This window comes from Candidatus Poriferisodalis sp., assembly GCF_965208925.1.
Taxonomy (GTDB): domain Bacteria; phylum Actinomycetota; class Acidimicrobiia; order Acidimicrobiales; family Poriferisodalaceae; genus Poriferisodalis.
This window is the reverse complement of sequence record NZ_OZ242364.1, coordinates 1,894,251-1,951,921: the sequence shown is the minus strand read 5'-3', so window position 1 is coordinate 1,951,921 and position 57,671 is coordinate 1,894,251. Positions and strand designations below refer to the sequence as shown.

The following is a 57,671-nucleotide window of genomic DNA, read 5'->3' as shown; positions in this document are numbered from 1 at the left end:
CGGTCCTTGTCGGTCTTGGCATCTGGCGTGACCCCAACCAGGAGGTCCCTGTCCATTACCCGCACGCCACGCCCCTTCATCTGCTCGAAGAAGTTGCGGCTGCGCACTAGACGCATGAAGACCACACACTCGATGGGCTTCACATCTGTGCCGGTGGCGATCATGTCCACCGTGACGGCGATCCGCGTCTTGAATTGGTTGCGGAATCGGCGCAGCAACTCCTCGGGTTTGTTGCCGCCCTCTCCCGACTTGTAGGTGATCTTGACTGCGCCTTCATTGTCGAGGCCGAACTCTTCCCGAACGATCTGGATGATGTCGTCGGCGTGGCTGTCGTCCTTGGCGAAGATCAGCGTCTTGGGGATGTTCTGCAGCAGGCCGTTCGCTCGGCGATCGCGGTCCTTGAACATGACCGGCAGCGAGTCCCGCAGTGTCCTCACAACTGTGCGTATCTGATCAAGCGCCACCACGCGCTTGTCGAGTTGAGCGGCGTCGTAGTCGATGTCGGTGTCGACCTTCTTCAAGCTGATCTCACGCGTCTCGCGGTCTCGGAACTTGGTGACGAACTGCGCAGGAACCGTGCCTCCAGACTCAGTGATCTCCGTGCGGATGCGGAACACATCGAATTGGGCGTTGACCTTGTCTGCCACGGCGTGCTCGTGCGTGTAGCGCATCACCAGGTTCTGCTCGAAGAAACCGACAGTCTGGACTCCAGGCGTCGCAGTCAGCCCCACCAGAAAGGCGTCGAAGTACTCAAGCACCTGCCGCCAGACGCCATAGATCGAGCGGTGACATTCGTCGATGATGATCAAGTCGTAGGACTCGATGGGTACGGCGGGGTTGTAGGCGACCTCGACTAAGTCAGGTGGCTCGACTTCGAAGCCACCTTGCTCGTCGAGGTCAGCGTCGTCGCCACCGCCTTCGTCACCTCGCAGGATCGAGTACAGACGCTGGATGGTGCAGATGTGCACCTTGGCCGCGGCCTCCTGAGCCATGTCCAGTTGCGACGACGTGAGATGCCGGACGTTGTAGAGCTCAGTGAACTTGCGGCCGTCGCCGGGGATCCTGAACTTCTGGAACTCCTGCAATGCCTGACGACCGAGGTTGGCCCGATCAACGAGGAACAGAATGCGCTGGGCGCCTGCGTGGTGCACCAGGCGATAGCAGGCATTGGCAGCAGTGATCGTCTTGCCTGACCCGGTAGCCATCTGGATGAGAGCCCGAGGACGGTTCTCCCGGAATGAGTGCTCAAGGTTGCGGATGGCCTCGACTTGTGCCGGCCACAGGCCCGTCGAGTCGGAATCGGCATCGAGCTCCGGCAAGAGCGGGATACCGGCGCGCAGGCCGGCGCCGCGGCCCTCGATGAAATCCTCGTGCCAGCGGGCGAGCGTCTCGGGTCGATGGAAGGTGTACGCCCGACGGCTGGCTGACACAGGATCCAGCGCGCTTGTGAACCGAGTTTCAGCGCCGGTCGATTCGTAGCCGAAGGGCAGGGCCCCATCGATCTCGAACGCCGGCAGTTCATCGGGATAGGCGCCCTGGTACTTGCGGGTTTGGTACTCGACGCCGGTCAGCGTGCTGCCGACCTTCTTCGCCTCGATGACGCCGACCGCCTGGCCATCGACATAGAGCACGTAGTCGGCTGGACCCGCCGCGGTAGGGACTTCGCGAACGGCAACACCCTGGGCCGCGAGCACCGCTGCGGTCTTGTAGTCCTGCACTACCCAACCGCAGGCCCTCAGCTGCTCGTCGATGTCCTGGCGGGCCAACTGCTCGGGCGATACGTACGCGCTCACATCGTCCCCGAACTCACGACCGCGACCCCGCACACCAGCGGCCATCGTACGATCTTGAAGCGGATGGTGGAAGTGGCGCACGGCTGCTCATGGGCACTAGCGCCGTTTCCGAGACTGCGGTGGCTCACTGCCGCTTGCCGATCGAATCACAGACGGTCGATTGGGCCATCGCTAACGGTGGAGGTGCGTGAACTTGTCTTCGAAGCTCGTAGCCGCAGAGGTGTTTCCGCCCGGCGAACACCTCGCAGACGAACTTGCTGCGCGTGGTTGGACCATTCCGCAACTTGCGAAGCTGATGGGCCAGCCTGCGCACATCGTCTCGGACATCCTCGATGCTCAGATTGAGATCACTCATGACTTGGCCGAGTCCGTCTCCGCAGCGCTCGGCACATCGACAGAGTTGTGGCTCAATCTCGAAGCGGCTTACAGATCACACACGAGCACCCATGGCGCGTAGTGCGGTGCCGATGTCGGCGACGGTGAGGTCGGTCGAGGCGACGGTCATGACGAGGTTGTAGACCGCGTCGTTCGCGGCGGTACTGACGCTGGCGTCGTTGAGCTCCAGGAACACGGCGGTCGCGAGCCAGCCGAGTAGCTTGTTGCCGTCGACGAGCGGATGGTTGTTCACGACTGAGTGCAGCAGCGCGGCGGCCTTCGTCCAGATGTCGTGGTACGCGTCCTCGCCGAACGCTGACGCTTGGGGCCGAGCCGCTGCCGCCCCAAGCAGCCCCGTGTCCCGGATCGGCGGAGGATCGCCGAGCAGCGAGCTGGCCAGCTCGACCAGATCCTCAGCCGAGAGGCATTCGACGCTCTCGTTCACTCGCCGAGTCGCCGGAGCGCTTCGGCGTGACGATCCGTGATGAGATCGGCTGCCGCCGCCACTCGGTCGCGATGAGTCGCCTTGGCCACGTACTCGCGCACGGCGCGCCGAGCTGCCTCTTGCATCGAAGTGCCGTCGAGCGCGGCTCGCTGACGCAGCGCCTCTTGCTCGTCGTCAGTCAACCGCAGCGTCATCGCCATTTCCCGTATGGTATCAATCAGATACCGGGACATCACCTGAAGTCGACGAGTCGCACTCTGCCCTCACTTATCCTGCCGAGCCCGACCTCAGGACTCTGGGTCTTGAATGAGACGCCGGCTCTCTACGAGAGATCGTGCGGCGCCAGCCCATCGCACTTGCAGTACATCAAATGCGCGGCCTAGCCGGCCTCTGCACTGCCGTTCCAACGCACTGTGACATACGGTGGGCTTCGACTGGAAGCTGGCACAATGCCGGGCATGATCAGTCTTGTGGGCAGCCCTTACAGCTTAGAAACCCGGGGCGCGTGGGTTCTCGATGAGGCATCAAGACTGCACGACCGCGTGGGACTCCTACGGTCGCAAGGGCAGCTGACAGAGCAGACGTTGAGGGCCTACTTCGGCGACAAGCGATTCGAGCAGATCGCGGAATCGAACGCCATCGAAGGCAGCACGCTCACCGTGGGTGAGACGAAGATGGCGGTGGAGCGAGGAATCACCATCACTGGTCATGACCCGGCCTACACCACCGATGCCGTCAATCTCTCACGGGCGTTGGATCGCCTTGAGGAACTCGCGCAAGACTCTTCGCCAACCGATCTGGTACAGGTCAAGGAACTTCACGCACTGGTGCTGGGCGAGAATCGCGGAGCCGGCCTCTTTCGCACGACGCCGGTGATAATCACAGGCTCACCACACGAACCACCTGAGTCATGGGAAGGCGTGATGTCGGGAATGGAGGACTGGGAGCGTTGGTCTGCGGCCAACGCTGGCTCCTCAGCGCTCTTGCGGGCCATCGTTCTGCACACATGGCTCACTCACATTCATCCGTTCACGGATGGCAACGGGCGCACGGCGCGAGCAGTGATGAACCTCGAACTCGTCCGAGGCGGCTTTCCCAGCGTCATCATCCGCCGCAAGAAGGACCGCCAGCGCTACTACGACGCCTTGGCTGAATCCGACACCGGAGGCAGTCTCGAACTCATTGCCGAGCTGATTCTGAGCAGAGCTACCGACGCTCTACGCGATCTCGAACGAGCAGCGACTACTCATCAGGGTTACGACGCAGCGCAAGCCCAACTGCGCAAGGCACAGGAACGCCAAGTCGCTATCTGGAACGACGCGGTCAGGCTCTTGTTCTCATTGGTTGACGACGCGCTTGAAGCCGCCGTCGGCAATGTTGGCAATGTCGCGACCCGGTGGTACGAAGCAGAACTCTCAGCAGATGACTATGCGGCCCTCTCCCAAGCAAACTCAGAGGGCAACTCGTGGCTCTTCCGCATCGACGCCTCGGTGCCCGGCTTGCAAAGCCAGCGCTTCCTGGCATGGACCGGATTTCGCAGCTACGCGATCCAGAATGCTCGCGGCATCAATGTCGGCCCATCCATCTTCTGGTCAGTGCCTGATCCAACAGGCAATCGAACATGGTTCCAAGACGACCGACGATCACCAGGCGTTGCCGAACTTACGTTGCGATTGCCAGATGTGGACAGCTGGATTGCTCGTTTGCCGAACGGCGACGTCTTAGCGCTGAAGCCAAGTGAAGTCGCCCAACGAATCACCCAATCCATCGTCGACACGATTGCGGCTACGTAGGACTGGCACCAAGGGGCAGGACCGACCGCTCCTACTTGCTGCCGCCAGATTCGGCCAGTACTGCGATATACCGGAACCTCAGTGAACGCACTTGCGGCCCTGCCGGGTTCATGACCAATCGATTCCTTGCCGGAGTGGCCTTTGCCGCCTTGGTGATCTCTGTGCTGTCGCTGTTCGTGGCGTTGAGCACCACCGACGTGCAGCCAGCACGGACGACAACAGACGTCGCGGCTGCGACGACCACGGCCAGCGCCGACAGCGAAGCGGCGGTGTCGCCGCCGCCGACAACGGCCGCCGGCGCGGCGACGGATCCTGAGACACCCTCGCCAACGGTCATCACCGCTACCACCGTGGCTCCGGCCACGCCGGCCGCCACGACCACACCTGAGGCCGCACTGCCGGGCACGCCAGCAACGTTCGGACCGGCGGCTGGCACACAACTCGGCGTCATCGGCGTCGCTCACGACGACTGGCTCAACGTGCGCGACGTGCCCAGCGGCGAGATCGTCGCAACGCTGACGCTGCAGCTGTCGCCGCAATCACCCGCCGAGAGCGCGCTGCTGGTCCGCGACGCCGATGCCGAAGCGGCGTTCGCGAGGATCGGCGTTGCGGGAGTGACCGCGACCGGCCGCACCCGCGATCTCGCCACGAGCACGTGGCACGAGATCCAAGCCGGCCCCATCGTCGGCTGGGCCAGTTCGAACTACCTGGCGCCGCTGTCACCGGAGACCGTCCTCGACATCACCGCGCTGGTCACTGCCGACATCGACGGCGACACGAGTGCCGACACATTCGCTCAGCTCGTCGACCGGGTCGTAGCGACCATCGCCTCAGCTGAGCCTCGGTCGCGCATCAGGACCACTTCGGCGCCCGACCCGTCCGGAGATCTCCTGGAGATCGTTGTCGATGTCGTCGGGCAGCCGGATGACTCGGTGCGTGGCTACCGGTTGCTGATCGTTGCCCAGATGGCAGCAGACACCAGAGCCTTGGAGGATGCCGACAGCGGCGACTTCACCACCGCCTTGGGGCCGTACACGCTGCGCACCGTCCTGGCAACGCCGCTGTGCTACAGCCATCGCGGTATCAGCACGGACGGCGCCTGCAACTAGTCGTCGTCGGCAGGCGGCGCCAGCGTGTCGCCGATGAGGTGCTGCACAACTTCGGCGAGGGCCTCGTCGTGATCGGCGCCGCCATCGAGCGCCGCCTGATAGACGGCCAGCTGGCGGTTCGCGGAGGTGCCGTGCTCGCAGATCGCACGGAGATGGCGGATCTCATCCACGCAGCCGAGCGCCTCGGCATCAGGCATCACCAGCTCGATGAGCTCGTCGACCAAGTGCTCGTAAGGCACCAGCGTGCCCTTGCCGAAGTCGATCAGCGAGCCGCCGATGCCGTAGCGCTCCGCCCGCCACAGGTTCTCGCCGATCAGGAAGTTCGCGTAGCTGCGCCATCGCTGGTTCCCGTCACGCAGCCGCCACAGCATCCGCAGCAGGCAGACGTACGCAGCCGCGATGGCGATCGTGTCTTCCATGCGGGTCGGCAGGTCCGTGACCCGCATCTCCAGGGTCGGGTAGCGCTCCGAGGGCCGGATGTCCCACCAGACCTTCGATGAGTCCTCGATGATCCCAGCGTTCACCAGCACATCCACATGGCGACGGAACTCCGCCCAGGAGTCGAACTTCGGGGGCAGGCCCGTGCGCGGCAGCGTCTTGTACACCGCCGACCGGTAGCTGGCCAGCCCGGTGTCTCGGCCCTGCCAGAACGGCGAGGAGGTGGACGCCGCCAGCAGATGCGGCAAGAAGTACGTCACCTGGTTCATCAGATCGATCCGAAGCTCGGGATCCTCGATGCCCACATGAACATGCAGCCCCGAGATGACGAGCTGGCGCTGGATTTCCTGAAGATCTTCGGCCAGATCCCGGTAACGCTCCTTGTCGGTGATCTGGAGCTCCTCCGGTCTGGCGAACGGATGGGTGGACGCGGCGATCGGCGCAAGCCCATGTTCCGCGGCGGCCTCGGTGACCGCGAGCCGCAGCAGGCCGACATCGGCGCGCAGATGCTTCATGTCGCGGCAGATGCCGGTGCCGATCTCGATCTGCGCGCTGAAGAGCTCAGGGCTCACGAGCCCGTGGCGCAGCTCGGCGACCCGCTCGATCAGCCCGGGCGGCTGGGCCTGGACCAATGCGCCGCTGTCACGGTCGACGAGGAGATACTCCTCCTCGATCCCAATCGTCCAGCTCGGTTCGTCGATCATGGACCGCGAGTGTGCCAAACCCGTGCCTTCTGCCGTCGAGCCGGCTGGGCCTCGCAACAAGCGGGAGCGCGGGCGACCGTCTGCCGGATCAGTTGCGCGCCGTGACGATCCACGCAGCTGCAGGGAACACGACGCCTGCTGGGGTCTCGAACGGCTCGAGTGCCGCGATCACGGCTTCCTTGGCTTGAGCGTGCACTGCGGGCGGGTGTCCCTGCAGCGCCCGCTGGGCGATGCCGAGATCCATGGCGAACTGGGCCGTATCGGCGAGCGTGTTGCCGGCGCCGTAGATCATCTCGGTCTCGAACGACGCAGAGTCGACGGCCGACCAGCCCGCGTCGCCGAGGATGCCGTGCACAAAGTCGGTGTCGGCAAACGCAAACGGATCCACCGTGGGACCGTCGCCCTCAGGCATCTCCACAATCTCCAGCACCGCCTTGTTGACCGTGATCAGCCACGGGTTCTGTCGTGGCGTCTGCCAGCAGGCAAAGGCGAGCTGCCCGCCCGATCGCGTCGCTGCCCGCAAGTTGGCGAACGCCGCTGCGGGATCGGCGAAGAACATCACGCCGAACCGGGAGAACACCACGTCGAATCCGTCAAACGCCCCATGACGAGCCGTCGCCTTCGCACCGAGCACCGTCATGTCGGCGGTCTGCGCGTCAGCCACGGCGAAGCTGATGGGTGCCGCCGCAGGATGCTCGGCGGCGTGGGTGGCAGCTCGCCGTCGCGCCACGTCGATGAGCAGGTCACTGATGTCAACCCCCAAGACTGATCCGCTCACCCGCTCGCTCCACTGCAGCGATGTCTGGCCACAACCGCAGCCCACGTCGAGCACGTTCGCACCGGACGGAAGTTCCTCGGCGACATCCATCGCCGCCAGGCCGATGTGAGCGAGCTGTGCGTCCAGTCGCTCCTGTTGCTGCACCCAGATGTCCGCGTTGCGCCAGAACTTGCGCTGGCCGGCGTTGGGATCGTCGCTCACGCTCATCGGTCGCCCTTCTCCGAAGCTGCCTTCTTCTAGCAGCCCACGCCCGCAGCTTGCTTCCGACGTGGCATGTGCCCCAGTGCCTGACGAGCCGACGAAAGCAGCGACTCAGAACAGCGTCGTATCGGGTCCCGCGAAGGCTCTCGAGTAGGTCGCCAGCGCCGTCTCGGCGTCGCGATGCGCGACGCTCGGCACCGGCTCGGCGTCGGGCAGCGCATCGGTGAACGACCAGCTCAGCCGGTGAATTGCGCACGGCCCGTGTGTGGCCAGCGCGGCACGGTGAACCGGCGCGGGATAGCCCTTGTTCGACTCGAACCCGTAGGGAGGGAAATCGGCCGCCAGCAGCGACATGATCCGGTCCCGCACCACCTTGGCCATGATGGAGGCGGCGGCAATCGACAGGCAGCGCCGGTCGCCCTCCACCAGCGCCCTGCTGGGACGCCAGTCCACGAAGTTGAAGTTGCCGTCGAGCAGCACCCGATCGGGCTCGGCCGGCAGCGCGTCCAGGGCCCGGCGAGTGGCAACACGCAGGGCATCGGTCATGCCCAGCTCGTCGCACTCGGCAGCGGTGGCGTGCCCCACCGACCAGGCGCGGGCCCACCCGTCGATGCGCTCGAAAAGCTGCTCACGCACCTCGGGGCGGAGCTCCTTCGAATCGCGAATGCCGTTGACGCGGCCCTGCGGCGAAACGACTACGGCGCCCACCGTCAGCGGTCCGGCCCAAGCGCCGCGGCCTACCTCGTCCACGCCGACGACCGTCGCCTCACCCGACTCCCAGCACCGCCGCTCGAACGTGAGGCTCGGCCGCACCGTCATGGAGGTGAACCTAGTTGCCGACCTCGCGCCGTTCGGCAAGGCGGCCACACGGCTGAACCGCTATGCAGGGGGCGCCAGCAGGGTCTCGCCCTGCCAGCCGGTGGCGGCGAACGCCGGGTCGAGTCCCGGTGCCGTCACCGTGGGAGCGCTGCCGTCCAGGTGGTGCGGCACGACGTCCCACAGCAGCGCCGGCCGCTCGCCGTGCCAGCGCACCGCCCACGACACCCTGCCGATGCGCGTCGGCACGTCGTGGATCTCGACTGGCTGGCCCAGCCATGCCGCCGGCCAGTGGGCAGCAAGCCGCAGCGTCGGCGTCTGCGCTGCGTACAGCGTGCCGTCGTCAGGCACGTCGACCATCAAGCGCAAGAGCGTCCTGACAAACAGCCCGCCCACCATGAGATCATGCCCTGTGCCGTTGGTGCCGGTGTGCAACCGCGGATGCACATAGGTCGGCCAGCTGAACGTAGACGATGCCACCGACACCAGCGCCTCGAGCCGCTCGAAGGAACGCTCCGGTGCCGGACGCGCCTCGGCAAATGCCAGCAGCGCGGTGGCAACCAGATCATGGCCACACGATGCCGCTGTGTCCTCCGCGAAGTCGATTGGAGTGCCTTCGGCCGGTTCGGGCGTCACGAACGGCAACGGCGGAGCCCACGGGACGGCTCCATGGATCCACAGTCCGGTGTCGTGTGATATCCACTCCCAGCGCCGACTGGGCGGCGCTGGCGTTGCGTCCCAGGACGCCTTCCACGGCAGCTCTCCCGAGTCGTCCCGGTAGAACGATGGCGACGTCGGAGCGTGCGCAGGGTCGACGCGCTGTGCCTCGGGCAGCGATGCCGCCTCACGCCGCAAAGCAACCGCTGCTCGCTCCGCCCCGTGCCGCAGCAGGAGCCGGTAGCCGGCTCGCAAGCCTTCGCGAATCGTCCACGGCCCCTCTCGCCTGTCCGCGTCGCGCGTCAGCAGCCATCGCGCGCCTGATGCTGTGAACTCCCCGACGGCCTCGGCGAATGCGGGGTCGGGGTGAAGCGACAGCAGATGCTCGGCGAGCACGAGCGATGTGCCTGTGACCGAAACGCCCATGCTGGAGGTCTCGCCGGAAGGAAACTGCGCTTGGGCTTGGCGCAGCAGGAGATCGCGAACCTGCTCAGGCGCTCCCGACTCGATCAGCGCCAGCAACTGAACCAAGTCGTCGCCAGCGAACTGAAAGTCGGTGGCCAGCGCCGAGGCGAGCATGGGACCGACGACACCCGGTCCGTCATCGAATGGCGCCGTGGCGAGCAGCTGGGAGGCACGTGCCGACATCACGGCATCGGCCAGACGGCCACTGGGCAGTTCGATCCGGCAGCCTGCATCGACGCGCTGCCGCCAGCCATTTGCCACCCGCTCCAGGCCAGGCACCGCTTCCAGCACGGCGGCACCGAGCGCGGGGCTGCCGTCATCGTCCCATTCGAATGCCGAGCCGCGCCCGACAACTGCAGCACGCAGCGTCGCGCCGGCGACGAGCGGGAAGACCGCTGCCGCGTTTGCCAGGCGCTGGGGGCACGTCACCGAGACCGGAACGCGCTTGAGTTTCGGTGTCGATGCCGGATTGCTGAGAGACCCACTGCTTCCGATGCTGACGGGCACCGAACTGGCCTGTTCTGTGGCGGCATGACCGGCTGAGGACACGAGCCCTGCGGCGCAGTCGATCCCGTTACTGCCGACGACCACGTCGCCTGGCACGCGATCAAAGACCACCGCCGTGCGGTTCGCCGCATGGAGGTGAACATCGCCAAGCGTCATCACGCGACCGTCGACGAGAATCTCGTCGATTCCCCACGCGTTCGACCACTCCCATGTCTCGTCGTTCTCGTGCTCGAAGGCACCCAAGTGGCATGGCCGCGCCGCGAGTGCCACTGCCACGGGCGCAGGCGTTCGATTGGCGATTTCAATCACCAATACCTCAGGAACGGCGCTTGCGCCGTCGCCCAGCACCCGCTTGTCCTGCCTCGGGACGTGCCGCTCGGCGTCGCCGAGCTGGACGGCAGCGCCCCGGGCCGCCGCAACGCGATGGGAGACATCGCCACCGCCGATACGCAGGATCGTCTCGACCACCGGCATTCCATCCACCAAGCGCTGCCTTACGGAGGACGCTCGCGATGGGAAGGCCCACTCCTCGCCGGAGCGCACCCACCAATCCAGCGACCATCCCCCGCACACCACCAGTCCCCGCGGATCCACCTCGGCCCGCTCCAGCGTCTCGGGCAGCCCGACAGTCGTCCATGAACGGCCGAGCGTGTTCGCGAGCACGCCCGCTTCGACGTGGTCATCGCTGTTCCAGTAGCGGACCCGACTCGCCGCCGGAGCGTATGCGGCCGAATCGGGGTCGAGCTGACGCTCTGCCCACCACGGTCGGATCCAGCCGGACGGCGGCTCCGCTGGACGCGGGGGGCGGGGGCGGTCAGCCCGTTTGCCGATTCGCACCGTCCTGTCCTAGCAAACCGCCGACTGTCAGCCTCGGCAGATGCGGCCGAGAGGCTGGGCCATACACTCGCCGCGGGTGACTGCAACCGGCGTCACGCCGACCGTGCTCATTCCCGTCAAGGGCTTCCGGCTTGCCAAGGGCCGCTTGGCTGACCGCCTGAGCGAGTCCGAGCGGCATGAACTGGCCCGCAACATGGCAAGGCAGGTCGTGAAGGCCGCCGGCTCGTTGCCGACCAAGATCGTGTGCGACAACGACGAGGTGGCCGATTGGGCGCACGCGGCGGGCGCTGAGGTGCTGTGGATCGACGCCGACGGTCTGAATCCGGCGATCACCGCTGCCGTGACCGCACTCGAGACTGCCGGCACCAGTGGCGACGGTCTTGGCCATGTCGTGATCGCACACGCCGACTTGCCGCATGCTGAGACGCTGGACGGGCTGGCTGAGGCAGGCACGGTGACCATCGTCCCGGATCGGCATCTGGACGGCACCAATGTCATGGCGTTGCCGCTGGGCGCCGGTTTCGAGTTCCACTACGGGCCCGGCTCGTTCGAGGCTCACTGCGCCGAGGCGCTGCGGTGCGGGCTCGACCTGCGCGTGCGACGAGTCGCCGCTCTCGAATTCGACATCGACACGCCCGATGACCTTGACGCCGCCGAGCTCGGCGGGCGTGCCCCCGACAATGCCCGCTGAGGCCCCGAGCCCGCAAGCCGGCTTCTCAACGGATCTGCCAGTGCCGGCTTCAGCGCTGGTCATCGCCGCCCATCCTGACGATGCCGAGTTCGACTGCGGCGCCACGCTGGCCAAGTGGGCAGCCGGCGGCACGGTCGTGCACCACTTCGTCTGCACCGACGGCTCCAAGGGCACCTGGGACCCTGACTGCGACCAGGCGGCGCTGGTACGGCTTCGCCAGGACGAGCAGCGAGCCGCAGCGGCCGCGCTCGGTGCGACCGGCGAGGTCCGGTTCGGCGGCCACGTCGACGGGGAGCTCGACAGCGACCTCGCAACCCGTGCACAGGTCGCCCGGGCCATCCGTGAGCTCCGGCCGGCTGTCGTGCTGGGCCATGACCCGTGGAAGCGCTACCGGCTGCATCCCGATCATCGCCACGCCGGACTGCTGGCCGTTGAGGGCGTGGTGGCAGCGCGGGACCCATTCTTCTTCCCTGAGCAGGGCCTGCCCCCGCACCGGCCCGACGAACTGCTGCTGTTCGAAGCTGACGAGCCCGATCATGCGGAGAACGTCGAGGGCTGGACCGCCACGAAGACCGCTGCGCTGCTGTGCCATCGCAGCCAATTCGTGACCACCCACGACATTGCCGATCCGGAGGACCCCGCCCAGGTGCAGCGTTTCGCCGATTGGGTGGACGCCGTGGCCGTGGCCAGCGGCCAGCAGGCGGGGATCGCCTACGCCGAGCTCTTCAAGCGCATCGACAGCGTTTGAGCGCCTAGTCGATCTCGCTGTCGTCCCAGAAGCCGACCAGCGGAGCCGCGGCGCCCTCGGCGTAGCTCGCCAGCCGGGCAGCAGCCTGGTCGTCGAACAGCTCGATCACATCGAAGACTGCTGCCGGCCCCAGCGTGCGCAGGGCACGGTCGCCCTCGGCACCCGGTCGCGGCAGATGGGGTGTCAGCAGCAGCAGTCGCGCATCGGGCTCGGCCGCGGCCAGTACCGAGGCGCGACCCAGTGCCTTCCACAACGTCTCGGCGCGCAGCAGGCCAGGCCGAACGGTGGTGAATGCTCCCGCCACATCGATCCACCACTCGCCGTTCGCCCGGTCGGCCACCAGAAAGCTGAACTTCACCCCCGAACCGCGCACCGTTGCGGGGCTGCGCAGTACTTCGAAACCGCAGTGCTCCAGCAGATCGCCGGCAATGTCGTGCGCCTTGCGACCAGCCTCGGTGGCCTGGCGGACGAACGCATCGGCGGTCATCTCGTCGGCTATCGGCGCTGGCGTTCTCGGCCGGATCGCACTCGGCTCGAACAGCGGCGGCTGCTCGGCGCGGCGGGGTGTCTCGGGCGGTGCGGAAGCGGCGGTCTCGACACGCGAGCGGGCAAGTTCCACGTAGTCGGGATCGAGGTCGTAGCCCACCGGTCGTCGCCCGCACAGCACGCTCGCCACCAGCGTCGTGCCCGAGCCCATGAACGGGTCCAGCACGAGATCGTTCTCGTAGGTGTACAGGTCGATCAGGCGGCGGGGCAGTTCCAGGGGGAAGGGCGCTGGATGCCGCACCCGCTGCGCGCTCTCGGGACCCATGTCCCACACGTCGAGCGTGGCTTCCATGAACTCATCGGTGGACAGGCTGCTGCGGTACGGCAGGCCCTCGCTCTCGCGCTGCGCTGCCGAACGAGCCCGGTCGAAGCGGCCCTTGCTGGCGATCACGATGCGCTCGGTGGTGTCGCGCAGCGTCGGGTTCGACGGGCTGCGGAATGAGCCCCATGCGCACGATCCGCTCGAGCCCTTGCTCTTCTGCCAGACGATCTCGCCCCGCAGCAACAGGCCGAGCTCCTCGAAGATCTTTGCCACATCGCCCGACAGGCTGCGGTACGGCTTGCGGCCCAGATTGGCCACGTTGACGGCGATGCGGCCGCCCGGCTCCAGCACGCGCACACACTCGGCGAACACCTCGCGCAGCATGTCGAGGTAATCGAAGTAGCTCGTGGGAATGCGGCTGTCGGCGCCCGCTGCGACCGCGTCTTCGTAGGACTTGCCGACGAAGTACGGCGGTGAGGTGACCACCAGGGCCACGCACGCATCGGGCAGCTCGGCCATCTGCCGCGCATCTCCGCAGAAGCAGCCGTCGCCGAGACGTTCGGCCAGCTCAGGGTCGAAGTCGGGTCCCCGAGCCACCGTGTCGTCATCGGACAGGACCGGGGGCGTGAAGCGGGCGTAGAACGCCGAGGCGTCATGACCCTCGCGCCGGGAGGCGCCGAATCGAGACGTCGCCGTCCGGCGAGCAGACGGCGCAGCGGTGCGCGTTGCGCCCAACGGCTCCCGGGGAGTCATTTTCCACAAGGTACCGAACAAGCGCGCGCTCGCCAAGAAGGAACGTTGGAAATAGGGGTGGGTGGCGTCGAACGGGGACCCCGCAGCCCGCAGCTTGCGAGGACTGCGGGGTGTTCGGCGACAGGACCCGCCCCGGGCTCCAAGGCTGCTACGCGTCGTGCAGCACCATGCGGACGCGCTTGTTGCCCTTGCCCTTGGACTCGGTCTTGGTGATCTCGAACCGGCCCACCGCACCAGTCGAGGCCACGTGTGTGCCGCCGTCGGCCTGGCGGTCGAGCCCCACGATGTCCACCACCCGGATGTCGGTCACCCACTCGGGGATCAGATTGACCTTGGTGCGGATCAGCTCGGGATCGGCCAGCGCCACCCCGCGTTCCAGGAAGCTCACCTCGATGGGCCGATCCGCGGCGATCTCGGCGTTGACCAGCTCGGTGACCCGTGCCGCGAAGCCCTCGGGCAGCGGGCTGAACTCGAAGTCCATGCGGGCGGCCAGCGGCTCCATGTTCCCGCCGGTCACGAGCACTCCCCACTCGTTCCAGATGACCCCGCACAGGATGTGCAGCGCGGTGTGGGTGCGCATGAGCTGCAGCCGCCGGTCCCAGTCGATCGTGCCGGTCAACGCCGTTCCGGCAGGGGGCGGCTCGGCGTCCACCCAGTGCCAGACGAGGTCGCCCTCCTTGCGCACGTTGCCCACCTGCCAGGAGTTGCCATGGGCGTCTGCCAGCGTGCCGGTGTCGTGGGGTTGCCCGCCGCCGGTGGCGTAGAAGACGGTCCGGTCGAGCGCGACGGCATCGTCGCGCACATCGATCACGGTTGCCTCGACGCTCTGCAGGAACGCGTCGCGCAAGTAGATCTGATCGGTGGCCTGTTCGGCATTCGGCGCGGCAGTCATCGGCGCAGACGATACGTCGCCGGGCCTCGCATCGGTCAGTCAGCTCGCCGCGGTGCGTGACCGTTACGGTGACCCCGTGCGCATCGTGACCTGGAACCTGTGGTGGCGCTTCGGCGACAACTGGGAGGCTCGCCACGAGGCCATTGCCGCCACGCTCGCCGAGCTCGAAGCCGATCTCATCTGCTGCCAGGAGATCTGGGCCGAGCGCGACGGCCCCAATCAGGCCGACCTGCTCGGCGAGGCGCTCGACATGAACGTGGCGCATCACCCGCGCTACGGTCGGCGGGGATTGTCGTTCAGCAACGCCATTCTGAGCCGGGAGCCGATCATCGAGTCCAGCTCGCACTCGCTGGCTGTCGGCGACCCCTCGTCGCCTGAGGGTCAGCAGTCTGGGCATCGGACGGCGGTCGTGGCGCGGATTGCCCGCGGCGACGGCGAGATGACGGTCATCTGCACCCACCTCGAGCACCGCTTCCATCTCAGCGAGATCCGCCAAGCACAGGTGGCCACGCTGTGCGAGCTGGCGGCACCTCATCACGACCCCGAGGGTTTCCCGATCGTCATGGCTGGCGACTTCAACGCCGTCCCCGGCTCCGAGGAGATCCGGCTGCTGACCGGCGAGCGGCCGCCTCCGGTTCCCGAACTGGTCTGGAGCGATGCCTGGGCACAGGCGGGTGACGGCCCGGGCTTCACGTGGAGCGGCCAGAATCCCTACCTGTCCCAGGCCATGTGGCCGAACCGGCGCATCGACTACGTGTTCGTGTCGACGCCGCGCCCGGTTCCGCAGGGCAACATCGCGAGTGTCCGGCTGATCGGCACCGAAGCCATCAACAGCGTGGTGCCGTCGGATCACTACGGCCTCGTCACCGAGCTGGTCGACTGACCAGCTCCGGCACGGCTACGGGCTGTAGAGCTCCAGGATCTCTGCGGCCGCGGTGCGGCCGGCTCCGGCCAACTCGGGCGGCAGCGCGGCTGCGTTGACGACGTGGGTCGCGGCACCGAGGCGCAGGAGCATCTGACCGAGCACCATCGGGCTGCGGATGGCGTAGCTGACGATGCACCGGTCGCCGTCGTCGCGTACCTCCAGCGATGGGTATGCCTCTACTCGCCACAAGTCGTCGCAAGGAATCGACAGCACCACCTCGGTCGTCTCGTCGGACTCCGCCGGCGCAATTGCGGCTGCCTCCACCGTCTCGGGGTCCCGGCCGTGCAGTTCACCCGTGTCGCTGCACTCCTCGATGCGATCCACACGGAACGAGCGCAGGTCCTGCCGCAGGTGGCACCAGCCCCGCAGGTACCAGTGGCCGTCAACCAGTGTGACCCCCAGCGGATCCACCCTGCGTTCGCTCAGCGCATCCGTATTGGGCGTGTAGTAGTGGATGGAGACGGCGGTGCCGGTGGCCAGTGCGTGCCGCAGAGTCGCAAGCGAGCGCGGCAGCGGCAGATCCACTGACACCCGGACGCGTTCGCCATAGGCAGTGCTCAGCTTGTCGAGCGCGGTCGCCAGCGCACCCGATCGGTCAGCGCCGCGCAGCGCCAGCGCGGACTGGCCGGCCACGAGAATCCCGAACGCTTGGGGCACCGACAGGTTGAGCGGCCGATCCAGCATGGCGCCCGGCTCGACATGCACCCACGCCTCGCTGGCGTCTTCATCGTCGCCATCGTCGCCGAAAACGACGATGCCAAGATTCTCATAGGCGCTCGCCCCCACCACCTCGTAGCACATCGCTGCGAGCAGCAGGTCATAGACAGCGCCGGTGTGCATCTCGAATCGCTCAGCGATGTCGGCCACCGTGGCGCCGCCGCGCTCGACCACCCACGGGATGATGGCGAGCAGTCGCTCGATCTTGACTGAGGTGCTCGGCCCTCTCACCGGCCGGCTTCCCCTGCCCCGGCGCTCAGCGCTCCCAGCCATGACGTGATCTCGTCGACCAGCTCGGGCGGCGATTCCACGATGGCGTGGCGACCCATGTCCAGCAGCCACATGCGAAATGCGGCTCGGTTGCGTACTCGAGCCGTCACGGTCACCGAGCCGTCATCGTGCCGCTCGACGACTGTTCCGCGCTCGGCAGTGGACTGCTGCGCCATCGTGGCGTCGATCCGCACCTGGGCCTCGAAGTCGTCGCCGAAGTCGATTTCCATCGGCTCGGACGGCAGCAGGCTGGCCACATCCACATCCGCCCGCGCGAATGCCCCCCGCTCAGAGACCTCCACGTCGCCGTCCATGCGATCCACCCGGAACGTCTTCACCACGTCGTCCTCTCGCGCAGCGAGATACCAGTAACCCGCCCGGCACAGCAGGCCCAGCGGTTGGGTGTCTCGCTCGCGACCGCCATAGGAGAACCGGACGGCTGCCCGTTCGGCGGCGGCTGCAGCCAGCGCGGGCAGCCGTGCGCTCGTTGCGCTCTGGCTCGCCGCTGCGGTCTGAAGCGCCACCTCCGCCCCAGCGGGCTCCGTCTTGCGGATCGGTGCTGACGGGTCTCCGCTCGCGAGCTTGGCGACAGCCTCGAGATCCCACGTTTCGCCGATGTCCACCCGTGCCGCGGCGAAGCGCAGCGCGAGCTGCTCGTCGCGGCTGAGCTGCAGGTCGGGCAGGAAGTAGTCCCGGGGCCTGATCGTGTACGACGTGGCGCCGTCGTGCTCCATCGACTCGGTGATGCGCACGCCGAGATTGCGAATCAGCGCCTTGTCGCGTTCGAACGACGCCCGGGCGCTGTCCAGCGAGCGTCGGTCCGTCGTGCCTTCGGGGGCGTACAACCCGGTGTCGCGCCAGATCTCCTCGCGGGTCTTGGGCACGTCGCGGGCGAGCAGGAACATCATCAGTTCCATCACGCGCTCGGTTGCATCCGGCCGTGATCTCGCTGCCACGCTCGGGAGTGTAGGACTGCGGTATCGGGCGTCCGGTTGAGTAGTCGGCTGGGTCGGCAGGCGGATTATCGCCGAGTCTCAGGTCGTGACGCCTGCTCCTGCGAGCGCCGCCCAGACCCGTTCGGGAGTCAGCGGGAAGTCGTCCATCCAGACGCCGGTGGCGTCGGCCAGTGCCGCGGCCACCGCCGGCGCGTACGGGATGACACCCATCTCGGCCATGCCGCGGGCGCCGAACGGCCCCAGCGGGTCTGCCAGCTCCAGGACCACGCTCTCGGTGGCCACGGGGATGTCGCCGATGCCGGGAATCAGATAGGTGGAAAAGCGGGGGTTCAGCAGGCGGCCGTCCCGGCTGCGCAGGTGCTCGCTGAGCACGTGGCCGTGTGCCTGGGCGACCGCACCCTCGATCTGGCCCACGACGAAGCGGGGGTTGATGGCCCGGCCGACATCGTTGGCGCTGATCACCCGGTCGATGCGGATGTGACCGGTGTCGATGTCGACGGTCAGCTCGACGTGCTGGGCGACGTACCCGTAGGAGAAGTTCGGCGTGCCCTCCCCGGTCTCGGGGTCCAGCTCGGTGGTCGGCGGGGGCGTGAAACGGAAGTGCCCGATGGCCGGCCGGGCTCCCTCGCGCCATGCCTTCTCGGCCTCCTCGGCAGCACCCAGGATCGAATTGCCGGCCATCCACGTCAGGCGGGATGCCGATGCCGATCCCGAGTCCCCCGATGTCCCGGTGTCGCTGAAGCGACCCACGACCCTGGACGGATCGACCCCGGTCGCCTCGGCGGCCATCTGCAGGAAGGCCGTGTGGGCGCCCTGGCCGACGTCGGCACCGGCGTGGGACAGCTCGACCGATGCTGGGGCCTCGTCGCCGGGTTCGCCGTGCAAGACAATCGTGGCCTCGCAGCGCTCGGGGAAGCCGAACGAGAACCCAACGTTCTTGAACGCGCAGGCGAATCCACGTCCCCGCCGCAGCGATGACCGCCTGCCCGGCAACGACACGAACGGGCTGAACGGCGCTGGCGCCTCGGTGCCGTTGTCGGTGGGGTCCACCGGGCGGGCCGCGGCCTGCGCGCAGGCTTCGATGACCTCGGGCATGGTCACGCCAGCAGGCATCGGTGTGTGAGCGATGCTCGGCGAACCCTCGCGCAGGGTGTTGACACGGCGGATGTCGATGGGGTCCATGCCCAGCGCTTCGGCCAGCTTGTTCACCTGGCACTCCACGGCGAAGGCAGCCTGCGGTGCGCCGAAGCCCCGGAACGCTCCGCCGGGTGTGGCGTTGGTGTACACGACGTGGGTGTCGATGGCGGCGTTGGGCAGCTCGTAGGGCCCGCCGAGGCCCAGGTGCAGGTTCCCCATCACCTTGTTGGAGGTGTAGTTGTAGGCGCCGGCATCCAGCCAGGCCTCAGCCTGCGCGGCGGTGATCCTGCCGTCGCGGTCGGCGCCCCAGCGAGCCCAGATGCGACCTCGGTGCCGCTTGTGATGGCCGACGATGGACTCCTCCCGTGACCACTGCATGGCCACTGGACGGTCGAAGCCGCTCTCGGACAGCCGCAAGGCGGCCAGCGCCAGGACGATCTGCATCGAGGTGTCCTCGCGGCCGCCGAATGCGCCGCCGATGGCGGGATAGCGCACCCGGATGCGCTCCTCGGGCAGGTCGAGTGCGTGGGCGATCTGCTCGCGGTCTTCGTGCACCCATTGGCCCGCTATCTCGACGTTGACGATGCCCTCGGCGTCGACCCACGAGGTGCCCGCTTCGGGCTGCAGATAGGCGTGCTCCTGGTACGGCACTTCGTAGGTGGTCTCCACGACCGCCGCGGCGGCGGCGAAGCCGGCGTCGAGGTCGCCCTTGCGGGTGCGCATCGACTCGTACAGGTTCGACCCGATGCCGTCGTAGGGGTGGACGAGCGGAGCGTCTGGCGCAAGTGCCGTGTCCAGATCAGTCACGACCGGCAGCGCCTCCCACTCGACGTCGATGGCGGCAGCGGCGGCACGCGCTTCATCGAGGCTCTCGGCAACGATCAGCGCAAGGTGATCGGCCTCCCAGCGGGAGACATCGCAGGGCACTGCGCTGCGCCCGCTGTGATCGAGCCCGACGAAGACGGGCTGGTCGAACTTGGTCAGCCCGTACTCGTTGCAGGGCACATCGGCCGAGCCGAACACCGCCACGACGCCTGGGCAGCGCTCGGCAGCGCTCACGTCGAGGCGACGCAGGCGAGCGTGCGGCTGGTCAGTGAACACAGCGAAGGCCCAGAGCGCATCGGCAGGGATGCGGTCGGCGGGATAGCCGGCTAGGCCTGAGACCTTGGCCGGCCCGTCGGCACGCGGCGGCGACTGGCCCAGACCGCCTGCCTGCGGCGACGGCATCTCCAGCTCAATGGCCGCGCCGGGCGCGCCGGGAGCAGCGCCCTCCCTCACGACGCGCCTCCAGCCGTGGTTTCAACCGCCCCTGAGTCGAGCGAGGCAGTTCGCACCGCCTCGATGATCGAGCAGTAGCCGGTGCAGCGGCAGAGGTTGCCCGACAGGCCGACGGTGATCTGCTCTGCGGTGGGCTCTGGAATCTCGTCCAGCAGCGCCACGGCGCTCATCACGAATCCCGGCGTGCAGAACCCGCACTGTGCCCCGCCAGTGTCCACCATGGCTTGCTGGAACGGATGCAGATCGCCGGCGGGCGATGCCACGCCCTCGACGGTCGTGATGTTCGCCCCATTGGCCCGGCCTGCCGGCACCAAGCACGAGAACACCGCCGCACCGTCGAGGTGCACCGTGCAGGCGCCGCACTCGCCCTCCGCGCAGCCCTCCTTGGTGCCCGTCAGGCCGAGGTCGTCGCGCAGCCAGTCCATCAGCGTCTTGCCCGCTGCTCCTGCGGCGGTTCGCTGCTCCCCGTTCACTGTCGCCGATATGACGCCATCACGATCAGCCAGTTCAGTCGACGTTGCCGGCGCACGATCGACGTGCGCTGACAGCGTCAACTGCGGCGGCTCGGACGGCCACCGGTCAGCCTCGGTGCCGCTGTCCAACGCACGCACCGCCCGATCCACCACGACGCCGACAGCGTGCATGCGGTACTCGGCGCTGCCCCGGATGTCGCCGATAGGAGTCGCCGCCCGGCACGCCGCGGCGACGATGTCGGCACTGGCCTCGGCCAGCTCTCGACCTGCGGCCAGCTCAGCCGCCTCGGGCACGGTGACGATGGTGGGTGCCACGCTGCCGAGGGCGACCACGAGCTCAGCCACCCGACCTCCGTCGAGCTCGGCAACCACGGCGGCATGCACCACCGAGATGGCTTGCGCCCGCCGCAAGCCGAGCTTCACGAAGACGCCGCGACGATCAGTGGGCCGATCGTCGCCGTCGAGCGCATCGAAGGCCACTGCCGTGACGATCTCGTCAGGTTCGAGCACGGTCTGGCGGAAGCCGGCACAGAACTCGACGATCGGCACGGTGCGCTCTCCGCGAACCGATGCCATCGTCACCTCGGCACCCAAGGCAACGAGCGCCGAGATGGTGTCGTTGGCAGGGCTGGCCGTGACGATGTTGCCGACCACCGTGGCCCGGTTGCGCAGCGGCGGCGAGCCCACCTCGAGGCACGCTTGGGCCAACGGCAGACCGGCCGTCAGCATCGGCGCCGAAGCGATGACCCCGGCATGGGTGACGAGCGGCCCCAGCGTGACGCGGCCGCCTTCGTAGGAGATCTGATCGAGGCCGTCCAGTGTCGAGATGTCGACGAGCAGTTCGATGCCCGATCGGGCGCCCCTCGCGAGCTCAAGCATCAGGTCGGTGCCGCCGGCGACCAGCCGCGCTGCGGTGCCGTACGACGACAGCAGCTCAGCCGCCTCGCCGAGCGAGGCCGGGGCCACATAGCGGCTTGGCAGCGGGACTGCCCGCTGCACTTCGTGAAGCTCGAACATCCGGCATACAAGGGTGTCAGATGGCCGGCCCGTCAGCGACCCCCTGCCCGAGTTGATGGCGCTGCACCTTGCCGAGCGCGTTGCGGGGCAAGGCCGCGATCCGGTAGGTGCGGCGGGGTCGCTTGTAGTACGCGAGTCGCTCGCCGACAAAGTCCTTGAGTTCGTCGTCGCCGAAGTCGCGCTCAGCGACGACAAAGGCAACCACCGCCTCACCCCACTCGGGGTCGGGTTCGCTACCGACAGCGCACTCGATGACCTCCGGATGGGATGAGATGACTTCCTCGACCTCGCGGGGGTACACGTTGAAGCCGCCGCAGATGATGAGCTCCTTGGCCCGGCCCACGATGCGCAGGTAGCCGCCGTCCCACTCGCCCAGATCGCCGGTGCGGAACCAACCGTCGTCGAACGACTCCGCGTTGGCGTCAGGTCGTTCCCAGTAGCCCGAGAACACATTGGGGCCCCGCACCAGGATCTCCGCAGCACCATCGTCGACTGCTGGGCCACGCTCGTCATCGTCGGCGTCGAGCGCATCGAGACGGATGTCCACGCCCGGCAATGGGAAGCCCACCGTGCCGGCTCGTCTCGGCCCGTCGTGCGGATTCGACACCAGCATGACCGTCTCGGTCATGCCGTAGCGCTCGATGACGTGCTGACCGCTCGCCTGCCGCACGGCATCGTGCAGCTCAGCGGGCATCGGTGCCGAACCCGACACGCACAGCCGCAGCGCCGACAGCTCGGCTGCCCGCGGCGAGGCCACCAGCCGGGAGTACATGGTCGGCACGCCGAAGAACAGCGTGGCTCGGTGCCCCAGAGTCCCGTCAAGATCAGTGATCGCGTCGAATACGGCGTCAGGATCGAACGTCGGCTGCAGCACCGCCCGCGACCCGACGGTCAGTGTTCCGTGGAGTCCCACACCGAGGCCATGCATGTGGAACAGCGGCAGCGTCAGCACCAGCACGTCGTCGGCCGTCCACCGCCAAGCCAGCTCCAGCGCCCGCACCGACGCCAGCAGGTTTGCATGAGACAGCACTGCACCCTTGGGACGCCCGGTCGTGCCGGAGGTGTAACCGATGAGCGCCGGCTCGTCGGCCGAGCGCCGGCGAGCCTGCTCGGCGAAGTCGAGAGTGCCAGCGGCACTGCTGCCACCGTCGCCAGCGCCTAGTTCGGCAGCATCGAACGTGTCGATCAGCACCGCCGGATCCGCAGCGGTGATCCACTGCTTCCACTCGTCAGGACTGCCGACACCTTCGATCAGCGCCGCCGCCGGACGGCAGTCCACCACGACATTGCGAACCTCGTCGGCGCGGTAGGCACCGTTCAGTGGGACCACCACCGCTCCGATCCCCAGCAGCGCCGTATGCGCAGCAACGAGTCGGGCCGACGACGGACCGCTCATCAGCACGCGATCGCCGGAGCTCACCCCGGCTGCGGCCAGCCGCCGAGCTACCTGCTGCGCAAGCTCGAGCAGTTGGGCACCGGTCACCCACCCCGCCTGGGCGTCCCAGACAACCGCCCGCTGCGGATCAACCGTCCAGCGATCCAGCCACACCGCAGGCAGCGTGCCGCCCGCCGACAAGTCGACATCGCCGGCGCTGAGGCCGGCCGGCAGGTGCCGGTGCCAATCCGACGCTTGGCTCGAGACGGCCACGAGCACCCCCAACGGGATTCGAACCCGTGCCGCCACCTTGAGAGGGTGGTGTCCTTGGCCGCTAGACGATGGGGGCTGGTTGAGATGCGGGGAGCCAGCATAGCCACGGCCCCCGAGTCGACCCCTAGCTTCTGTCGACCGGCGGCCAGATCTCGGTATCGGGATGCAGGCCGTACCAGGCGAACCAGAACGACTGTGACGACACGATGCGCGGCAGCCGGAGATCGATGCCGAGCTGACGGTCAATGCCGCTGACGTGCAGTTCATCGTGCTGCACTCCCTCAGGTGCCACCTCGACTGAGGCGCCGTGACGCCAGGCTGCGGCCGGTACCCCTCCCACATCAGCTGCGCTGTAGACCCGGGCACCCCCCTGGTTCGGCACGATCACCAGCGGCTCGCCACCGAGCACGTAGACGAACGGGTCCAGGCCTTCCAGTGCTGCCAGCCCCAGCGCCAAGGCATGGTCGTTGCGGTCGACCGTGACGACCTCCTCCTTCAGCTCGAACACGTCGGGCGTCTCAAAGGTCGGGAACCACAGATCTTCGCTGGAGTAGTACGAGCGGTACGCCGCGCCTGGCGTGTAGTCGTACGCGATCGGCGGCCGCTCGGGCAGCTCGGGGAAGAACGTCGGCGGGGGTGTGTCCAGCGTGAACGTGCCGGGGTGATCGGCCAGCCAGTCCGACCAGCGCGCCGTGGCCACCGGGAACTGCTCGAGCTTCGTGCCAGCCAGCGGACCGGCGAACGCCGTGCCCGAGAGGTGGTTCCACAGGCTCTCGGTTTCGTTGTCGATCATGATCTTGTTCGAGTCCATCAGCAGTCCTGATGTCTGGAACGTGAGCACATCGCCGTTCGGAAGACGCCGGTCGAACATCAGCGCCGTCAGGCACAGTGTGCAGTAGCCGAGCGCCACCGGTACGCCGCCGACAACGTCATTGGCAAGCTCATGACGCGCCAGGAAGCGGACCGGATAGGCCCCGGCTTCCCCGCCGATCACGAAGCCCAGCACCAGCTCGTCATCGGTCATGAAATCGGCCTCAGCCGGGGTCAGCCGCTCGGGGTTGTTCAGCTCCGGTATCCCGCCGCGGCGCACGCCGCCCCACTGGATGGCCCCGAGCGTCACCCGGTCGGTGACCTGAGCCAGTATCTCGTCGTACTCGTAGGCGACGTAGGCGTACAGCACCCGCTTGTACTCCTCGTAGCCCTCGCCTGGATCGATGCCGTACGTGCGATACCACGAGCCGTACCGGACGTAGTCGGTGTTGAAATCGCCAGAGCTCTCGACGCCGGTGATGGTCTCGAGCGCGCGCATCGAAGTCGCATTCACGTTCCGCGTCCCGCCGAAACGCATGATGTCCAGGATCCACGGAACCCACCGCTGTTCGCCGCTCAGACCCATCTCGCCGGCGATATTCGCTGCGAACGCAGTGTTCGGCAGCTCCAGGAACTCGTCGATCTTCTCCAGCAGCGTCAGCTCCAGGAACGGCCGCCCGTCCTCGGTGCCGGGAAAGAACGGCTGGGTCGTCGGCGTCGGCGCTTCGGAGGGTGTGGTGTCGGGTGGCCCCATGCCGTCGTCGGCGGCCCCGGAGGCCGCTGCGCTGTTCGCCGGATCCGTCGCGAGGGCTGACGAGGTCGCGGGTGCCTCAGTCGGGGCGGAGCCCTCGTCCTCTCCCGACGAGGTCGAGCACGCGGCGGCAAGCACACTCACTGCCGCGACTGCACAAATCAGCCTTCGCATACGGCGGCCGAGCCTATGGCAGGCCCCTGCTGCGCCATGGTCAGGCTGGTTGGGCTAGAACGGCAAGCGTGAGCGGCCGCTGCGGCGGCACCACGAAGGGGGAATCCGATGGACAACGGTGCCAGCAACGGTGCGATACCTGACAACCCGGCGGGCTACGTCTGCCTGACCTTCGATTTCGACGGACCGTCGCTGTGGATCGCCCGGCGCCAGACCACACCAACGCCGATCTCACGTGGCGAATTCGGCGCTGTGGCCGTACCGCGGATCCTGAAGCTCCTGGCGCGCCACGACATTCCGTGCACCTTCTTCATCCCCGGCCACTCGATCGACACCTATCCCGATGCCGCCAAGATGGTCGTCGACGCCGGCTGCGAGGTGGGGCTGCACGGCTACGCCCATGAGTACAACCCCCGGCTCAGCGAGGACGAAGAGCGCGCCATCCTCGAGCGGACCTATACGCAGATCGAATCGCTGACCGGTGCTCCCCCGAAGGGCTACCGGGCGCCGTCAGGCGACATCAATCCGTGGACCATCGACCTGCTGATGGAATACGGGCTCAGCTACGACTCGTCACTGATGGGCCATGACTACGCGCCGTACTGGCTGCGCACCGGCGACCAGTTCCCGCTGGACGGACCCATGGAGTTCGGCGAGCAGGTGGACCTTGTCGAGCTGCCGTTCAGCTGGCACCTCGACGACTACGTGCACCTCGAATTCGTGACGTTCAAGAACACGATCCTGACCGGCCTCGAGAACCCCGGCACCATGTTCGACACGTTCCTGTCGGATGTGAAGTGGATGACCAGCGAGGTGCAGCACGGGGTGTGCACGGTCACGTTCCACCCCCAGGCCATCGGCCGGGGCGGTCGCCTGTACGAGATGGAGCGCTGGATCTCCCAGATGACTGATCTCGGCGTAAGCTACACCCGCATGTGCGACGTAGCCGAGGCGTGGCGGGCCGGACGCCAACTGGGCATCGAGTGAAGGAAGCGGCCGGCTGGCGCGTCTGAGGCGCCGCTAGCCATCGATGCCGTCAATGCCGTCCAGCATGCGGCTGATCAGCATCTTCTGGACTTCGGACGTGCCCTCGTAGATCTGGTACACCCGCACGTCGCGGTAGATCTTCTCCACCGGGTAGTCGTTCAGGTAGCCGTACCCGCCGTGAATCTGGATGGCCTTCGACGCCACCCGCTCGGCCATCTCAGCGGCGAACAGCTTCGCCATCGATGCCTCCCTGGCGCAGTCCAGACCCTGATCGCGCATCTGGGCTGCGTGCAGGTAGAGCTGGCGTCCCGCCTCGACCTGGGTGGCCATGTCGGCAAGCGTGAACGAGATTGCCTGATGCTCGAAGATCGGACGTCCGAACGCTTCTCGCTCCTGGGCATAGGAATGGCCGGCGTTCAGCGCCGCCCGCGCCCCGCCAACGGCCTGTGCAGCGGCTGCGATCCGGCCCAATGAGAGATTCCCCAAGGCGATGCCGAGTCCCCTTCCGGGCTCGCCGAGCACATCACTGACCGGCACGCGCATGTCCTCGAACACGACCTGGCAGGTGTCGTTGGTGCGATGTCCCAGCTTGGTCTCTTTGGCGATCACCTGGTAGCCGGGGTTGTCCGTCGGCGTGATGAAGGTAGTGATGCCCCGCTTGCCGGCATCCGGATCGGTGACGGCCACAATCATCGCCACACCCGCGCTGGCACCGGCCGTGATGAACGCCTTGTGCCCCGTCAACACGTACTCGTCGCCGTCACGGGTGGCTCGGGTGCGAATGGCGGCTGCATCTGAGCCGGTGTGGGGCTCGGTGAGGTGTATGGAGCCGAGCCACTCCCCGCTGGTGAGCTTGGTGAGATAGTCGCGCCGTTGCCGATCTGTGCCGGATTGCTGAATCGCCATGGCGACTGGCGAGTTGTTCGCCGCCATCATGTTGCTGATCCCACCGTCGGCAGCCGAGATCTCCTCGATGGCCAGCGCGTACGACACGAAATCGGCACCCGCGCCGCCCCATTGCGGGTCGATCATCACCCCCATGAGTCCGACATCGGCCATCTTCTGGTAGAGCTCGCGCGGCGTTCCCCCAGCTCGGTCCCATTCAGCGGCGAACGGAGCTATCTCGCGCTGTGCGAAGGCTCTTGCCACCTCGCGGATCTGCTGCTGCTCCTCGGTCAATTGCACGACTCGCTCCTCGCACTCGGCCGCCGCGATCGGGGCCCGGCACCGCTGTGCAGCGGCGACTTAGGGTACCGAAATGCAGAATTCTGATTCCGGAGATCGCCTCTCTGAGGCCGGATTCGATTTGGACCAGGTGGACCGCCTGCTCACCACGACGAGGGCCGTGCGCAAGCGCCTGGATTTCGACCGTTGGGTCAGCGACGAACTCATCTTCGAGTGCATCGACTTAGCGGAGCAGGCACCCACTGGCGGCAACGATGCGAGCCGCCGGTGGATGGTGATCCGCGACCAAGAACTCAAAGACCGCCTTGGAGAGCTGTACGCCGAGGTGGGCACCATCTTCATCAATGCCCGCGGGCGCCTCGACGGCACTGGACACCCCAAGGAGCACATCGTCAGCTCGAGCGCCTACCTCGTGGAGAACTATGCGAAGGCCCCGGCGCTCGTGATGCTGGCGATCTGGGGCATCCACGACAACACCGGCCGGCCGGGACTGTTCGACAGCGCCATCCCCTCCGCGTGGAGCTTCAACCTGGCTCTGCGTTCCCGGGGCTTGGGCACCGCGTACGCCACGATGCTCAACAACAAATCCGACGAGGTGGCTGAGCTGCTGGGCATGCCGCCGGGTCTCACCACGCTCGTGTGCTTCCCGGTGGCGTACACCAAGGGAACCGACTTCTCGCCGGCGCCCCGCCGTCCGGCGAGCGAGATCACCTACTTCGACCAGTGGGGCTTCACCCGCCAGCGGCCCAGCGCCGACGGCACCGCCCGGGTGGCCGACGGGCAGGGCGTGGTGGCCGAGATCGACACTGACGCCCGACCCCGTGCGGTCTGGGAGGTCATCACCGACATCAGCATGCCGGCGCAGTTCTCCGAGGAATTCCTGGGCGCCGAGTGGACCTCGGAGGGCGATCCCGGCGTGGGCTCGACGTTCCGGGGCCGCAACTCGATCCCCGACGTCTTCGACTGGGAGACCGACTGCATCGTGACCGCCTGGAAGGAACGCTCAGCGTTCGAGTGGCGGGTCACCGATACCGACAATCCCGGAGCGACCTGGCGGTTCGACCTCGCCGAACAGGGCGGCGGCAGCCGGCTGCGGTTTTCGATGCTCATCGGCCAGGAGAACAACGGCACGGTGCCCATGGCACTGCGCGACCCCGCCAAGGAGCAGCGTGTGCTGAACCGGCGCCGGGACGTTCTGCGGGCGAACATGCAGCGAGTGGTCGAGGGCGTCAAGGCCATCGTCGACGGCGATTGACAAGCCGCCCAGCATTCGCTGACTGGCCGCCGAATGCGACACGAACGCGAGAGGGCCGGCGGGCAGATGCCCGCCGGCCCTCTACGTTGACCGTTCGGTCAGCTAGGTGATCAACAGCAGCGCTGCTGATCCCCTAGTGGCAATTGCCTAGCGGCAGCCGCCGTTGTCCTTGTCCCAGGCGCAGTTCGTCGACTTGCCGTTGACGTCCACGACATCGCCGACCTGGGTCCAGGTCTGCTCAGTCGCATTGAACTGGCTGAAGTCCGAGCCCTCAACGAAGTACGCATCGGCGTTGCCGTTGAGCTGCGTGATGATGCCGTCAAGAAGCATCGGGTGGTACATGTCGATCGACCGCACGGCCAGGATGAAGTTTGTCCGGTTCAGGCCGCCCGGCAGATCAGCCGCAATGCGCAGCGCCTCGCCGTAGGGGTAGCCGTAGGTGTAACCGATGGCGTACAGCGACACCGCCGGATCCAAGCCACCTGCCTCGAGGTTGCTGTTGACGAACGACATGAACGGCTCATCGATGAACTTCGGGTCGGTGGAGTCCTTCGACCCACCGCCGATGATCCACCAGCCGTCCGCCGCATCACCGGCGGGCTTCATGTAGGCCTCAATGCCCTTGCACACCGACGGCGTGAACAGCGCGCCGCCCTTGGCGTTGATGTCGTCGTACAGGCCGCTCTGGCCGGCCTCCTGGACTGCCAGCAAGCACGGGTTGCCCGCCGTCATCGAGATGAACACATCAGGCTCGAACGCCAGGATGGTGGTCATCTCGTTGGTCAGCGTCGGCGCAGCCGGGTCGTGACGCACGGGCAGGTACTCGCTCACCACATCGGTGTTGGCCTCAGCCCACTCGTGGAAGCCCAGCTCGTAGGCCAAGCCGAAGTCGTTGTCCATCACCAGGCCGGCAACCTTCACCGGCAGCAGGTCGGGCAGGTTCTCACGGATCCAAGCGCCCCACAGAATCGACTCGGTCGAGTACGACATCTGCATGATGGTGGTCCACGGGTGGTTCACCGGGTCGCCCCAAGCCGGGTGGCCGGTCATCACGAACGGGTGCGGGATGCACTCCTCGTTGATCTTGTCGTACACCGCCAACGTGTTCGGCGAGCCCAGCGTGAGGATCGAGAACACGTTCTCCGCCTCGATCAGCTCGTCTACGAACTCGATCGTCTGGGCGGCCACATAGGCGTCGTCCTTGATGATCAGCGTCAGGTCACGCGGCGAGCCGCCGACCATGATCGGGTCGTTCTCGTTGATCCAGTTGAAGTAGTTCTCCCAGCCGTAGGCGATGTTGCCGTACGCAGCCAGGTTGCCCGACTGAGCCGTGGTGTGACCGATCCGGATCTGCGAGTCGGTGATACCCGTCGTGTCCGACCAGTCGCTCGGGCACGCGCCGATGTCGATGTTGAAGCCAGCGGGTCCGCGCAGGATGCCGTCGTCGCCGACGCCGTACTCGCCCGACTCGATCTTCTCGGTCAGGTCAGCAACGGACTTGGCGCGACGGGCGGCAGCCTCTTCGAAGATGCCTTCGAGGGTGGAGCGATCAAACATCATCTCCTCCTCCTCCATCATCTCCTCTTCGGCCATCTCCTCGTCTTCGTCCTCGCCGGCAACGGCGGCTTCGATGTCTTCCTCGGCCGCAGCACCGCCGAGAGCACCGGTGGCGCCCTCGTCGTCTTCCTCTTCGGCCATCTCCTCCTCGTCCATCGCCTCGTCTTCGCTCGGCGCGGCCGTGGTCTCGGTTTCTGTCTCGCCAGCGTCGGCATCTGCGTCGTCATCGCCGCCGCCGCATGCAGCGGCTACGAGCGAGAACGCGAAGAGCAGAGCTAGCAAGCGCCACATTCGACGCTTCGTCATGTTGTGTCTCCCCAATTGGTTGCAAAAGCACGAACCGGCAGCGGAATCGCACAGATGCCTCAGCCGGTCTACCGAGACGCTAGTTCCCGTCTCACGGCTGGTCACCGGGCGGGTATGTCAATTCTGCAACGATTTCGATTCTGCAATCTGTGTCGCAACGCGGCAGGGCCGGCGGGCAACTGCCCGCCGGCCCCGTCGCACTGATCCGAGGATCAGCTCACTTCAGTCAGACGCAGCGAACACAACCGCAGCGTCTGATGTGAAGGCTGCCTATCGACAGCCTCCATGCCCGATACGGAGCCTGCCTATCGGCAGCCTCCGTTGTCCTTGTCCCAAGCGCAGTTGGTGGACCGGCCGTTGACATCCACGATGTCGCCGATGATGTTCCATGTCTGCGCACCCGCATCGAACTGGCTGAAGTCGGAGCCCTCGATGAAGTACGCATCTGCAGAACCGTTGAGCTGAGCGTTGATGCCGTCCAGCGCCTGCGGGTGGTACATGTCAATCGAACGCACCGCCAGGATGAAGTTCGTGCGGTTCAGGCCGCCCGGCAGGTCAGCCGCGATGCGCAGCGCCTCGCCGTACGGGTAGCCGAACATGTAGCCGGTGGCGTACAGCGACACCGCCGGATCCAAGCCCGCTTCGACAAGGTTGTCATTGACGAACGCGATGAACGGCTCATCAACGTACTTCGGGTCGGTGGAATCCTTGATGCCGCCGCCGACAATCCACCAGTTGTTGGCGTAGTCGCCGGCAGGCTTCATGTACGCCTCGATGGCCTTGCACACCGACGGCGTGAACAGCGCGCCGCCCTTGGCGTTGATGTCGTCGTACAGGCCGCTCTGGCCGGCCTCCTGGATGGCCAGCAAGCACGGGTTGCCCGCCGTCATCGAGATGAACACATCAGGCTCGAACGCCGCGATGGTGGTCATCTCGTTGGTCAGCGTCGGCGCGGCCGGGTCATGACGGACCGGCAGGTACTCGCTCACCACATCGGTGTTGGCCTCAGCCCACTCGTGGAAGCCCAGCTCGTAGGCCAAGCCGAAGTCGTTGTCCATCACCAGGCCGGCGACCTTCACCGGCAGCAGATCAGACAGGTTCTCGCGGATCCACGCGCCCCACAGAATCGACTCAGTCGAGTACGACATCTGCAGGCCCGTGGTCCATGGGTGGTTCACCGGGTCGCCCCAGGCCGGGTGGCCAGTCATGACGAATGGCTGCGGGATGCACTCCTCGTTGAGCTTGTCGTACACCGCCAACGTGTTCGGCGAGCCCAGCGTGAGGATCGAGAACACGTTCTCCGCCTCGATCAACTCGTCCACGAACTCGATCGTCTGGGCGGCCACGTAGCCGTCATCCTTGACAATCAACGTCAGGTCACGCGGGGAGCCGCCGACCATGATCGGATCGTTGGCGTTCATCCAGTCGAAGTAGTTCTCCCAGCCGTCGGCGATGACGCCGTACGCAGCCAAGTTGCCCGACTGAGCGGTGGTGTGGCCGATCCGGACCTGCGAGTCGGTGATGCCCGTCGTGCTCGACCAGTCCGAGGGGCACTCGTTCATGTCGATCTCGAAGCCCGCGGGGCCGCGCAGGATGCCGTCGTCGCTGACGCCGTATTCGCCGGCCTCCATCTTCTCGGTCAGTTCCGCAACGGTCTTGGCACGGCGAGCGGCGGCCTCATCGAAGATGCCCTGGAGGGTGGAGCGATCAAACATCATCTCCTCCTCTTCGGCCATCTCCTCTTCGGCCATCTCCTCGTCGTCGTCCTCGCCGGCGACGGCTGCCTCGATGTCCTCCTCGGCCGCAGCACCGCCGAGAGCCCCGGTAGCGCCCTCGTCGTCATCCTCTTCGGCCATCTCCTCGTCCATCGCCTCGTCCTCGCTGGCCGCGGCAGTGGTCTCGGTCTCTGTCTCGCTGGCGCCGGCGTCGTCCGCGTCGTCATCGCCGCCGCACGCAGCAGCGACGAGCGAGAACGCGAACAACAACGCCAGCAAGCGCCACATTCGACGCTTGATCATGTCGTTTCTCCCTGTAGGTGAAAGTGAGACGCCGGCTCCCCCAGTCGATTGCTTACGAACCGGCGCGTTACGAAATTAGTTCCGCCCTGTCGGGCGATGTCGAGCTCGGGCGTGTCAATTCCGCAACGATCTCACGCCCGCGCTCCGTGTCGATCTGCCCGGGGCGCCTGATCTTCCTGACGGCGGTTGAACATGCCGACGAGGCCACGCGGGAATACGAACGTCAGTGCCACCAGCAGCGCGCCGAACACGAACTGCTCCTCGTCGAGCAGGCGCAGGAACTCCCCGAGCGGACCCAGCCCGCTCACGTCGCCGAGCAGTTCGCCGATCCTCGAGAAGACTTCCCGGATAGCGACGCCGAGCACGGAGCCCCACAGTGAGCCCAAGCCGCCGAGCACAGCGGTGGCATACAGCACCAGCGACTCCTGGAACGGGTACGACTCCTGTGAGGCGAACGGCACCAGCACGACGCCGAGCGCTCCCGCGAGTCCGGCCAGCGACGCACTCACCGCGAACGTGCTGACCCTGGACGCCACCAGGTTCACCCCGTACACGGCCGAAGCCGTGTCGTTGTCGCGCACCGCACGCATGGCACGACCGGGCCGGCTATTGATGATGTTGTGCGTCAGCCACATCGCCAGCCCCACCACCACCAGGCAGATCAGGTAGTGGTACAGCCCTTCGGCCCAGCGACTGGTGCCGAACCACGACGGCGGCACCAGTTCGGCGCCGACCGCCCTGCCGCTGACGCCGCCGGAGAACGCCGGCACCCGCTTGGCGAGCGGCTGGAACACGATGGCCAGCCCAAGCGTCACCAGCGCGAGGTGGATGCCCTTGATGCGAAGGGCGGGCAGACCGACCAGTGCGCCGATGACGCCGGCGAAGGCTGCTCCGGCCAGGATGGAGAGGGCCCACGGCAGCGCCAGGTCGTCGACAGCGTAGGCAGCCGCGAACGCGCCGACGGCCACGAAGACTCCGTGGCCGAGGCTGATCATGCCGCCGTAGCCCGTGGCGACGTTGACGCCCAGCACCGCGAGGACCATGACGATGATCTGGGTGTTCTGCCGCAGTTCGGTTACCGAGCTGGTGAGCGGCATCGCCACCAGCCACACACCGAGCAACACAGCACCGATCCAGCTCAGCGGGCCGATCCGCCTGCGGGGCCGCTCGAGATGATCCGCGCCGCCAGCGTTGAGGACCGCTGTGCCGGCGCCGGAAGCGGCTGGCGGGCCGCTGCGCACGCTGGGCCCTCCCCCGGACGGCTCGGCGCCCAGCATCGCAGTCTCGGACGGTTCGTCAGCTCCGGGCAGCGATGCAGTCTCAGACGGCTCGTCAGCTCCGGGCGGGGCGAAGACTGCGAACACGCTGGCTTCTGTACCCGGGTCGTCATCGTCGCCTGGGCGCGGCATCGGCGAGGGCCAGTTGTCGTCGCTCACACCCGCTCGATCCGCTGAGTGCCGAACAGGCCGGCCGGGCGAACGATCAGCACTACGACCATGGCGACTAGGGCTGGCAGCACGCTGAGCTCGAAGCCGATGAACGGCACATAGGCCGGGATCAACGTCTGGCTGAGACCGATGACCACACCGCCGACCAACGCTCCCTTGGGCGAATCCAGTCCGCCGAGCGTCGCTGCGGCGAAGGCGTACACCAGTACCCGCACCATCATGGTCGGCTCGAGGAGCACCGAATTGGCGCTCATATTGGCTGCGATGGCCCCGAGCCCCGCTGCCAGCGCCCAGCCGTACATCAGCGTCGGACCCACGCGAATGCCGTTCAACGCGGCCGATTCCGAATCAATCGACACGGCGCGGAAGGCCAGACCGGCCCTCGTGTAGCGCAGCAGCAGAGCAAGCACGGTGAGGAGCGCGAACAGCACAAGCCATGCCCCGACCGTGGAGAAACGCAAACGGGCGCCTGCGATGTCGATGTGGTCGCCAGGAGACGACGGGAAGATCGGCGGGAAGACACGCGGACCGGTCCCCCACCATTGGCCCATCAACGAGTTCAGCGCCAGCAGGATGCCAATCGTCACGTTGACAAGCGCTAGCTCCGGTGCGTTTCGTAACGGCCGGATCAGTACGCGTTCGGTCGCTGCGCCGGCCGCGATGCCGATGACAACCGCACCTCCGATCGCTAGCGGCGTCACCAGCGGGGCCCCGATCCACGACGCCAGCCCGCCACCGGTGACGCCGGGTGCCGCACCGGCGAGCAGCACGAAGGCGACGTAGGCAGAGAAGGTGGCCATCTCGCCTTGGGCGAAGTTCAGCAGCCCAGTGGATCGAAAGATGATGACCAATGCCAGCGCCAGCGAGGAGTAGATGGCGCTGTTGAACAGCGCATCGAAGATTCGCTGCAGCAGCAACGACCAGTCGAAGCCGACGAAGGCGAAGTCCATTGCGGCCGCTCAGCCCTCAGCAGTGCATGTCACGCTTCTGCGCTCCAGCGCAGGCGCAGGGCGCCGTGATGCGCCGCGCTACATCTACGCAGAGGCGCCGACGTCTTCAGGCGCTGGCTCGGGAGCCGTTTCGGCCTTCTCCTCGGAGAAGACGAAGTAGCGCAGGCCGACGAAGATCGTCACCAATATGACGATGACGCTCAGCACCAGCGACAGCATGCTCTGCGTCGGCCAGCCGATGAGCCAGAAGCCCACCGATGTCTCGGAGGCATCGATGGCATCGGATGCCACGTTGCACAGCTCGCTGACCGACATATCGCTGATCTCACCCGAGGGCGAGGTGCCGCAGAACTCGCCGGGCGTGCCAACGAAGTCCTTCGCTTTCGCCGCCTCATTGACGAGCGGGATTGCGGGCACCGTCTTGCCATCGGGGTTCACTGCGATCGCTTCTCGGGCCAAGTGACCCACATGGTGAGCCCGCAGCGCGATGTTCAGGGCAAACGTCTGGATGTAGGCGAAGCTCAGCACGCCGAGGATGCCCGCTGTCTTGGCCTGCGAGCTCACCGCAGCGGCGTTCTCGCCGCGCCGGCCCGCTTTCGCCGCCCGGAGCTCGTTCATCGAGACGAATACGACGATCGGAGCGAGCACCACGATGGCGAAGCGCAATGCGAAGGCGAGCGTGCCGACGATGAGGTTGTCGACGTTCATCAGCACCCAGCCGATCACCAGCAGCACTGGGCCGGCGACGGCGAATCTCATTGCCCACGAGGCTCGCGTCGAGGACGGGCCGGGGTCGAGGCTCGCGAGCGGCGTGATGGGGTCGCCGGCTGGCGTCAGCGGGACCACCTGGATGATCCTCTTCTGTATCGCCGTCACCATCGAGGCGATGCCACCGGGAGCGAAGAAGGTGAACAGGATGAGAATGAGGCCGAAGATGGCAGCGGAAAGCGGGCCATCGCCGTCGAGCGTGTAGAAGCCCAGCGGGATCGAGATCCTCTTGGTGAGATCTCGCACCCATACCACGAACAGACCGCCGAATATCGAGCCCTGCAACGTGCCGACACCGCCGATCACCAAGCCGATGATGAGGTCGACTGCCAGCAGGAAGGTGAAGTCCTGGCCGGCCACGAAGCCTTTGTCGAGGCACCACATGAGGCCCGCCAGTGAGCCCAGCGAGGCGCTGAGCGCGAAATTCACGGTCTTGTAGAGCGGCAGGTTGACGCCGTACACCGCGGCGCCTGCCTCGCTGTCGCGGATCGCCAGAACCGCCCGGCCAGGCCGGCTGGTCATGATGTTGCGGACCAGGGCAATGACGATCACCGTCATCAGCAGCAGGATCCAGTAGCGATACGCATTCGCGCCCCGCGCACCGTCGACACCGGGCAGCCACTCGAAGAAGCTGGAGAAGCCGCTTTCCTGCCGATCGACTTCCTCGATGACGTCCCGGCCGTTCGGGCCGCCGGTACGACGTGCGATACCGAGTTCGTCGATGTTCACCAGCGTCGGGAAGACCGCCGCTTGGGCGATGGTGACCAAGGCTAGGTAGAGACCTCGTACCCGCAGCGCCGGCAGGCCCACGATGATTCCGATGGCAAATCCGACGATCACCACGACCGGGATGACCATCCAGAAGTCCCAGAGCTCGTCCTGGACCATCGACGCGGCAACGAACGCGCCGATGCCCATGAACGCCGAATGCCCCAGCGCGAGCATGCCGTTGAAGCCCACGACCAGGTTGACCGCCAGCACGGCAACCATGAGGACCAATGCGCGGTTCATCTTGCCGATCTCGAACGGCTGCAGGACCAGCGGCACCAGGATCGCCAGCGCCAAGGCGTAGCCCCAGCTCAAGAACCGCCACTGGCGATGCTGTGTGCTGCCCCTGGAAACGATGAGCAGTGGTGAACTCATACCTCAGCAACTCCCCTTGGGTAGTTGAGCTAGACGCGCTCGATGCGGCGGGTTCCGAAGAGACCCGCTGGACGGAACAACAGCACGATCAAGATCAGCAGGAACGCCGTCGCCAGCTGCAAGATCGAGAAGTAGGCCTGGCCGAGCACGACCACGCCGAACCATGAGACCAGTACCGACTTGATGAGCCCCACGACCAGGCCGCCGATGACGGCGCCGCCGAGGCTGTCGAGCCCGCCGAGCGCGGCGCCAGCCAGGGCGTAGATCAGGATCGTCAGCATCATGTTGGGGTTGACGCCGCCCAGCGCCGGCGCCACCAAGGCAGCGGAGAGCGTGCCGAACACCGAGGCCAGCGCCCAGCCGAATCCCAGCGTGCGTCCGGTGTTGACGCCGACCAGCCGGGCTGACTCGGTGTTGGAGGACACCGCACGGAAGGCCAGACCCGCCTTCGTTTTGCCCAAGATGATCGCGAGTGCGATCAGCGCGAGGGCGAGTGCGATCCACGTGCCGATGGTGCGGTAGTGGAGGCGTGCCCCGATGACCTCAAAGAAGGTGCGGCCGACCATCTCGCACATCTCGGCGCCGGCAGTGCCGGGCGCCACCTCGGCGAGATTGCCGTCTGCATTCGTCATGCAGGCGATCGTGCCGTCGCTCGATGTCTTGAGCTCGCTGCCGTTCGGCACCCAGCTGGGGAATTGGCCGAACGGGTCGTTGACACGCCGGACCTGGTAGTTCCAGATATCGCCGGCGACGGCGTTGATGATCAAGAACAAGCCCAACGTGATCAACACAACCGGCAGGTGGTCGGCCGGGTCGAAGGGTCTGACGAGTGCTCGCTCGACGGCCGCGCCGATCCCGGCGCTGATGAGCATCGCGATCGCGATCGAGAGCCAGAGCCACAGGCCCTGCTCGATGTTGAGTACATAGACGAAGAAGGCGCCGAGCATCGCCAACTCACCGGTGGCGAAGTTGATCAGCGTGGTGGCCTTGAAGATCAGCACCAGCGCCAACGCGGCAGCGGCGTACACGGCGCCGTCACGTAGCCCGTTGAAAATGAAATCCGGGAGGATCTCGAAGTTCCAGTTCACGGTGTGCCCCCGTACCTATGAATCACGCGCCCAAGTACGCTTCCTGCACTGCAGGATCGTTCTTGAGCTGATCGGCCCGTCCATGCAGAGCGATCTCGCCGCTCTCAATCACGTACCCGTAGTCGGCCATGTCCAGTGCCAGATTGGCGTTCTGCTCGACGAGCAGCATTGTCAACCCGGTTTCCTTGTTCAGTTGGGCGAAGCGCTCGAAGAGGTCTTCGATGATGAGCGGCGCCAAGCCCAGCGAGGGCTCGTCGAGCAGCAGCAGCCTCGGCCGGCACATCAGCGCCCGGGCGACGGCAAGCATCTGCTGCTCGCCGCCCGAGAGCGAGCCGGCGAGCTGATCGCGGCGCTCTTCGAGCCGGGGGAAGATCTCGAACCAGCGGTCGACGTCGGCGCCGACCTCGTTGTCCTTGCGGGTGTAGGCGCCGATCTTGAGATTGTCCATCACCGAGAGCTCGGGGAAGGTGCCCCGGCCCTGGGGCACGTGGGCGACGCCTCGCCGCACGATGTCGGCGGTCTTGGCACGGGAGATGTCGTCGCCTTCCATCGTGACCGTGCCGGTCGTGGTGCACATGTTGCATAGCGCCCGCAGAGTGGTGGTCTTGCCGGCGCCGTTGGCGCCCAGAATCACCACCACGTTTCCATCGGGCACTTCGAAATCGAGCCCGCGGAGCACCTCGACGGCGCCGTAGCGCGCGTGGAGGTCCTCGACCTTCAGCATCATGTCTGTCATGAGGAACTCCCCAGGTACGCCTCGATGACCTCCGGGTCGTTGCGCACGACATCGGGGTGACCATCGGCGATCTTGCGGCCGAAGTTGAGCACCACCAGGTGCTCGCTGATGTTGAGCACCATGCGCATGTGGTGCTCCACCAGCAGAACCGACAGGTTGTGCCTGTCGCGGATGTCCTTGACATCTTGAGCGAGCGAGTCGACCTCTTGGTGCGTCAGGCCCGACGCCGGCTCGTCCAGCATGATGAGACGCGGGTTGGAGATGAGGGCCCGGGCAAGCTCAATGCGCTTCATGGTTCCGAAGGGCAAGCCGGCCGCTGGGTGGTACGCATACTGCTCAAGGCCGAGCTCCTCGAGCGCTTCCCAAGCCCTGCGCCTCAGGTCCTTCTCTTCGTTGCGGGTGCCGAAGCGGAACGCAGCAGTGAAGAAGTTGGCCTTCGTGTTGGTGTGGTCGCCCACCATCACATTCTCGATCACGGTCATGCCGCGCCACAGGGCCAGGTTCTGGAATGTGCGGTAGACGCCGACGCGGCTGATCTGGTGAGCGGGCATGGCCAGCAGATCGTGCCCGTCGAATGTCACCGAGCCGGTCGTCGGGTCGTAGATCCGGCTGACCACGTTGAACAGCGTGGTCTTGCCCGCACCGTTCGGGCCGATGAGACCGAGGATCTGTCCCTCGTCCAGAGTGAACGACAAATCGTCGAGCGCACGGATACCGCCGAACTGCACGGAGATGTCTTGGACTTCGAGCAACGCCACGCGCTGAACCCCCTCCGGTCCTCGCCGATCAGGTGACCGGCCGCAGGCAAGTTATCAGGTCGATCCAGCAGCGTGAGTTTCCGCGTGGAGCCTCTCGCGGGCCGGGCCAGCGGGTGATGCTAGGACACAAATCGACGGATGGTGCAAATCGTGGCGGGGACGCCGAGGACGTGGATGTTTGGCGACCGCTGCCAGCGCCCGATGCGTGGGGAAGTGCCGCCGATCACCTGGTTCGGGGAGGAGGACTCGAACCCCCAATGACTGGACCAGAACCAGTTGTGTTGCCAATTACACCATCCCCGAGGGCGGGGACAGGCTAGCGCTGCGGCTCTTTCAGTGGCCCTGATTATTCCCCGGAGTCTGCTGCGCCTGCGAGCTCCGCCAGCGCGGCGTCGAGGCGCGCGAGCGTGGCATCGCGGCCGAGCAGCGCGAGCGATTCGAACAGCGGGGGGCCGACGGCGCGGCCCGTGGTGGCGACGCGAACCGGGGCTTGCGCCTTGCCCAGCTTCAAGCCGAAGCTCTCGGAGATCGCGCGCAGCTCGGCGTGCAGCGTCGCGGCGTTCCAGTCGGCCGCGGCGAACGCGGTGCGCGCGCGATGGAGGATGTCGCTTGCCGGTGCCGCCATCGCGGTGGCCCAGTCGTCAGGCTCGATCCGGGGTTCAGCGAAGAGGAAGGCGATGCGGTCGGGAGCGTCGCCGAGCAGGCGGGTGCGCTCGCGGATGAGCGGTGCGACCGTGCTCAGACTGGCTGCATCGAGATCGGCGCCCCAGGGTTCCGCGCGTACCCACGGCCCGATGGCAGCGGCGAAGCCGGCATCGTCGAGCGCCCGCACGTAGGTGCCGTTGATCGCGGTGAGCTTGTCCATGTCGAACATGGCAGGCGCCGCATTGACGTCAGCAAGATCAAACAGCTCAACGATCTCGCTGAGCGGCCGCACCTCGACGTCATCGGGGGGTCCCCACCCCAGCAGTGCCAGGTAGTTCACCATTGCATCGGGCAGCACGCCCTGGTCTCGATAGCTGATGAGCGACACGTCGTCGCGCCGCTTGGAGAGCTTCTTTCGTTGCTTGTTGACGATGAGCGGCAAGTGGGCGAACGTCGGCATCTCGGTCGCGTCGAGCGCAGCCCGCAGCAGCACCACCTTCGGCGTCGTGTTCAGCAGGTCTTCGCCTCGCACGACGTGCGTGATGCCCAGATCGAGATCGTCGACGGCGTTCGCGACGAAGAAGGTCGCGCTGCCGTCGCTGCGCCGGACCACGAAATCGTCGATCGACGCATTCGGGAACTCGACGCGGCCCCGCACGATGTCGTCGAAGGCCGTCACGCCGTCGTCGGGAACGGCGAACCGCACCGCCCCGTCGTCGACATAGGCACGTCCCTCGTCGAGCCAACGATCGACAGCGGCGTCGTAGAGGGCGCCGCGCTGGCTCTGGAAGACGGGGTCGCCGTCGAAGTCCAGCCCGAGCCATTCGAGCGTCTCCAGGATCTGACTGATGTGTGCGGTTGTGGCGAGTTCCGCGTTGGTGTCCTCGATGCGCAGCACCATCTCCCCGCCGCAGCGGCGGGCATACAGCCAGTTGAACAGCGCCGTGCGCGCCGTGCCCAGGTGCGGCAGCCCGGTGGGGGCAGGAGCGAAACGCAGCCGAGGTGCGCCGCTCAGCACTGACCGGTGCTGCAGTTCGGGCCTGCGTTTCCCATCAAATCAGGCGAATCGACCCAGCGGCCCACGGGCCTGCCTGCCATCGCCAGCAGTCGTTGCAGCGGCGGGGTGGACAGGTCGACCGGGAGCACCTCGAGCCCTGGCCAGACCGTGACGGCAGGGGCTGCAGCGAGTATGCGATCCACGAGGAGCTCGTCGAGGCCCGCACCGGCACTGATGGCCTGCTGCAGGTCGTATCCCAGCACGGTCAGCTCGGTGACGCGCGTCCACAGCAGGTCGCGCAGCCTTGGGCTGAATCCAGCGCCCGCATCCAGGCTGGCTGCCATCGAAAGCACCGTGCGGACGCTCTCGACGACTGGCTGCGTGGGATCGGGGCGATCTTTCGCACCCGTGCCGAAGCCCAAGCCGATGCCGCCTGCGGGCGTCGGGATGCGTACCTGCGGCGGCGCTGGCTGACCGCCCATCTCGGCGGCTGCAGCGAGATTGCCGTTGACGGCTCGCTCCAGCAGGTCGGCCACGGTGTAGTCGCTCAGCGGCGGGGCCAAACCCATGCCCATGTGCTCCCATGCGGGCAACCGCATCCTGGCGGCGAAGTCGGTGCACGCTCGGCGATGCAGCCGCAGGAGCTCGCGGTCGGGCTGCATCGCGGCGGTCGCACCGGGCGACGACGCGATCTCTTGGGCGATCGTCGGGGCGTTCGTCATCTGGGCCATGGGTTTCTCAGTCTCGCGTCAAGGACAGGGGATCTGCTTCATACCGACGCCTGATCGCCGATGGCGCGAGGGCGAGCACTTCGGTCGGGACACGGGCCACCAGCTCGCGGACATGTGTGTAGTGGTGTGCCTCCGCAGCGCCCTCGAACAGCGGCGTGCGGCGTGCGACCAGCTCCGCCGGCGGGTGCTGGTCGAGGAAGCCAAAGGCCAGGTACCCCGCCTCGAGGTCCCACACCACCGGCGCACGTCCGAAGATCGACGCACGCTTGAGCGCTACGGCCACACAGCCGGCGTCGACGTCGTCACGATCCTCGTTCTCGGTGAGGTACACCCGGTCGTCGAAGAGATGGATCAGGCCGTAGGCGTAGCCCTGGTCAGGGCCTTGGTGTCCGCGCAGCGCACCGGTGGGCTGACCGCCGGCCAGATCGCCGGGACGGGCGGCTTTCCAGCTTCGGGGCGTCACTTCAGGCGAGGAATAGGAACGCACGACCGAGAGCGGTTCGACCCGGACGTGTCGCGGCGCAGCCATTGCCGCGCAGCCTAGAGGCTGAGCCGATAGGCGAAGCCGTGGCCCGAGCGGCCCGTGAGCAAAGCGAACAAGAGCGGGAGATATGGGTTCGAGGCAGAAAGCCAGGACGTTGCGACCGAGGCTGGCGCCGGCGCCGCAGGCTGCTACTGGCTCGGGCTGTCGTCCAAGCGATGACGCATGAGCGCATAGATGACCGAATCGCGCAGTGCAAGCCAGGAGGACTCGATGATGTTCTCCGAGACGCCGATGGTGGTCCAGGTGGTCTCGCCGTCGGTGGAGTCGATGAGCACCCTCGTGACCGCTTCGGTGCCCCGGTCGGCATCCAGCACCCGGACCTTGTAGTCGGTCAGGCGTACCGCATCGAGTTCCGGGTAGTCGTCCCGCACGGCTTGGCGGAAGGCATTGTCGAGCGCGTTGACCGGTCCGTCGCCCTCGCCGACCGTCACCCGCCGGTCACCGCCGACGACGATGCGCAGCGTCGCCTCCGTGTCGAACTCGGCCTCCCGGCCGCGCTCCACCAGCACCTTGAATGACTCGACGTTGAAGAATTCGAAGGTCTGGCCCGCAGCCCGGCGCAGCAGCATTTCCAGCGACGCATCGGCCACTTCGAAGTGATAGCCGGCGTGCTCGAGCCGCTTCAGCTCGTCGACCACGTCGGCCATCGCGGCCTTGTCGATCTCGATGCCGAGCTCGGCCGCCTTCAGCTCCACCGACGCCCGTCCCGACAGATCGCCGAGCAGGAAGCGTGTGCTGTTGCCGACTGCCGCCGGGTCGACATGCTCGTAGCTGTCGGGGCGGCGCGCGATGGCGCTGGTGTGCAGGCCCGCCTTGTGAGCGAACGCCGAGGCGCCCACGTACGGCTGCTGGTTCTGAGGCGGCATATTCACCAGTTCGGCCACATGATGCGCCACTGAGGTGAAGCGTGACAGGCACTCGCGAGGCACGGTCTCGATGCCCATCTTGAGCGTCAGGTTCGGAACCAGCACAGTGTTGTCGCAGTTGCCGGTGCGCTCCCCGTAGCCGTTGACGGTTCCCTGCACATGGGTGGCGCCGGCAACAACACCCGCGACGGCATTGGCGACGGCGCAGCCGGTGTCGTTCTGGGTGTGCATGCCTACCTGAATGCCGTCGAAGTGGACGACCACCTCGCGCACGATCGTCTCCACCTCATGGGGCAGCGAACCGCCATTGGTGTCGCACAGCACCAGGCAGTCGGCGCCGTTGACGGCCGCTGCTTCGAGCACCTGCAGCGCGAACTCCGGATTGCGCTTGTAGCCGTCGAAGAAATGCTCCGCATCGAAGAAGACGCGCAGCCCCTCCCCCTTGAGGAACTCGACGGAGTCGCCGACCATGGCGACCCCTTCGCTGAGCGGCTGCCGGAGCGCTTCGGTGACGTGGTAGTCCCACGACTTGCCCACGATGCACACCGTGGAGGTGCCGGCCGCGACGAGGGCTGCCAAAGTCTGGTCGTCGTCGACGCGGCCGCGGGGCCTGCGCGTGGAGCCGAAGGCCACCAGCGTGGCGTGCTGGAGCTGCAGCTCCGCGGCCGCTCGGGTGAAGAACTCCTCGTCCTTGGGATTCGATCCGGGCCAGCCGCCTTCGATCCAGTGGATGCCGAGCGCATCGAGCTGGCGGGCCACTTTGAGCTTGTCGTCGGGCGACACCGAGATGCCCTCGAACTGGACGCCATCGCGCAGCGTCGTGTCGAAGATCTCGACTCGCTCTGGCCAGGCAGGATCACGCTCGCCCTCACGGATGAGCGGAGCCGATGATCCGGGTTCAGCGTCGGTGTCGCCGGCGCCTGCCGAGTTCGCCGCTTGCGTGCTCATGCCGACCTCACCCCTGCTGGACGCCGGACAGGATCGCCTTGGCAATCTCGTCGGTGCCCACATCGGGCACGGCATCATCGGCGATGACGGCTTCGCACGCCGCTCGCACACGCTCAGCGCACTCGGCTTCCCCCAGGAACTCCAGCATGAGCACTGCCGACAGCACCGCAGCGGTGGGGTTGGCGAGGCCCTTGCCGGCGATGTCGGGTGCCGATCCGTGCACCGGCTCGAACAGCGACGGCCCCGTTCGGTCCGGGTTGAGGTTGGCTGAAGCGGCGAGCCCGATGCCGCCGGCCACGGCACCGCCGAGGTCGGTGAGGATGTCGCCGAAGAGGTTGTCGGTGACGATCACCTCGTAGCGGTGCGGATCGGTGACGAAGTGGATACAGGCCGCGTCGACGTGGTTGTACGCAGTCTCGACGTCGGGGTACTCCGCAGCGACCTCGTTGAACGTGCGCTCCCACAGGTCGCCCGAAAACGTCAGCACGTTGGTCTTGTGGACCAGCGTCAGGTGACGGCGCTCGCGTGCGCGCGCCAGCTCGAAGCCGTACCGGATGGCGCGCTCAGCTCCCATGCGGGTGTTGACCGAGCCTTGGGTGGCGATCTCGTGCTGGGTGCCCTTGCGCAGGAACCCGCCCTCACCCGCATAGGTGCCTTCGGTGTTCTCCCGGATCACCGTGAAGCTGTGGCCGTCGGGCAGGGTGAACGGGCGCAGGTTCACGTACAGATCCAGCTCGAAGCGAGCCTTCAGCAGCAGGCCGCGCTCGATGACGCCTGGGGGCACCTCCGGCGTACCCACAGCGCCGAGCAGGATGGCGTCGAATGTGCGGAGCTCATCGAGGGTCTCGTCATCGAGCACCGTGCCGTCGCGCAGGTAGCGATGCCCGCCCAGTTCGAACTCAGTGGTCGAGATGCCGGCTCCGGCGGCAGCAATCACATCGAGCGCAACCGAGATCACCTCGGGTCCGATTCCGTCTCCGCCGACGACTGCGATGCGATGCGTCACTGTGATGTCCCCTCTTCGGCTTGTTGTCCCGGATCGTGCCGGCAAGCGTGCCTTCGACGCCGACCCGCCGGGACGGATGAGGCGCAGTTGCGCCACAGCTCAAAAGGCAACAGAGAGTGTGCCAACAGAAGCCCTCGGTAACCTCGCGGGGTGCCCGAGATCCACCACATCTCAGCGGAGACCCGCGATCGGCTCGAGGCCGAGCTCATCGATCTGACCGGGCGAGGCCGCATCGATATCGCAGCCCAGATCGAGGCAGCCCGGCTGCTGGGAGACCTCTCGGAGAACGGCGACTACCACGCCGCCAAGGAAGAGCAGGGGAAGATGGAAGGCCGCATCATGCGGTTGAAGTCGATCCTGGAGAACTGCGAGATCGTCGCCGATTCGGAGGACCCCTCCGGCGACCGCGTCGTGGCACCTGGTCTCGTGGTGTCCATCCGCTTCGAGGGCGACGACGAGGTCGAGCAGTACCTGTTCGGCTCGATCGAGGAACGCCGGACGGGAATCGAAGTGGTGTCGCCGGGGTCGCCGATGGGCCAAGCGCTCGAGGGCGCCCGAGCGGGTCAGACGGTCACCTATGAGGCGAATGGCAACGAGCTGAGCATCGAAGTCATCGCCGTCGAAGCCTGACCGGAGGGACCCTTCAGGCCATTGCGTTGGAATGACAGGCCTACAGGGTCCATAGTGAGGACGTGACAAACGCCGCCGCGACGGGTGCGCGCACCCTCAGCGAGAAGGTCTGGGACCGCCATGTCGTCCGCACCGGCGGCGGGCAGCCCGATCTCCTCTATATCGATCTCCACCTCATCCATGAGGTCACTTCCCCGCAGGCCTTCGACGGCCTGCGCATGTCGGGACGCACCGTGCGCCGCCCTGACCTGACCGTGGCGACCGAGGACCACAACGTCCCCACGGCCGATCTGCACCTGCCCATCGCCGACCCGATCTCGGCCAAGCAGGTAGAGGTGCTGCGGGCGAATTGCGACGAGTTCGACATCACGCTGTACCCGATGGGCGATCCGGGCCAGGGCATCGTGCACGTCATCGGCCCCGAGCAGGGCCTCACGCTGCCCGGCATGACCGTCGTGTGCGGCGACAGCCACACCTCGACGCACGGTGCGTTCGGCGCACTGGCCTTCGGCATCGGCACCTCGGAAGTGGAGCACGTCCTGGCGAGCCAGACACTGCCGCAGGCACGGCCGTCCACCATGGAGGTCCGCGTCGACGGCGAGGCGCCTGCGGGCGTGACCGCCAAGGACATCGTGCTGGCGATCATCGGGCGCATCGGAACCGGCGGCGGCATCGGCCACATCATCGAGTACCGCGGCACGGCTATCGAGGCGCTGTCGATGGAAGGTCGGATGACCGTCTGCAATATGTCCATCGAGGCGGGCGCCAAGGCGGGCATGGTGGCGCCCGACGAGACCACCTTCGAATACCTGGCAGGTCGCGCCCACGCCCCGGCCGGCGCCGACTGGGAGGCTGCGGTGGCCGACTGGCGCTCGCTGGTCACCGACGAGGGGGCGGCGTTCGACCGCTCGGTGACCATCGACGGCGCCTCGCTGCGACCGCACGTCACGTGGGGCACCAACCCCGCACACGTCATTCCCATCGACGGCGCCGTGCCGGGCCCCGACGATTTCGAAGACCCGGTCGAGGCGGCGACCGCCCAGCGGGCGCTGGACTACATGGGGCTCGCGGCGGGCACCCGGTTGTCTGACGTGCAGGTCGACACGGTGTTCATCGGCAGCTGCACGAATTCGCGCATCGAGGACCTGCGAGCTGCTGCGGCGGTGGCCCGGGGCCGCGCAGTGGCGGACGGCGTCCGCACACTGGTGGTGCCCGGTTCGTTCGCCGTCAAGGCGCAGGCCGAGGCCGAGGGGCTGGACGCGATCTTCGTTGAAGCGGGGTTCGATTGGCGCGAGCCCGGCTGCTCGATGTGTCTGGCGATGAACCCCGACAAGCTCTCGCCCGGCGAGCGCTCGGCATCGACGTCGAATCGCAACTTCGAGGGTCGACAGGGCCGCGGCGGTCGCACGCACCTGTGCTCGCCGGAGGTGGCCGCGGCGACGGCCATCGCCGGTCGCTTCGTCACACCCGACGATCTCGGCTGAGCGGGAGAGGAACAAGTCGATGGAGCCAGTACGAGTCCATGAGGGGCGGGCGGTGCCTCTCGATCGTTCCGACGTGGACACCGACCAGATCATCCCCAGCGACTGGCTGAAGCGCGTCGAGCGCACCGGCTTCGGCAAAGGGCTCTTCAGCGAGTGGCGTGACGAGCGCGATTTCGTGCTGAATGACGAGCGCTTTGCGGGCGCCACGGTGCTCGTAGCAGGGTCGAATTTCGGCACGGGATCGTCGCGCGAGCACGCCGTGTGGGCACTGATGGACTATGGCTTCGTAGCGGTGGTTTCCCCCCGTTTCGGCGACATCTTCCGCAACAACTCCACCAAGAACGGGTTGGTTCCGGTGCAGGTGTCCGAAGAGGCCGCCGCCCGACTCCGGGCCGCCGTGGCTGCCGACCCCGACTTGGTGGTGACGGTCGACGTCGAGCGACGCCTGCTCAGCGCACCCGCTGCGGGCATCGAGGAATCGTTCCCGATGGATGACGCAACCCAGGAGCGCTTCCTCGAGGGCCTCGACGACATCGGCATCACACTGCGCAGCGCATCGGAAATCGACAGCTACGAGCAGGTCCGGCCTGCATGGCTGCCCACGACCTAGCTCCGATTGCCGGAGGGCTCAGGCAGGTACCGGCTGGATATCGAGCCGCTTGAGGCCTCTCAGCAAGAAGCTGGGGTGATACTCGAAGTCGTTCGAGGCACAGAGCGCGACGGAACGCAGCCGCTGCGACAGCTCTTCGGCCGCAACCCGCCCTTCCAGCCGTGCCAGTGCCGCTCCCAGGCAGAAATGGATTCCCCGGCCGAACGCAAGGTGGTTCGACACGCCGTCGCGCATCGGGCGGAACGAGTCTGCGTCATCGAAGACCGACCGGTCCCGGTTGGCCGAGCTGAACATCACCACTAGGTGAGAGCCAGCGGGAAGGTCGACGTCGGCGAGCCGGGTGTCCTTCTTCACCACGCGGAACATCCCCTGCGTCGGCGTCGACAGGCGCAGGGTCTCTTCCACAAATGCTGCGGCTCGCGAGGGGTCCGCTCGAAGAGCCCCCCACTCGTCGGGATGCTCGGCCAGCAACCGCAGCATCTCGGTGAGCATCTTGGTGGTGGTCTCGTTGCCGGCCACCAGCAGCTGCTGAATGATGCTGAGCATCTCCGCAATCGTGAGCGGCTCGGTCGACACTGCGTCACCGGCGACATCATCGAATTCGCGGTCGATGCGTGCGTTGAGGAGATTCGTCAGCAGATCGTCCTGCGGTTCGGCGCGCCGAAGTTCGAGCTGCTCGGCGAAGTACTTCTGGAACTCGATGACCTCGCGCTCGGCTTCGAGACGTTCCTCGATGGAGATGTTCGTGCCGATGCCGGCAATCGAGGCGTCGCTCCAGCGCTTGAAGTCGGCAAGCCGGTCGTCGGGAACGTTGAGCGCCCGGGCGATGACCGCCACCGGGAGGGGCACCGCGAACGCCTCGACGAAATCGATCGAATCGCCGCCAGCGGCATCAGCGAGCATCTGGTCGATCAGCGCCGCGGCTATCTCGCGCACTGCAGGTTCGAGGTCATTGACCACCTTGGGAGTGAACGCCTTGCTGACGAGACGGCGGAATCGGGTGTGCTCGGGAGGATCCGCTGTGAGCATCGTGCCGACCCGGTCGTATCCGCCCTCGGCCTCGTAGAGCTCCTTGGTGCGCCGAGCCAGCTCAGCGTTGCCCCGACCGCCCACATCGAAGCGAGAGGAGAATGTCTCAGGATCCCGCACAGCCTCCAGCACGTCGTCGTACCTGGTGATCAGATGCAGCGAGGCACCGCCGGCCGCCGCCTCATACACCGGCGCTGATTCGCGCATCTTGGCGTAGTAGGCATGCGGGCACTGCTGAACAGCCGGGTCGAACAGACCGAAGTCTCTCAGGCTGACCCCGTCTGAGCGGGCGAAGAAACGCAGCATCCAGCCAGCGACGAGTTCCTGGTTGCACGGCGTTGACAGGCTGGCCTGGGCTTCGGCAACAGCATCGGCGCCCAGCAGCTCAGTGCGGCTCTCGTACAGCGGGCCCACGAACTCGGGCTCGAATTCCGGGTGGCCCTGCAGTCCGACGAGGTGCTCCCCCACTGCCAGCATCGCGATCGGGCACCGATCGGCACCCGCCAGCGCCACTCCGCCGGGCGGCAAGGACAGCACCTGGTCCTGATGGCTGTGGATGAGTCGGATCTCATCGGCAGGCGGATCCATCCAGGGACGCCGCTCGTGGATCGTCCAGACGTTCGCGCCCACCGTCCAGCCGTGCGAGGCTCGCTGCACCGTGCCGCCGAGCGCGTGGGCGATCATCTGGTGCCCGAAGCAGACGCCGAACATCTTGCGACCCTCGGCGTGCAGCTGCCGCACGAAGTCTGCGAACCGGTTGATCCAGGGCGCGTCGTCGTAGACCGAGGCGCGGGTTCCCGTGGTCATCCAGCCGTCGTACGCATCGAGGTCGTCGGGCCATTCGTCATCGGGGAGGCTGAAGGTGTCCATCTGCACGCTGGGATCGACCCGAGCGATGACGTCGGCGAACATGTCCGAGTAGGTGCCGCAGATCGATCTCAGCTCGGGGATCGGATCGTCGCAGCGCAGCAAGCCCAGGCGCAGCGGACGGTGCTCGGCTGACGTGCCGGTTTCCCGTATTTCTCGTCGCGGGCTGTCTGACATCTGCAGCTCAGCGGAACGACGAGACCAGGGCGTTGTCGGAACCGTGCGCAAGCGGTTCGAGCAGCCCGCGTTCACGCAGGATCGGCATGACACCCTCACCGAACCAGTACGCCTCCTCGAGGTGCGGGTAGCCCGACAGGATGAACTCGTCGAAGCCCAGCGCGTGGTATTCGGCGATGCGGTCCGCCACCTCGCTGTAGCTGCCCACCAGCGCCGTTCCTGCACCGCCGCGGACGAGTCCGATGCCCGACCACACATTGGGGTGGATTTCCAACCGCCCCGTGCCCTCGGCGTGAAGCTGCGCCATGCGGCGCTGGCCCTCCGACATCGTCGTGGCGAAGTCGGCCTGGGCGGCGGCGATGGCTTCGGGGCTCATGTGCGCCAGCATGTCGTCGGCCACGGCCCAGGCGTCGGCTGCATCTGGCCGGGTGATGACGTGGAAGCGGATGCCGTAGCGCAACGTGCGATCGTGCTCGGCGGCCCGTGCACGCATGCGGTTCAGTCGCTCGGTCACCATGTCGGGTGGCTCGCCCCACGCCAGGTAGACGTCGACGTGCTGCGCCGCGATCTGCTCGGCAGCCGGCGATGCCCCGCCGAAGTAGATCGCCGGGAGAGGGTCAGGTGCCTCCCGGGTGGTAGCGGCGGCGACCTTGTAGAAGTCGCCCTCGAAATCGAACGGCTCGCCTGACCATGCCTCGCGCACGATCCGGAGGAACTCGCCGGTACGGGCATAGCGGGTGTCCTTGTCAAGCCAGTCGCCGAAGCGGTTCAGCTCGCGCGGTTCAGCGCCGGTGACAATGTTGATGAGCAGCCGCCCGCCCGACAGCCGCTGGTAGGTGGAGGCCATCTGCGCCGCCAGCGTCGGCGACAGGAAGCCCGGCCGGAAGGCGACGAGGAACTTGACACGCTTGGTCAGCGGCGCCAGCGCAATCGTTGAGAGCCACGCGTCCTCGCACATGGTCCCGCACGGCGTGAGCATCCCCTCATAGCCGAGCTGATCGCAGGCGGTCGCAATCTGGGCGAGATAGTCCATTGACGGCGGCCGCCAGTGCGCGCCCGGCTCGTCGGGCAGCACATCGCGAGAATCGCCGCCAGTTGGCAAGAACCAGTGGACCTTCATCGGCCGACCACCTTGCTGACGCCACCGTGCTGCACACAGAGGACTGCGTGTGTCACCGTCGATGGCAACGACATCGTCGGTTACGGTAGCGCAGGCTCTCGCAGGGCCTTGCCAACAATTGCACCCGTCGTCGTGTGACGGGTGGGTGCCTCCAGAAGGGGAGACAGCTCATGAGGATCACGACGACACGTGGCGCGCAACGCCGCTTCGGCCGGCTATTGATCGCCTTGCTCGCGGTGTTCGCGCTGATCGCCGCGTCGTGTGCCAGTGACGACGACAGCGATGACGCCGCGCCGGCGACCACGGCTGCCGCGGACACGGGCAGCGATGCCGGCGACGACATGGACGATGGCGACGACCACGACCATGACGAGGACGACGGCCACGACCATGACGAAGACGGCGACATGGCCGACGACGACATGGCGGATGACGACATGGCCGACGACGACATGGCCATGGACTATTGCAACGGCGGGGCCAATGTCGGCGGGACGCTCATCATCGGCAGCACGCAGGTGCCGCGGCACCTCAACGGCACGGTGCAGTCGGGCTATGCGACCGCCGTGCCGGGCACGCAGCTCAATGCGAGCCCGCTGCTCTACGACGACCAGTACAACCCCATGCCGTACCTGGCCGAGAGCTGGGAAGTCGCTGACGACGGCCTCTCGGTGACGCTGCACCTCGTGGAGGACGCTGTCTTCCACGACGGCATGCCGATCACCTCCGCCGACGTGGCGTTCTCGATCCAGACGGTGCAAGCCAACCACCCGTTCAAGCCGATGTATGCACCGGTGACGAGCGTGGACACGCCCGACGAGCACACGGCGGTCATCAACCTCAGCCAGCCGCATCCGGCGATCCTGCTGGCGATGTCGCCGGGCCTGCTGCCCATCATCCCGAAGCACATCTTCGACGACGGCCAGGACATGAAGTCCCACCCGCGCAACAGCGAGGACTTCGTGGGCTCGGGCCCGTTCCGGCTGGCCGAGTACGAGCCGGGAACCATCATCCGTATGGAGCGCTTCGACGACTTCTTTATCGAGGGCACACCGTGCCTCGACGAGATCGTGATGGAGATCACGCCCGATTCGACAGCCATCGTGCTGAGCCTCGAGAACGGCACGACGCACCTGTCGTCCACCTTGGGCCCCGCAGCAAACGTGCTTCGCCTGATGGACAACCCCGACGTGGAGGTGACCGCTCAGGGCCACGAGGCCATCGGCCAGATCAACTGGCTGGAGTTCAACTTGAACGACCCTGCCTTGTCTGATGTGCGAGTGCGTCAGGCCATCGGGTACGCGATCGACCGCGACTTCCTCTCGGGAGTCATCGAACAAGGGCTCACCTTCCCGGTGCCGACCGGCATCGCCGCCGCCAGCCCGTTCCACAACGCGGATGTGAACCACTACGACAAGGACATCGACCGGGCCAAGCAGCTGCTGGCTGAAGCCGGTTACGGCGAAGGCGAGCTGGAGCTCACCATCGACTACATCCCGCCGGCGTTCGTGGTCCACGCCGAGTATGTGGTGCAGGCGCTGGAGGAAGCCGGCATCAAAGTCGAGCTGAGCGTGTCGCCCGACTTCCCGACCTGGGCGCAGCGAGTCGCCGGTGGGGACTACCAGATGACCATCAACCAGGTCTGGAACTGGGGCGACCCGGTGATCGGCGTCCACCGCACCTACCTGTGCGATAACCGGGTGGGCGTGATCTGGACCAACAACACGGGCTACTGCAATCCCGAGGTCGACGCGCTGCTCGCTGCGGCAGGCCAGGAGCTCGACGCCGGCGAACGGACCAGGCTGTACGCCGAGTTCCAGGAGATCGTGGCCGACGAGGTGCCGATCTACTTCCTGAATACGCCGTCGTTCTGGCAGGCGTTCAACCCGGCGGTCATGAACCCGCCGACCAACAACATCTGGGGGCAGATGTCGCCCATGCACCAGGTCTGGCTGGATCAGTAGCGGCAACGGGACCAGGTGCCGGCAGCGCTGAAGTGACCGCCGGCACTGCGCCCAATAGCTACGGGCTCAACAAGGACGGAGCATGCTGAGGTCCATCGCTGCCAGGATCGCCCAAGCACTCGGGCTGATCCTGGCAGTGATGTGCCTCAACTTCTTGCTGATCCACATCACGCCCGGCGATCCGGCCACGGTGATCGTGGGCGAGAGCGGCGCCGGTGACCCCGAGCTGCTCGAGGAGATCCGGGCCCAGTACGGCCTGGACCGTCCGGTCATCGTGCAGCTGCTGTCCTACGTCGGCAGGGTTGCCACGGGCGATCTGGGCGACTCGTTCTTCTTCAACCGGTCGGTGACGTCGCTCATCATCGAGCGCCTCTGGCCCACGGTGCTGCTGGTCGGAACGGCGCTGGCGTTCGCCGTGGCAGCCGGGACCATGGTGGGCGTCGCTACTGCGCGCCGTCCCGAGAGCCCGCTCAGTCACGGCGCAACCGTGCTGGCGCTCGTGGGCTTCTCGATGCCGGTCTTCTGGACCGGGATCATGCTGGTGATCCTGTTCGCGTCAACGTGGGAGCTGTTGCCGATCCAGGGCTGGCATGACGTGAACTACGGCGAGGGAGCGCTCGCGAATGTGCTCGACGTGGGCGAGCACCTCGTGCTGCCCGCACTCACGCTCGGGCTCATCTACCTGGCGCAGTACAGCCGGCTGTCTCGGGCCTCCATGCTGGAGGTGCTCGAATCCGACTACGTGCGTACCGCCCGGGCGAAGGGACTGGGCGAGCGCCGGGTGGTGTACAAGCATGCGCTGCGCAACGCCGTCATCCCGGTCGTGACGGTGATCGGCCTGCAGTTCGGGGCACTGCTGTCGGGCGCGTTGCTGGTCGAGACCGTATTCAACTGGCCGGGGCTGGGAAGGCTGGCTTTCGACTCGATCCTGCGCCGGGATACCTCGGTGCTGCTCGGCGTGCTGCTGGTGTCGTCAGTCATGGTGATCGTGGCGAACCTGCTGACCGACCTGCTGTACACGATCATCGACCCCCGTATCCGCCTGCGGGAGCGCTCCAATGTCTGACGCTATGGGACGCAGTGAGGTGGCAGCCGCCGATCTGGGGGTCACCCCCGGTCTGGGGGCCGGTGGCGAAGGCGGATCGGGACGCCCCGGCCGGGAGACTCTGCGGCTCTTCGTGCGCAACAAGGCCGCAGTGGCAGGCGTGGTGATGCTCATCGGCATCGTCTTCATGACCGTCGCCGGCCCGCGGATCTACGACAACGACCCCAAGGACATCGTGGCGATTCCGCTCACTGGTCCAGGAGAGCTGGAAGAGGCCCGCCTGGGAACTGACTATCTGGGTCGCGACGTCTTGGCGGGCGTGATCGGCGGCGGCACGACAAGCCTGACGGTTGCTGCCATGGCGGCCGCGATGGTGCTCGTGATCGGCATCAGCATCGGCGCGCTCGCCGGCTACTACGGCGGCTGGCTCGACAGCGCCCTCATGCGCTTCACCGAGTTCTTCCAGGTGCTGCCTGCACTGCTGTTCGCGATGGTGCTGGTGGCCCTGTTCGAGCCGTCGATGTTCACGATCTCGTTCGCCATCGGCGTGGTGGCGTGGCCGGGGATCGCTCGCATCACCCGTGCAGAGTTCCTGAGGCTGAAGAACCTGGAGTTCGTGCGGGCTGCCCGAGCGGTGGGAGCCACGGACTGGCGCATCATTCGCAAGGTGGTGTTCCCGAATGCGCTGCCGCCGCTGATCGTGTCGGCCACGCTCATCATGGGCACTGCGATCCTGTTCGAGGCTGGATTGGCGTTCCTCGGCCTCGGTGATCCCAACACCACCAGTTGGGGCCTGATGATCGGGCTGAACCGGGGGAACTTCCTGACTGCGTGGTGGTCGGTGACCTTCCCCGGTCTGGCGATCTTCTTCACGGTGCTGAGCTTCAGCCTCATCGGCGACGGCTTGCAGGATGCCTACAACCCCAAGCTGCGGGGACGCTGAGCTGTGAGCACGGCCGACGCAGGAGGCGACAACAACGCAGCACCGAGACTGCGGGTTCGGGGCCTCACGGTCGCTTTCGACGACTTCATCGCCGTGAACGACGTGTCGTTCGACCTGCACGACGGCGGCACGCTGGCGGTGGTCGGCGAGTCGGGCTCGGGCAAGTCAGTGACCGCACTGTCGATCATGCGCCTCATCGAGATCGGCACCCGGGCGGAGATCCGCAGCGGCGAGGTGCTGTTCCGCCACGACGACGGCAGCGTCGACGATCTGCTGCAGCTGCCCGAACCGCAGATGCGATCGATCCGGGGCGATCGCATCTCGATGATCTTCCAGGAGCCGCTGACCAGCCTCAACCCCGTCTATACGGTCGGCAGCCAGATCGGCGAGGCGCTGCGGCTCCACCGTGGCATGAACCGTGGCGAGGCTCGCGAGCGCACCTTGGAGATGCTGAACCGGGTACGCATCCCCGACGCTGCGCGCCGGATCGACCAGTACCCCCACGAGATGTCTGGCGGGATGCGTCAGCGGGTGATGATTGCCATGGCGCTCGCGTGCGACCCGGCCATCCTGATCGCAGACGAGCCCACCACCGCGCTCGACGTCACGATCCAGGCACAGATCCTTGCCCTGATCGCCGAGATGCAACGCGAGACCGGTGCAGCCGTGCTGATCATCACCCACGACATGGGCGTCGTGGCGGAGATCGCCGACGAGGTCGTGGTGATGCAGCAGTCGCGATTGGTCGAGCGCGGCCATGTCTCGGACATCTTCGATCGGCCCAGCGAGCCCTACACCCAGTCGCTGCTGGCAGCGGTGCCGCGCCTCGGGTCGATGGCGGGCGTCGAGGCTCCGCAGCGCTTCGACTTGATCGACCCCGATGCACTCGCAGCGGCTGCCACCTCGGGAACTGACAGCAGCGGGGGCTCGGACTCGTGACGCAGCACGATGCCGCGGCACCGATTGTCGAGGTCGAGGCGCTCACCAAGCATTTCCCAGCCAGCCATGGCGCGCGCGTTCACGCCGTGGAACAGGTGAGCCTGCACATCGATCGGGGGGAAACGCTGGCCGTGGTGGGCGAGAGCGGCTGCGGCAAGTCGACGCTCGCATACCTCATCATCCGCCTGCTGAATCCGACCAGCGGCACCATCCGGCTCGACGGCGCCGACATCACGAACCTCGGACCCCGTGCGCTGCGGCCTCACCGGCGCAAGGCGCAGATCGTCTTCCAGGATCCCTTCGCCAGCCTCGATCCTCGCCGCACCGTGGGCAAGGCGATTGCGGAGCCACTCGAGATCCATCGTGCCGTGCCCAAGCGCGAGATCAACGACCTGGTCGCCGACCTCCTGCGACGAGTCGGCATGTCGCCCGACGACATGCGGCAGTACCCGCACCAATTCTCCGGGGGTCAGCGGCAGCGCATCTGCATCGCCCGGGCCTTGGCGCTGCGGCCCGAACTGGTCATTGCCGACGAGGCGGTCTCGGCGCTGGATGTCTCGATCCAAGCGCAGGTCATCAACCTGATGATGGACCTGCAGGACGAGATGGGGCTGTCATACCTGTTCATCAGCCACGACCTCGCCGTCGTGGAGCGGATCGCGCACCGGGTCGGCGTGATGTACCTCGGCCAGATCGTGGAGCTGGGTTCGCGTCGTGCGATCTTCGAGAACCCCATGCACGACTACACCAAGCGGCTGCTCGACGCGGTGCCGATCGCCGATCCGGGGCGTCGCCGGACTGACCGCTCGGTGCAGACCGATGAGGTGCCGAGCCCGGTCTTCGAGGCAGGCACCTCTCCCGACCCCGTGACCTTGGTGGAAGTGGAGCCGGGTCACCTCGTGGCACAGGACCTCGACAACTGATGACGACAGCCCAGACCGGCCCCAGCGAGAGCGGTGAGCCGTTCGTGATCTTCCCGGCACGCCGGGTCATCACCGTCAACCCCGCATTCCCGTTCGGCGAGGCGGTGGCGGTATCGGGCGATCGCATCCTGGGCGTCGGCAGTGCCGACGAGCTGGCGACATGGGGCGAGCACCGGATTGACAACCGCTTTGCCGAACACGTGCTCATGCCCGGGTTCATCGAGGCGCACTGCCACGTCATGTCTGGCGGGTTGTGGAACTCCACCTACGTCGGCTACTTCGACCGGCGCGACCCGCAGGGACTGCTGTGGCCGGGCTGCGCCTCCATCGACGATGTGCTCGAACGGCTGGGCAAGGCCGCAGCCGACATGAGCGACGACTCCCAGACGCTGCTGGCCTGGGGTCTCGACCCCATCTACTTCCCGGGCGAGCGGCTCGTGGCACGCCACCTCGACACGGTGACCGGCGGCCGGCCGACGCTGGTGCTGCATGCCAGCGGGCATCTCGCCACGATCAACTCGGCGCTCATGGAGCGTTGCGGTATCGACGACACGGCGACCAGCCCCGGTGTGGCCCGCGGCGGCGACGGGTTGCCCAACGGTGAGCTGCATGAGCCCGCCGGGATGATGCTGGCCGGCGAGGCGTTTGCCGACATGATGAAAGCCAACCGCAGCGAGCAGGCCCGCTGGCGCTACGCCAACGAAGCTCGCAATGCCGGGCACACGCTGCTGACCGACTTGGGCACCACGCAGCTCTGGGATCCTGAACAGCTTGGCAATTGGAAGAAGGTCACCAGCGATCCGGCCTATCCGGCACGGGTGATGGTGGCGATGTCGAACCTGTTCGGAGCCACGGCCGACCCGGCGGAGCTTGCAGAGCTGTGCGTGAAGTTGATGAGCGAGCAGAGCGACAAACTGCGCTTCGGCATTGTCAAGCTGATTCTGGACGGCTCGATCCAGGGGTTCACGGCCCGTATCAGTTGGCCGCACTACTACAAGCCTCCGCCGGGACACATCGGCAACGGCATGTGGCTGACGG

46 protein-coding genes, 2 tRNA genes and 1 pseudogene (2 of these 49 cut by a window edge) are annotated in these 57,671 nt (G+C 66.7%); 16 read left to right on the top strand and 33 right to left on the bottom strand.

Annotated features, from left to right (window positions below):
• Nucleotides 1-1,838 carry the 5' portion of a DEAD/DEAH box helicase family protein gene (locus ACOGI5_RS08625; RefSeq protein WP_419864014.1) on the bottom strand. Its footprint begins 1,042 nt before the window's first position, so 1,838 of the gene's 2,880 nt are visible here — the first part of the coding sequence; the start codon lies at nucleotides 1,836-1,838; its stop codon lies off the left edge, out of view.
• A 142-nt stretch (nucleotides 1,839-1,980) separates the two neighbouring features.
• On the opposite strand from ACOGI5_RS08625, the gene ACOGI5_RS08620 reads away from it, so the two are divergent.
• A complete protein-coding gene (locus ACOGI5_RS08620; protein ID WP_419864013.1) occupies nucleotides 1,981-2,250 on the top strand; it encodes a helix-turn-helix transcriptional regulator in 270 nt (89 codons plus the stop codon).
• Here the strand turns inward: ACOGI5_RS08620 and ACOGI5_RS08615 are convergent.
• Both ACOGI5_RS08615 and ACOGI5_RS08610 read right to left on the bottom strand, forming a co-directional pair.
• The gene (locus ACOGI5_RS08615) at nucleotides 2,224-2,613 is read right to left on the bottom strand and encodes a type II toxin-antitoxin system death-on-curing family toxin (RefSeq protein ID WP_419864012.1); all 390 of its coding nucleotides are present in this window, start codon (nucleotides 2,611-2,613) and stop codon (nucleotides 2,224-2,226) included. The two genes, ACOGI5_RS08620 and ACOGI5_RS08615, sit on opposite strands and share 27 nt — an antisense overlap.
• Complete coding sequence (locus ACOGI5_RS08610; protein WP_419864011.1) at nucleotides 2,610-2,813, bottom strand: hypothetical protein; 204 nt, start codon at nucleotides 2,811-2,813, stop codon at nucleotides 2,610-2,612. The genes ACOGI5_RS08615 and ACOGI5_RS08610 overlap by 4 nt, the downstream gene beginning before the upstream one ends.
• A gap of 384 nt (nucleotides 2,814-3,197) precedes the next feature.
• On the opposite strand from ACOGI5_RS08610, the gene ACOGI5_RS08605 reads away from it, so the two are divergent.
• Nucleotides 3,198-4,406: a Fic family protein gene (locus ACOGI5_RS08605; protein ID WP_419864010.1), complete on the top strand. Its 1,209-nt coding sequence runs from the start codon at nucleotides 3,198-3,200 to the stop codon at nucleotides 4,404-4,406.
• A 110-nt stretch (nucleotides 4,407-4,516) separates the two neighbouring features.
• A complete protein-coding gene (locus tag ACOGI5_RS08600; protein ID WP_419864009.1) occupies nucleotides 4,517-5,515 on the top strand; it encodes a hypothetical protein in 999 nt (332 codons plus the stop codon).
• Here the strand turns inward: ACOGI5_RS08600 and ACOGI5_RS08595 are convergent.
• From ACOGI5_RS08595 to ACOGI5_RS08580, 4 genes are all read right to left on the bottom strand, one after another.
• Entirely contained in the window at nucleotides 5,512-6,654 is a 1,143-nt protein-coding gene (locus ACOGI5_RS08595; protein WP_419865461.1) for a carboxylate-amine ligase, read from the bottom strand. The genes ACOGI5_RS08600 and ACOGI5_RS08595 overlap by 4 nt on opposite strands.
• Nucleotides 6,655-6,745: 91 nt before the next feature.
• Nucleotides 6,746-7,642 carry a class I SAM-dependent methyltransferase gene (locus tag ACOGI5_RS08590; protein WP_419864008.1) on the bottom strand — a complete coding sequence of 299 codons (897 nt, stop codon included), beginning with the start codon at nucleotides 7,640-7,642 and terminating at the stop codon, nucleotides 6,746-6,748.
• A 105-nt stretch (nucleotides 7,643-7,747) separates the two neighbouring features.
• Complete coding sequence (locus ACOGI5_RS08585; RefSeq protein WP_419864007.1) at nucleotides 7,748-8,455, bottom strand: ribonuclease HII; 708 nt, start codon at nucleotides 8,453-8,455, stop codon at nucleotides 7,748-7,750.
• 60 nt (nucleotides 8,456-8,515) lie between these two features.
• Nucleotides 8,516-10,918, bottom strand: a complete 2,403-nt coding sequence (locus tag ACOGI5_RS08580) for a hypothetical protein (protein WP_419864006.1) — start codon at nucleotides 10,916-10,918, stop codon at nucleotides 8,516-8,518.
• A gap of 76 nt (nucleotides 10,919-10,994) precedes the next feature.
• Here ACOGI5_RS08580 and cofC point away from each other — a divergent pair, with 76 nt between their 5' ends.
• Both cofC and ACOGI5_RS08570 read left to right on the top strand, forming a co-directional pair.
• Complete coding sequence (cofC, locus tag ACOGI5_RS08575) at nucleotides 10,995-11,609, top strand: 2-phospho-L-lactate guanylyltransferase (protein ID WP_419864005.1); 615 nt, start codon at nucleotides 10,995-10,997, stop codon at nucleotides 11,607-11,609.
• 40 nt (nucleotides 11,610-11,649) lie between these two features.
• A complete protein-coding gene (locus ACOGI5_RS08570; protein WP_419864004.1) occupies nucleotides 11,650-12,357 on the top strand; it encodes a PIG-L deacetylase family protein in 708 nt (235 codons plus the stop codon).
• A gap of 4 nt (nucleotides 12,358-12,361) precedes the next feature.
• Here the strand turns inward: ACOGI5_RS08570 and ACOGI5_RS08565 are convergent, their stop codons facing one another.
• Together ACOGI5_RS08565 and ACOGI5_RS08560 are read right to left on the bottom strand one after the other, a co-directional pair.
• Nucleotides 12,362-13,918, bottom strand: coding sequence for a DNA-methyltransferase (locus ACOGI5_RS08565; RefSeq protein ID WP_419864003.1), 1,557 nt, complete (start codon nucleotides 13,916-13,918; stop codon nucleotides 12,362-12,364).
• Nucleotides 13,919-14,066: 148 nt separating this feature from the next.
• Nucleotides 14,067-14,810, bottom strand: a complete 744-nt coding sequence (locus ACOGI5_RS08560; RefSeq protein ID WP_419864002.1) for an alanyl-tRNA editing protein — start codon at nucleotides 14,808-14,810, stop codon at nucleotides 14,067-14,069.
• A gap of 76 nt (nucleotides 14,811-14,886) precedes the next feature.
• On the opposite strand from ACOGI5_RS08560, the gene ACOGI5_RS08555 reads away from it, so the two are divergent.
• Nucleotides 14,887-15,693 (top strand): endonuclease/exonuclease/phosphatase family protein, encoded by an 807-nt coding sequence (locus ACOGI5_RS08555; protein WP_419864001.1) that lies wholly within the window; start codon nucleotides 14,887-14,889, stop codon nucleotides 15,691-15,693.
• Nucleotides 15,694-15,708: 15 nt separating this feature from the next.
• Here the strand turns inward: ACOGI5_RS08555 and ACOGI5_RS08550 are convergent, their stop codons facing one another.
• The 7 genes from ACOGI5_RS08550 to ACOGI5_RS08520 form a co-directional block, all read right to left on the bottom strand.
• Nucleotides 15,709-16,683, bottom strand: coding sequence for a helix-turn-helix transcriptional regulator (locus ACOGI5_RS08550; protein WP_419864000.1), 975 nt, complete (start codon nucleotides 16,681-16,683; stop codon nucleotides 15,709-15,711).
• The gene (locus ACOGI5_RS08545) at nucleotides 16,680-17,678 is read right to left on the bottom strand and encodes a helix-turn-helix transcriptional regulator (RefSeq protein WP_419863999.1); all 999 of its coding nucleotides are present in this window, start codon (nucleotides 17,676-17,678) and stop codon (nucleotides 16,680-16,682) included. Before ACOGI5_RS08545 ends, ACOGI5_RS08550 begins: the two co-directional genes overlap by 4 nt.
• 78 nt (nucleotides 17,679-17,756) lie before the next feature.
• Complete coding sequence (locus ACOGI5_RS08540) at nucleotides 17,757-20,093, bottom strand: xanthine dehydrogenase family protein molybdopterin-binding subunit (RefSeq protein WP_419863998.1); 2,337 nt, start codon at nucleotides 20,091-20,093, stop codon at nucleotides 17,757-17,759.
• A complete protein-coding gene (locus tag ACOGI5_RS08535) occupies nucleotides 20,090-21,583 on the bottom strand; it encodes an FAD binding domain-containing protein (RefSeq protein WP_419863997.1) in 1,494 nt (497 codons plus the stop codon). The genes ACOGI5_RS08540 and ACOGI5_RS08535 overlap by 4 nt, the downstream gene beginning before the upstream one ends.
• Nucleotides 21,584-21,599: 16 nt before the next feature.
• On the bottom strand, nucleotides 21,600-23,267 hold the full coding sequence (locus tag ACOGI5_RS08530) for a class I adenylate-forming enzyme family protein (protein ID WP_419863996.1): 1,668 nt from the start codon (nucleotides 23,265-23,267) through the stop codon (nucleotides 21,600-21,602).
• Nucleotides 23,235-23,307, bottom strand: a tRNA-Glu gene (locus ACOGI5_RS08525). The genes ACOGI5_RS08530 and ACOGI5_RS08525 overlap by 33 nt, the downstream gene beginning before the upstream one ends.
• A gap of 48 nt (nucleotides 23,308-23,355) precedes the next feature.
• Nucleotides 23,356-24,936, bottom strand: coding sequence for a DUF3179 domain-containing (seleno)protein (locus ACOGI5_RS08520; RefSeq protein WP_419863995.1), 1,581 nt, complete (start codon nucleotides 24,934-24,936; stop codon nucleotides 23,356-23,358).
• 138 nt (nucleotides 24,937-25,074) lie between these two features.
• Between ACOGI5_RS08520 and ACOGI5_RS08515 the strand changes: the two genes are divergently transcribed.
• Nucleotides 25,075-25,953 carry a polysaccharide deacetylase family protein gene (locus ACOGI5_RS08515; protein WP_419863994.1) on the top strand — a complete coding sequence of 293 codons (879 nt, stop codon included), beginning with the start codon at nucleotides 25,075-25,077 and terminating at the stop codon, nucleotides 25,951-25,953.
• Between the two features lie 33 nt (nucleotides 25,954-25,986).
• On the opposite strand, the gene ACOGI5_RS08510 is transcribed toward ACOGI5_RS08515, so the two are convergent.
• Nucleotides 25,987-27,138, bottom strand: coding sequence for an acyl-CoA dehydrogenase family protein (locus tag ACOGI5_RS08510; protein ID WP_419863993.1), 1,152 nt, complete (start codon nucleotides 27,136-27,138; stop codon nucleotides 25,987-25,989).
• 73 nt (nucleotides 27,139-27,211) lie between these two features.
• Between ACOGI5_RS08510 and ACOGI5_RS08505 the strand changes: the two genes are divergently transcribed.
• A complete protein-coding gene (locus tag ACOGI5_RS08505) occupies nucleotides 27,212-28,393 on the top strand; it encodes a nitroreductase family protein (RefSeq protein WP_419863992.1) in 1,182 nt (393 codons plus the stop codon).
• 147 nt (nucleotides 28,394-28,540) lie between these two features.
• On the opposite strand, the gene ACOGI5_RS08500 is transcribed toward ACOGI5_RS08505, so the two are convergent.
• The 14 genes from ACOGI5_RS08500 to ACOGI5_RS08435 form a co-directional block, all read right to left on the bottom strand.
• Nucleotides 28,541-30,256, bottom strand: coding sequence for an ABC transporter substrate-binding protein (locus ACOGI5_RS08500; protein WP_419863991.1), 1,716 nt, complete (start codon nucleotides 30,254-30,256; stop codon nucleotides 28,541-28,543).
• Between the two features lie 305 nt (nucleotides 30,257-30,561).
• Complete coding sequence (locus ACOGI5_RS08495; RefSeq protein ID WP_419863990.1) at nucleotides 30,562-32,274, bottom strand: ABC transporter substrate-binding protein; 1,713 nt, start codon at nucleotides 32,272-32,274, stop codon at nucleotides 30,562-30,564.
• Nucleotides 32,275-32,405: 131 nt separating this feature from the next.
• The gene (locus tag ACOGI5_RS08490) at nucleotides 32,406-33,710 is read right to left on the bottom strand and encodes a branched-chain amino acid ABC transporter permease (protein ID WP_419863989.1); all 1,305 of its coding nucleotides are present in this window, start codon (nucleotides 33,708-33,710) and stop codon (nucleotides 32,406-32,408) included.
• Nucleotides 33,707-34,672, bottom strand: a complete 966-nt coding sequence (locus ACOGI5_RS08485) for a branched-chain amino acid ABC transporter permease (RefSeq protein ID WP_419863988.1) — start codon at nucleotides 34,670-34,672, stop codon at nucleotides 33,707-33,709. The genes ACOGI5_RS08490 and ACOGI5_RS08485 overlap by 4 nt, the downstream gene beginning before the upstream one ends.
• A gap of 84 nt (nucleotides 34,673-34,756) precedes the next feature.
• Nucleotides 34,757-36,583: a branched-chain amino acid ABC transporter permease gene (locus tag ACOGI5_RS08480; RefSeq protein WP_419863987.1), complete on the bottom strand. Its 1,827-nt coding sequence runs from the start codon at nucleotides 36,581-36,583 to the stop codon at nucleotides 34,757-34,759.
• A gap of 29 nt (nucleotides 36,584-36,612) precedes the next feature.
• Nucleotides 36,613-37,671 (bottom strand): branched-chain amino acid ABC transporter permease, encoded by a 1,059-nt coding sequence (locus tag ACOGI5_RS08475; protein ID WP_419863986.1) that lies wholly within the window; start codon nucleotides 37,669-37,671, stop codon nucleotides 36,613-36,615.
• Nucleotides 37,672-37,693: 22 nt separating this feature from the next.
• Nucleotides 37,694-38,407 carry an ABC transporter ATP-binding protein gene (locus ACOGI5_RS08470; protein WP_419863985.1) on the bottom strand — a complete coding sequence of 238 codons (714 nt, stop codon included), beginning with the start codon at nucleotides 38,405-38,407 and terminating at the stop codon, nucleotides 37,694-37,696.
• On the bottom strand, nucleotides 38,404-39,165 hold the full coding sequence (locus ACOGI5_RS08465; protein WP_419863984.1) for an ABC transporter ATP-binding protein: 762 nt from the start codon (nucleotides 39,163-39,165) through the stop codon (nucleotides 38,404-38,406). Before ACOGI5_RS08465 ends, ACOGI5_RS08470 begins: the two co-directional genes overlap by 4 nt.
• A 228-nt stretch (nucleotides 39,166-39,393) precedes the next feature.
• A tRNA-Gln gene (locus ACOGI5_RS08460) sits at nucleotides 39,394-39,468 on the bottom strand.
• Nucleotides 39,469-39,511: 43 nt separating this feature from the next.
• The gene (locus tag ACOGI5_RS08455; protein WP_419863983.1) at nucleotides 39,512-40,828 is read right to left on the bottom strand and encodes a glutamate--tRNA ligase; all 1,317 of its coding nucleotides are present in this window, start codon (nucleotides 40,826-40,828) and stop codon (nucleotides 39,512-39,514) included.
• The gene (locus ACOGI5_RS08450) at nucleotides 40,822-41,538 is read right to left on the bottom strand and encodes a hypothetical protein (RefSeq protein WP_419863982.1); all 717 of its coding nucleotides are present in this window, start codon (nucleotides 41,536-41,538) and stop codon (nucleotides 40,822-40,824) included. The genes ACOGI5_RS08455 and ACOGI5_RS08450 overlap by 7 nt, the downstream gene beginning before the upstream one ends.
• A gap of 7 nt (nucleotides 41,539-41,545) precedes the next feature.
• Nucleotides 41,546-42,067, bottom strand: a complete 522-nt coding sequence (locus ACOGI5_RS08445; protein WP_419863981.1) for a hypothetical protein — start codon at nucleotides 42,065-42,067, stop codon at nucleotides 41,546-41,548.
• Nucleotides 42,068-42,210: 143 nt separating this feature from the next.
• The gene (cimA, locus tag ACOGI5_RS08440) at nucleotides 42,211-43,896 is read right to left on the bottom strand and encodes a citramalate synthase (RefSeq protein WP_419863980.1); all 1,686 of its coding nucleotides are present in this window, start codon (nucleotides 43,894-43,896) and stop codon (nucleotides 42,211-42,213) included.
• A 7-nt stretch (nucleotides 43,897-43,903) separates the two neighbouring features.
• Entirely contained in the window at nucleotides 43,904-44,902 is a 999-nt protein-coding gene (locus ACOGI5_RS08435; protein ID WP_419863979.1) for a 3-isopropylmalate dehydrogenase, read from the bottom strand.
• Between the two features lie 150 nt (nucleotides 44,903-45,052).
• On the opposite strand from ACOGI5_RS08435, the gene ACOGI5_RS08430 reads away from it, so the two are divergent.
• The 3 genes from ACOGI5_RS08430 (at nucleotide 45,053) to leuD (ending at nucleotide 47,626) form a co-directional block, all read left to right on the top strand.
• Nucleotides 45,053-45,532, top strand: a complete 480-nt coding sequence (locus ACOGI5_RS08430; RefSeq protein WP_419863978.1) for a GreA/GreB family elongation factor — start codon at nucleotides 45,053-45,055, stop codon at nucleotides 45,530-45,532.
• Nucleotides 45,533-45,594: 62 nt separating this feature from the next.
• A complete protein-coding gene (gene leuC / locus ACOGI5_RS08425; protein WP_419863977.1) occupies nucleotides 45,595-47,016 on the top strand; it encodes a 3-isopropylmalate dehydratase large subunit in 1,422 nt (473 codons plus the stop codon).
• Nucleotides 47,017-47,035: 19 nt separating this feature from the next.
• Nucleotides 47,036-47,626, top strand: a complete 591-nt coding sequence (leuD, locus tag ACOGI5_RS08420) for a 3-isopropylmalate dehydratase small subunit (protein WP_419863976.1) — start codon at nucleotides 47,036-47,038, stop codon at nucleotides 47,624-47,626.
• A gap of 18 nt (nucleotides 47,627-47,644) precedes the next feature.
• Here leuD and ACOGI5_RS08415 read toward each other — a convergent pair whose 3' ends face one another.
• Together ACOGI5_RS08415 and ACOGI5_RS08410 are read right to left on the bottom strand one after the other, a co-directional pair.
• Nucleotides 47,645-49,699: a cytochrome P450 gene (locus tag ACOGI5_RS08415; RefSeq protein ID WP_419863975.1), complete on the bottom strand. Its 2,055-nt coding sequence runs from the start codon at nucleotides 49,697-49,699 to the stop codon at nucleotides 47,645-47,647.
• Nucleotides 49,700-49,706: 7 nt separating this feature from the next.
• On the bottom strand, nucleotides 49,707-50,819 hold the full coding sequence (locus ACOGI5_RS08410) for an LLM class flavin-dependent oxidoreductase (RefSeq protein WP_419863974.1): 1,113 nt from the start codon (nucleotides 50,817-50,819) through the stop codon (nucleotides 49,707-49,709).
• Between the two features lie 170 nt (nucleotides 50,820-50,989).
• Here ACOGI5_RS08410 and ACOGI5_RS08405 point away from each other — a divergent pair, with 170 nt between their 5' ends.
• The 5 genes and pseudogenes from ACOGI5_RS08405 to ACOGI5_RS08385 all read left to right on the top strand — a co-directional run.
• Nucleotides 50,990-52,783: an ABC transporter substrate-binding protein gene (locus tag ACOGI5_RS08405; RefSeq protein ID WP_419863973.1), complete on the top strand. Its 1,794-nt coding sequence runs from the start codon at nucleotides 50,990-50,992 to the stop codon at nucleotides 52,781-52,783.
• An 82-nt stretch (nucleotides 52,784-52,865) separates the two neighbouring features.
• On the top strand, nucleotides 52,866-53,849 hold the full coding sequence (locus tag ACOGI5_RS08400; RefSeq protein ID WP_419863972.1) for an ABC transporter permease: 984 nt from the start codon (nucleotides 52,866-52,868) through the stop codon (nucleotides 53,847-53,849).
• Nucleotides 53,842-54,771 (top strand): ABC transporter permease, encoded by a 930-nt coding sequence (locus ACOGI5_RS08395; protein WP_419863971.1) that lies wholly within the window; start codon nucleotides 53,842-53,844, stop codon nucleotides 54,769-54,771. Before ACOGI5_RS08400 ends, ACOGI5_RS08395 begins: the two co-directional genes overlap by 8 nt.
• 3 nt (nucleotides 54,772-54,774) lie before the next feature.
• Nucleotides 54,775-56,633: pseudogene (locus ACOGI5_RS08390) on the top strand (dipeptide ABC transporter ATP-binding protein).
• Nucleotides 56,633-57,671 carry the 5' portion of an amidohydrolase gene (locus ACOGI5_RS08385; RefSeq protein WP_419863970.1) on the top strand. It continues 665 nt past the right edge of the window, so the window shows 1,039 of its 1,704 coding nt (coding positions 1-1,039); the start codon lies at nucleotides 56,633-56,635; its stop codon lies beyond the right edge, outside the window. Before ACOGI5_RS08390 ends, ACOGI5_RS08385 begins: the two are co-directional and overlap by 1 nt.

Bases quoted from the DNA above. Each gene is read 5' to 3' on its own strand.
- ACOGI5_RS08445 (WP_419863981.1), bottom strand. From the start codon at position 42,067: ATGGCTGCGCCGCGACACGTCCGGGTCGAACCGCTCTCGGTCGTGCGT.
- ACOGI5_RS08405 (WP_419863973.1), top strand. From the start codon at position 50,990: ATGAGGATCACGACGACACGTGGCGCGCAACGCCGCTTCGGCCGGCTA.
- ACOGI5_RS08600 (WP_419864009.1), top strand. From the start codon at position 4,517: ATGACCAATCGATTCCTTGCCGGAGTGGCCTTTGCCGCCTTGGTGATC.
- ACOGI5_RS08565 (WP_419864003.1), bottom strand. From the start codon at position 13,918: ATGACTCCCCGGGAGCCGTTGGGCGCAACGCGCACCGCTGCGCCGTCT.
- ACOGI5_RS08410 (WP_419863974.1), bottom strand. From the start codon at position 50,819: ATGAAGGTCCACTGGTTCTTGCCAACTGGCGGCGATTCTCGCGATGTG.
- ACOGI5_RS08450 (WP_419863982.1), bottom strand. From the start codon at position 41,538: ATGGCCCAGATGACGAACGCCCCGACGATCGCCCAAGAGATCGCGTCG.
- ACOGI5_RS08585 (WP_419864007.1), bottom strand. From the start codon at position 8,455: ATGACGGTGCGGCCGAGCCTCACGTTCGAGCGGCGGTGCTGGGAGTCG.
- ACOGI5_RS08535 (WP_419863997.1), bottom strand. From the start codon at position 21,583: ATGTTCGAGCTTCACGAAGTGCAGCGGGCAGTCCCGCTGCCAAGCCGC.
- cimA (WP_419863980.1), bottom strand. From the start codon at position 43,896: ATGAGCACGCAAGCGGCGAACTCGGCAGGCGCCGGCGACACCGACGCT.
- ACOGI5_RS08590 (WP_419864008.1), bottom strand. From the start codon at position 7,642: ATGAGCGTGAGCGACGATCCCAACGCCGGCCAGCGCAAGTTCTGGCGC.
- ACOGI5_RS08415 (WP_419863975.1), bottom strand. From the start codon at position 49,699: ATGTCAGACAGCCCGCGACGAGAAATACGGGAAACCGGCACGTCAGCC.
- ACOGI5_RS08610 (WP_419864011.1), bottom strand. From the start codon at position 2,813: ATGGCGATGACGCTGCGGTTGACTGACGACGAGCAAGAGGCGCTGCGT.
- ACOGI5_RS08480 (WP_419863987.1), bottom strand. From the start codon at position 36,583: ATGAGTTCACCACTGCTCATCGTTTCCAGGGGCAGCACACAGCATCGC.
- ACOGI5_RS08560 (WP_419864002.1), bottom strand. From the start codon at position 14,810: ATGACTGCCGCGCCGAATGCCGAACAGGCCACCGATCAGATCTACTTG.
- ACOGI5_RS08470 (WP_419863985.1), bottom strand. From the start codon at position 38,407: ATGACAGACATGATGCTGAAGGTCGAGGACCTCCACGCGCGCTACGGC.
- ACOGI5_RS08495 (WP_419863990.1), bottom strand. From the start codon at position 32,274: ATGATCAAGCGTCGAATGTGGCGCTTGCTGGCGTTGTTGTTCGCGTTC.
- ACOGI5_RS08515 (WP_419863994.1), top strand. From the start codon at position 25,075: ATGGACAACGGTGCCAGCAACGGTGCGATACCTGACAACCCGGCGGGC.
- ACOGI5_RS08400 (WP_419863972.1), top strand. From the start codon at position 52,866: ATGCTGAGGTCCATCGCTGCCAGGATCGCCCAAGCACTCGGGCTGATC.
- ACOGI5_RS08395 (WP_419863971.1), top strand. From the start codon at position 53,842: ATGTCTGACGCTATGGGACGCAGTGAGGTGGCAGCCGCCGATCTGGGG.
- ACOGI5_RS08500 (WP_419863991.1), bottom strand. From the start codon at position 30,256: ATGACGAAGCGTCGAATGTGGCGCTTGCTAGCTCTGCTCTTCGCGTTC.
- ACOGI5_RS08485 (WP_419863988.1), bottom strand. From the start codon at position 34,672: ATGGACTTCGCCTTCGTCGGCTTCGACTGGTCGTTGCTGCTGCAGCGA.
- leuD (WP_419863976.1), top strand. From the start codon at position 47,036: ATGGAGCCAGTACGAGTCCATGAGGGGCGGGCGGTGCCTCTCGATCGT.
- ACOGI5_RS08505 (WP_419863992.1), top strand. From the start codon at position 27,212: ATGCAGAATTCTGATTCCGGAGATCGCCTCTCTGAGGCCGGATTCGAT.